Annotated in this window: 62 protein-coding genes, 2 tRNA genes and 1 pseudogene; 51 read left to right on the forward strand and 14 right to left on the reverse strand. The window is 58.6% G+C overall.

The features are described from left to right. Positions 1 to 38: 38 nt before the first annotated feature. On the reverse strand, positions 39 to 1,493 hold the full coding sequence (gene thiI, locus ACIPL2_RS12570; protein WP_401356605.1) for a tRNA uracil 4-sulfurtransferase ThiI: 1,455 nt from the start codon (positions 1,491 to 1,493) through the stop codon (positions 39 to 41). A gap of 330 nt (positions 1,494 to 1,823) precedes the next feature. Here thiI and glnA point away from each other — a divergent pair, with 330 nt between their 5' ends. The 5 genes from glnA (at position 1,824) to ntrC (ending at position 7,382) form a co-directional block, all read left to right on the forward strand. Then, on the forward strand, positions 1,824 to 3,230 hold the full coding sequence (gene glnA, locus ACIPL2_RS12575) for a glutamate--ammonia ligase (RefSeq protein WP_401356608.1): 1,407 nt from the start codon (positions 1,824 to 1,826) through the stop codon (positions 3,228 to 3,230). 275 nt (positions 3,231 to 3,505) lie between these two features. Further along, positions 3,506 to 4,015, forward strand: coding sequence for a DUF4124 domain-containing protein (locus ACIPL2_RS12580; protein WP_401356611.1), 510 nt, complete (start codon positions 3,506 to 3,508; stop codon positions 4,013 to 4,015). Continuing rightward, complete coding sequence (locus ACIPL2_RS12585; RefSeq protein WP_401356614.1) at positions 4,015 to 4,632, forward strand: DUF4124 domain-containing protein; 618 nt, start codon at positions 4,015 to 4,017, stop codon at positions 4,630 to 4,632. The genes ACIPL2_RS12580 and ACIPL2_RS12585 overlap by 1 nt, the downstream gene beginning before the upstream one ends. Before the next feature lie 231 nt (positions 4,633 to 4,863). Next, positions 4,864 to 5,949, forward strand: coding sequence for a nitrogen regulation protein NR(II) (gene glnL, locus ACIPL2_RS12590; RefSeq protein WP_401356617.1), 1,086 nt, complete (start codon positions 4,864 to 4,866; stop codon positions 5,947 to 5,949). Further along, positions 5,946 to 7,382, forward strand: a complete 1,437-nt coding sequence (gene ntrC, locus ACIPL2_RS12595; RefSeq protein WP_059406417.1) for a nitrogen regulation protein NR(I) — start codon at positions 5,946 to 5,948, stop codon at positions 7,380 to 7,382. The genes glnL and ntrC overlap by 4 nt, the downstream gene beginning before the upstream one ends. A 605-nt stretch (positions 7,383 to 7,987) precedes the next feature. Here ntrC and ACIPL2_RS12600 read toward each other — a convergent pair. Then, positions 7,988 to 8,428, reverse strand: coding sequence for a hypothetical protein (locus ACIPL2_RS12600; RefSeq protein ID WP_401356619.1), 441 nt, complete (start codon positions 8,426 to 8,428; stop codon positions 7,988 to 7,990). Between ACIPL2_RS12600 and trmL the strand changes: the two genes are divergently transcribed. Beyond that, complete coding sequence (gene trmL / locus ACIPL2_RS12605; RefSeq protein ID WP_401356622.1) at positions 8,427 to 8,882, forward strand: tRNA (uridine(34)/cytosine(34)/5-carboxymethylaminomethyluridine(34)-2'-O)-methyltransferase TrmL; 456 nt, start codon at positions 8,427 to 8,429, stop codon at positions 8,880 to 8,882. The genes ACIPL2_RS12600 and trmL overlap by 2 nt on opposite strands. Before the next feature lie 131 nt (positions 8,883 to 9,013). On the opposite strand, the gene secB is transcribed toward trmL, so the two are convergent. Genes secB through ACIPL2_RS12620 form a run of 3 tightly spaced genes read right to left on the reverse strand, consistent with a single transcriptional unit; the run spans position 9,014 to position 10,213 of the window. Further along, positions 9,014 to 9,505 (reverse strand): protein-export chaperone SecB, encoded by a 492-nt coding sequence (secB, locus tag ACIPL2_RS12610; protein WP_059406415.1) that lies wholly within the window; start codon positions 9,503 to 9,505, stop codon positions 9,014 to 9,016. Between the two features lie 38 nt (positions 9,506 to 9,543). Then, positions 9,544 to 9,798 carry a glutaredoxin 3 gene (gene grxC / locus ACIPL2_RS12615; protein WP_401356626.1) on the reverse strand — a complete coding sequence of 85 codons (255 nt, stop codon included), beginning with the start codon at positions 9,796 to 9,798 and terminating at the stop codon, positions 9,544 to 9,546. Between the two features lies 1 nt (position 9,799). Further along, positions 9,800 to 10,213, reverse strand: coding sequence for a rhodanese-like domain-containing protein (locus ACIPL2_RS12620; RefSeq protein WP_401356629.1), 414 nt, complete (start codon positions 10,211 to 10,213; stop codon positions 9,800 to 9,802). Between the two features lie 153 nt (positions 10,214 to 10,366). Here ACIPL2_RS12620 and gpmI point away from each other — a divergent pair, with 153 nt between their 5' ends. The 4 genes and pseudogenes from gpmI (at position 10,367) to ACIPL2_RS12640 (ending at position 15,560) form a co-directional block, all read left to right on the forward strand. Continuing rightward, positions 10,367 to 11,896, forward strand: coding sequence for a 2,3-bisphosphoglycerate-independent phosphoglycerate mutase (gene gpmI / locus ACIPL2_RS12625; RefSeq protein ID WP_401356632.1), 1,530 nt, complete (start codon positions 10,367 to 10,369; stop codon positions 11,894 to 11,896). Between the two features lie 240 nt (positions 11,897 to 12,136). Further along, entirely contained in the window at positions 12,137 to 13,435 is a 1,299-nt protein-coding gene (locus tag ACIPL2_RS12630; protein WP_059406412.1) for a murein hydrolase activator EnvC, read from the forward strand. A gap of 31 nt (positions 13,436 to 13,466) precedes the next feature. After that, positions 13,467 to 14,783 (forward strand): S41 family peptidase, encoded by a 1,317-nt coding sequence (locus ACIPL2_RS12635; RefSeq protein WP_401356636.1) that lies wholly within the window; start codon positions 13,467 to 13,469, stop codon positions 14,781 to 14,783. Between the two features lies 1 nt (position 14,784). Further along, a pseudogene (locus tag ACIPL2_RS12640) lies at positions 14,785 to 15,560 on the forward strand (divergent polysaccharide deacetylase family protein). Positions 15,561 to 15,657: 97 nt separating this feature from the next. Here ACIPL2_RS12640 and ACIPL2_RS12645 read toward each other — a convergent pair. The 7 genes from ACIPL2_RS12645 to ACIPL2_RS12675 all read right to left on the reverse strand — a co-directional run bounded on the left by ACIPL2_RS12645 (position 15,658) and on the right by ACIPL2_RS12675 (position 21,450). After that, positions 15,658 to 16,413: a substrate-binding periplasmic protein gene (locus ACIPL2_RS12645; protein WP_401356639.1), complete on the reverse strand. Its 756-nt coding sequence runs from the start codon at positions 16,411 to 16,413 to the stop codon at positions 15,658 to 15,660. 77 nt (positions 16,414 to 16,490) lie between these two features. Beyond that, positions 16,491 to 17,261, reverse strand: coding sequence for an imidazole glycerol phosphate synthase subunit HisF (gene hisF, locus ACIPL2_RS12650; protein ID WP_007897430.1), 771 nt, complete (start codon positions 17,259 to 17,261; stop codon positions 16,491 to 16,493). A gap of 9 nt (positions 17,262 to 17,270) precedes the next feature. Continuing rightward, positions 17,271 to 18,008: a 1-(5-phosphoribosyl)-5-[(5-phosphoribosylamino)methylideneamino]imidazole-4-carboxamide isomerase gene (hisA, locus tag ACIPL2_RS12655; RefSeq protein WP_010464588.1), complete on the reverse strand. Its 738-nt coding sequence runs from the start codon at positions 18,006 to 18,008 to the stop codon at positions 17,271 to 17,273. A 42-nt stretch (positions 18,009 to 18,050) separates the two neighbouring features. Beyond that, positions 18,051 to 18,308, reverse strand: coding sequence for a DUF2164 domain-containing protein (locus ACIPL2_RS12660; protein WP_046045558.1), 258 nt, complete (start codon positions 18,306 to 18,308; stop codon positions 18,051 to 18,053). Beyond that, positions 18,309 to 18,947 carry an imidazole glycerol phosphate synthase subunit HisH gene (gene hisH, locus ACIPL2_RS12665; protein WP_310266503.1) on the reverse strand — a complete coding sequence of 213 codons (639 nt, stop codon included), beginning with the start codon at positions 18,945 to 18,947 and terminating at the stop codon, positions 18,309 to 18,311. It abuts the gene before it with no gap. Then, positions 18,947 to 19,540, reverse strand: a complete 594-nt coding sequence (gene hisB / locus ACIPL2_RS12670) for an imidazoleglycerol-phosphate dehydratase HisB (RefSeq protein ID WP_003186751.1) — start codon at positions 19,538 to 19,540, stop codon at positions 18,947 to 18,949. Before hisB ends, hisH begins: the two co-directional genes overlap by 1 nt. Positions 19,541 to 19,785: 245 nt before the next feature. Further along, entirely contained in the window at positions 19,786 to 21,450 is a 1,665-nt protein-coding gene (locus ACIPL2_RS12675; RefSeq protein WP_401356643.1) for an OFA family MFS transporter, read from the reverse strand. A 438-nt stretch (positions 21,451 to 21,888) separates the two neighbouring features. Here ACIPL2_RS12675 and ACIPL2_RS12680 point away from each other — a divergent pair, with 438 nt between their 5' ends. From ACIPL2_RS12680 to ACIPL2_RS12805, 26 genes are all read left to right on the forward strand, one after another. Then, positions 21,889 to 24,114, forward strand: coding sequence for an AsmA family protein (locus ACIPL2_RS12680; protein WP_401356645.1), 2,226 nt, complete (start codon positions 21,889 to 21,891; stop codon positions 24,112 to 24,114). After that, positions 24,111 to 25,178: an A/G-specific adenine glycosylase gene (gene mutY / locus ACIPL2_RS12685; RefSeq protein WP_401356648.1), complete on the forward strand. Its 1,068-nt coding sequence runs from the start codon at positions 24,111 to 24,113 to the stop codon at positions 25,176 to 25,178. Before ACIPL2_RS12680 ends, mutY begins: the two co-directional genes overlap by 4 nt. Beyond that, a complete protein-coding gene (locus tag ACIPL2_RS12690) occupies positions 25,175 to 25,447 on the forward strand; it encodes an oxidative damage protection protein (protein WP_008149405.1) in 273 nt (90 codons plus the stop codon). The genes mutY and ACIPL2_RS12690 overlap by 4 nt, the downstream gene beginning before the upstream one ends. Before the next feature lie 103 nt (positions 25,448 to 25,550). After that, positions 25,551 to 25,626: transfer RNA gene (locus ACIPL2_RS12695), tRNA-Phe, on the forward strand. A gap of 209 nt (positions 25,627 to 25,835) precedes the next feature. Next, the gene (locus ACIPL2_RS12700; RefSeq protein WP_401356650.1) at positions 25,836 to 27,041 is read left to right on the forward strand and encodes a tyrosine-type recombinase/integrase; all 1,206 of its coding nucleotides are present in this window, start codon (positions 25,836 to 25,838) and stop codon (positions 27,039 to 27,041) included. 250 nt (positions 27,042 to 27,291) lie between these two features. Beyond that, positions 27,292 to 28,155 carry a hypothetical protein gene (locus ACIPL2_RS12705; protein ID WP_401356652.1) on the forward strand — a complete coding sequence of 288 codons (864 nt, stop codon included), beginning with the start codon at positions 27,292 to 27,294 and terminating at the stop codon, positions 28,153 to 28,155. Between the two features lie 239 nt (positions 28,156 to 28,394). Further along, entirely contained in the window at positions 28,395 to 28,589 is a 195-nt protein-coding gene (locus ACIPL2_RS12710) for a helix-turn-helix transcriptional regulator (RefSeq protein WP_401357039.1), read from the forward strand. Next, entirely contained in the window at positions 28,590 to 28,961 is a 372-nt protein-coding gene (locus ACIPL2_RS12715; protein WP_401356654.1) for a hypothetical protein, read from the forward strand. After that, on the forward strand, positions 28,958 to 29,431 hold the full coding sequence (locus ACIPL2_RS12720; RefSeq protein ID WP_401356657.1) for a Rha family transcriptional regulator: 474 nt from the start codon (positions 28,958 to 28,960) through the stop codon (positions 29,429 to 29,431). The genes ACIPL2_RS12715 and ACIPL2_RS12720 overlap by 4 nt, the downstream gene beginning before the upstream one ends. 475 nt (positions 29,432 to 29,906) lie before the next feature. Next, the gene (locus tag ACIPL2_RS12725) at positions 29,907 to 30,134 is read left to right on the forward strand and encodes a hypothetical protein (protein WP_401356660.1); all 228 of its coding nucleotides are present in this window, start codon (positions 29,907 to 29,909) and stop codon (positions 30,132 to 30,134) included. After that, complete coding sequence (locus ACIPL2_RS12730; RefSeq protein WP_401356662.1) at positions 30,131 to 30,655, forward strand: hypothetical protein; 525 nt, start codon at positions 30,131 to 30,133, stop codon at positions 30,653 to 30,655. Before ACIPL2_RS12725 ends, ACIPL2_RS12730 begins: the two co-directional genes overlap by 4 nt. Positions 30,656 to 30,675: 20 nt before the next feature. Next, complete coding sequence (locus tag ACIPL2_RS12735; RefSeq protein ID WP_401356665.1) at positions 30,676 to 30,963, forward strand: hypothetical protein; 288 nt, start codon at positions 30,676 to 30,678, stop codon at positions 30,961 to 30,963. Further along, complete coding sequence (locus ACIPL2_RS12740; RefSeq protein WP_401356668.1) at positions 30,956 to 31,177, forward strand: hypothetical protein; 222 nt, start codon at positions 30,956 to 30,958, stop codon at positions 31,175 to 31,177. The genes ACIPL2_RS12735 and ACIPL2_RS12740 overlap by 8 nt, the downstream gene beginning before the upstream one ends. After that, positions 31,174 to 32,052, forward strand: a complete 879-nt coding sequence (locus ACIPL2_RS12745; RefSeq protein ID WP_401356670.1) for a toprim domain-containing protein — start codon at positions 31,174 to 31,176, stop codon at positions 32,050 to 32,052. The genes ACIPL2_RS12740 and ACIPL2_RS12745 overlap by 4 nt, the downstream gene beginning before the upstream one ends. Beyond that, complete coding sequence (locus ACIPL2_RS12750; RefSeq protein ID WP_401356673.1) at positions 32,039 to 33,829, forward strand: DUF927 domain-containing protein; 1,791 nt, start codon at positions 32,039 to 32,041, stop codon at positions 33,827 to 33,829. The genes ACIPL2_RS12745 and ACIPL2_RS12750 overlap by 14 nt, the downstream gene beginning before the upstream one ends. After that, entirely contained in the window at positions 33,826 to 34,188 is a 363-nt protein-coding gene (locus ACIPL2_RS12755; protein ID WP_401356676.1) for a hypothetical protein, read from the forward strand. Before ACIPL2_RS12750 ends, ACIPL2_RS12755 begins: the two co-directional genes overlap by 4 nt. Beyond that, complete coding sequence (locus tag ACIPL2_RS12760) at positions 34,185 to 34,487, forward strand: hypothetical protein (RefSeq protein ID WP_401356679.1); 303 nt, start codon at positions 34,185 to 34,187, stop codon at positions 34,485 to 34,487. Before ACIPL2_RS12755 ends, ACIPL2_RS12760 begins: the two co-directional genes overlap by 4 nt. After that, positions 34,484 to 35,089, forward strand: a complete 606-nt coding sequence (locus ACIPL2_RS12765) for a hypothetical protein (protein ID WP_401356682.1) — start codon at positions 34,484 to 34,486, stop codon at positions 35,087 to 35,089. The genes ACIPL2_RS12760 and ACIPL2_RS12765 overlap by 4 nt, the downstream gene beginning before the upstream one ends. Positions 35,090 to 35,188: 99 nt before the next feature. Next, positions 35,189 to 35,584 (forward strand): hypothetical protein, encoded by a 396-nt coding sequence (locus ACIPL2_RS12770; RefSeq protein ID WP_401356684.1) that lies wholly within the window; start codon positions 35,189 to 35,191, stop codon positions 35,582 to 35,584. A gap of 74 nt (positions 35,585 to 35,658) precedes the next feature. Further along, positions 35,659 to 36,264, forward strand: coding sequence for a tail assembly protein (locus tag ACIPL2_RS12775; protein ID WP_401356687.1), 606 nt, complete (start codon positions 35,659 to 35,661; stop codon positions 36,262 to 36,264). Between the two features lie 96 nt (positions 36,265 to 36,360). Continuing rightward, positions 36,361 to 36,780, forward strand: coding sequence for a hypothetical protein (locus ACIPL2_RS12780; RefSeq protein ID WP_401356689.1), 420 nt, complete (start codon positions 36,361 to 36,363; stop codon positions 36,778 to 36,780). Positions 36,781 to 38,376: 1,596 nt separating this feature from the next. Continuing rightward, positions 38,377 to 38,577, forward strand: a complete 201-nt coding sequence (locus ACIPL2_RS12785) for a hypothetical protein (RefSeq protein WP_401356691.1) — start codon at positions 38,377 to 38,379, stop codon at positions 38,575 to 38,577. A gap of 215 nt (positions 38,578 to 38,792) precedes the next feature. Next, positions 38,793 to 39,281: a hypothetical protein gene (locus ACIPL2_RS12790; RefSeq protein WP_401356694.1), complete on the forward strand. Its 489-nt coding sequence runs from the start codon at positions 38,793 to 38,795 to the stop codon at positions 39,279 to 39,281. Between the two features lie 64 nt (positions 39,282 to 39,345). Further along, positions 39,346 to 39,564 (forward strand): hypothetical protein, encoded by a 219-nt coding sequence (locus ACIPL2_RS12795; RefSeq protein WP_401356696.1) that lies wholly within the window; start codon positions 39,346 to 39,348, stop codon positions 39,562 to 39,564. 276 nt (positions 39,565 to 39,840) lie between these two features. Beyond that, entirely contained in the window at positions 39,841 to 40,032 is a 192-nt protein-coding gene (locus ACIPL2_RS12800; RefSeq protein ID WP_401356698.1) for a helix-turn-helix transcriptional regulator, read from the forward strand. Positions 40,033 to 40,090: 58 nt separating this feature from the next. Next, the gene (locus tag ACIPL2_RS12805; protein ID WP_401356700.1) at positions 40,091 to 40,351 is read left to right on the forward strand and encodes a helix-turn-helix transcriptional regulator; all 261 of its coding nucleotides are present in this window, start codon (positions 40,091 to 40,093) and stop codon (positions 40,349 to 40,351) included. Between the two features lie 897 nt (positions 40,352 to 41,248). Here ACIPL2_RS12805 and ACIPL2_RS12810 read toward each other — a convergent pair. After that, positions 41,249 to 41,698 carry a carboxypeptidase regulatory-like domain-containing protein gene (locus tag ACIPL2_RS12810; protein ID WP_401356702.1) on the reverse strand — a complete coding sequence of 150 codons (450 nt, stop codon included), beginning with the start codon at positions 41,696 to 41,698 and terminating at the stop codon, positions 41,249 to 41,251. 260 nt (positions 41,699 to 41,958) lie between these two features. Here ACIPL2_RS12810 and ACIPL2_RS12815 point away from each other — a divergent pair, with 260 nt between their 5' ends. From ACIPL2_RS12815 to vapC, 6 genes are all read left to right on the forward strand, one after another. Then, positions 41,959 to 43,017, forward strand: a complete 1,059-nt coding sequence (locus tag ACIPL2_RS12815; protein ID WP_401356704.1) for a YhcG family protein — start codon at positions 41,959 to 41,961, stop codon at positions 43,015 to 43,017. 68 nt (positions 43,018 to 43,085) lie between these two features. Beyond that, entirely contained in the window at positions 43,086 to 44,060 is a 975-nt protein-coding gene (locus ACIPL2_RS12820; protein ID WP_401356707.1) for an alpha/beta fold hydrolase, read from the forward strand. A 37-nt stretch (positions 44,061 to 44,097) separates the two neighbouring features. Then, positions 44,098 to 44,514: a hypothetical protein gene (locus ACIPL2_RS12825; protein ID WP_401356709.1), complete on the forward strand. Its 417-nt coding sequence runs from the start codon at positions 44,098 to 44,100 to the stop codon at positions 44,512 to 44,514. A 6-nt stretch (positions 44,515 to 44,520) separates the two neighbouring features. Further along, positions 44,521 to 44,973 carry a hypothetical protein gene (locus ACIPL2_RS12830; protein ID WP_401356711.1) on the forward strand — a complete coding sequence of 151 codons (453 nt, stop codon included), beginning with the start codon at positions 44,521 to 44,523 and terminating at the stop codon, positions 44,971 to 44,973. Positions 44,974 to 45,145: 172 nt separating this feature from the next. Beyond that, positions 45,146 to 45,379, forward strand: a complete 234-nt coding sequence (gene vapB / locus ACIPL2_RS12835) for a type II toxin-antitoxin system VapB family antitoxin (RefSeq protein WP_401356713.1) — start codon at positions 45,146 to 45,148, stop codon at positions 45,377 to 45,379. After that, positions 45,376 to 45,783 (forward strand): tRNA(fMet)-specific endonuclease VapC, encoded by a 408-nt coding sequence (gene vapC / locus ACIPL2_RS12840; protein WP_401356716.1) that lies wholly within the window; start codon positions 45,376 to 45,378, stop codon positions 45,781 to 45,783. The genes vapB and vapC overlap by 4 nt, the downstream gene beginning before the upstream one ends. Positions 45,784 to 45,855: 72 nt before the next feature. Here vapC and gabP read toward each other — a convergent pair whose 3' ends face one another. Continuing rightward, the gene (gene gabP / locus ACIPL2_RS12845; protein WP_401356718.1) at positions 45,856 to 47,247 is read right to left on the reverse strand and encodes a GABA permease; all 1,392 of its coding nucleotides are present in this window, start codon (positions 47,245 to 47,247) and stop codon (positions 45,856 to 45,858) included. 562 nt (positions 47,248 to 47,809) lie between these two features. Here gabP and ACIPL2_RS12850 point away from each other — a divergent pair. The 9 genes from ACIPL2_RS12850 (at position 47,810) to ACIPL2_RS12890 (ending at position 55,038) form a co-directional block, all read left to right on the forward strand. Then, entirely contained in the window at positions 47,810 to 48,583 is a 774-nt protein-coding gene (locus tag ACIPL2_RS12850) for an ABC transporter ATP-binding protein (RefSeq protein ID WP_150735486.1), read from the forward strand. A 13-nt stretch (positions 48,584 to 48,596) separates the two neighbouring features. Next, complete coding sequence (locus ACIPL2_RS12855; RefSeq protein ID WP_401356720.1) at positions 48,597 to 49,343, forward strand: ABC transporter substrate-binding protein; 747 nt, start codon at positions 48,597 to 48,599, stop codon at positions 49,341 to 49,343. A gap of 78 nt (positions 49,344 to 49,421) precedes the next feature. Next, positions 49,422 to 50,117, forward strand: coding sequence for an ABC transporter permease (locus tag ACIPL2_RS12860; protein WP_401356723.1), 696 nt, complete (start codon positions 49,422 to 49,424; stop codon positions 50,115 to 50,117). Then, positions 50,114 to 50,803 (forward strand): ABC transporter permease, encoded by a 690-nt coding sequence (locus ACIPL2_RS12865; RefSeq protein WP_401356725.1) that lies wholly within the window; start codon positions 50,114 to 50,116, stop codon positions 50,801 to 50,803. The genes ACIPL2_RS12860 and ACIPL2_RS12865 overlap by 4 nt, the downstream gene beginning before the upstream one ends. Then, positions 50,784 to 52,013: a methyltransferase gene (locus ACIPL2_RS12870; RefSeq protein ID WP_401356727.1), complete on the forward strand. Its 1,230-nt coding sequence runs from the start codon at positions 50,784 to 50,786 to the stop codon at positions 52,011 to 52,013. Before ACIPL2_RS12865 ends, ACIPL2_RS12870 begins: the two co-directional genes overlap by 20 nt. A gap of 334 nt (positions 52,014 to 52,347) precedes the next feature. Next, complete coding sequence (locus tag ACIPL2_RS12875; RefSeq protein ID WP_401356729.1) at positions 52,348 to 52,875, forward strand: serine acetyltransferase; 528 nt, start codon at positions 52,348 to 52,350, stop codon at positions 52,873 to 52,875. A 102-nt stretch (positions 52,876 to 52,977) separates the two neighbouring features. Continuing rightward, positions 52,978 to 53,053 (forward strand) — tRNA-Thr (locus ACIPL2_RS12880). Between the two features lie 507 nt (positions 53,054 to 53,560). Continuing rightward, positions 53,561 to 54,049, forward strand: a complete 489-nt coding sequence (locus ACIPL2_RS12885; protein WP_401356731.1) for an Hcp family type VI secretion system effector — start codon at positions 53,561 to 53,563, stop codon at positions 54,047 to 54,049. 11 nt (positions 54,050 to 54,060) lie between these two features. Beyond that, complete coding sequence (locus tag ACIPL2_RS12890; protein ID WP_401356733.1) at positions 54,061 to 55,038, forward strand: hypothetical protein; 978 nt, start codon at positions 54,061 to 54,063, stop codon at positions 55,036 to 55,038. Positions 55,039 to 55,042: the final 4 nt, after the last annotated feature.

The raw sequence follows: 55,042 nt of genomic DNA on the forward strand, positions 1-55,042 counted from the left end.
GCCGGTGTCGCAGGCCACAGGCATACAGCCCCGGGCTCTTAGCTCGGTCGATAAACGCGCACATTGGCATGCCCCTCACTGAGCAAATGGTGGGCATGCAGGCGACTCATCACGCCTTTGTCGCAATACAGCAGGTACTGGCGAGTAGGGTCCAGTTCCTTGAAACGAGCGTTCAATGCATAAAACGGCATCGTCTGTACCTCAATGCCAGCAAGTTCCAGCGGCTCGTCTTCAGCGGCATCCGGGTGACGGATGTCGATGATGATCTGACCGGCCAGTGCTTCGCTGACTTCTTCGATCTGCACATCCTGGCCCAATTCGTCGATCACGCGATCGATCGGTACCAGTTTGGCGTTCTCAAGCGCACGCTCAAGGACTGCCATGTCGAACTGTTGTTCTTCGTACTCCACGCGTGGACGCTTGGCGTGGGTCTTGGGGTTCACCGAGATGACCCCGCAATATTCCGGCATGTGCTTGGCGAAATCGGCGGTACCGATTTCGTTGGCCAGGTCGATGATGTCCTGCTTGTGACTGGCGATCAGCGGACGCAAGACCAGCTTGTCGGTCACGCAGTCGATCACGGACAGGTTCGGCAGCGTCTGGCTCGACACCTGGGAAATCGCTTCGCCGGTCACCAGCGCATCGATCTCCAGCCGATCGGCAATACGAGAAGCAGCGCGCAACATCATACGCTTCAAAACTACGCCCATATGACTGTTATCGACTTTCCCGAGAATTTCTCCCAGTACTTCTTCGAAAGGCACACTGACAAATAACACGCGTTGGGAGCTGCCGTACTTCTTCCAGATGAAATGCGCGACTTCCATAACGCCCAGTTCATGGGCCCTTCCGCCCAGATTGAAGAAGCAGAAATGGCTCATAAGCCCGCGCCGCATGATCTGGTACGCGGCGACGGTGGAATCGAAGCCGCCGGACATCAGCACAAGCGTCTGTTCCAGGGCACCCAGCGGATAACCGCCGATGCTGTTGTGCTGGTTGTGGATCACGAACAACCGTTTGTCGCGAATCTCGATGCGAACTTCGATTTCCGGCTCTTTCAGCGAAATTCCGGCGGCGCCGCACTGACGACGCAGTTGGCTGCCGACGTATTTCTCGACGTCCATCGAGCTGAATTCGTGCTTGCCTGCACGCTTGCAGCGCACCGAAAAAATCTTCCCGGCCAACGCATCACCGAAGTGCTGCTTGCACTTGGCGACGATGTCATCGAAGTCGCCCAGCGGGTATTCGTCGACCTGCAGGAAATGCGCGATGCCCGGCATGCAGCTCAGGCGCTCGGTCATCTCCTTCAGGGCTTTGGGCTCGCTGACGCGGGTTTCCAGCTCGAGATTGTCCCACACGCCGTTCACCACCACAGCCGGGTCCAGGTCGCGGAGCACGGTGCGGATGTTCTTGGCCAACTGACGGATGAAACGCATCCGTACCGGGCGGCTCTTGATGGTGATCTCGGGGAAGACTTTTACGATTAGTTTCATGAAAACAGCGCGCGCTGGGCCAGCCGAAAAAGGGGGGCGCGGATTATAGCGGAAATTGCTCAAGGTTTAACCAGTTAATGTGCAGAAGGTTTTGCGCGCACCAAAACAGGTCATTTGTCGATTTTAGCGCCACATTGTAGGGCAAGATTTTCTGCTTTAAGACACTTTGCGCCTTTATAAGCGTGAATTTGGGGCAAAAAACCCATGGTGGGGCACTGGCATGCAATTTGCTCCCTTGTGAGGCAGGTTGCCTTGGCAGAGTATTCGCGCCGGCATCACCCACATTCTAAGGGCATCCACTACTAAGCCCGAAGCCACCCGGAGGACACTATGTCGAAGTCGGTTCAACTCATCAAAGATCATGACGTCAAGTGGATTGATCTGCGCTTCACGGACACCAAAGGCACTCAGCACCACGTGACCATGCCGGCTCGCGACGCGCTGGATGAAGCTTTCTTTGAAGAAGGCAAAATGTTCGACGGTTCCTCCATTGCTGGCTGGAAAGGCATCGAAGCCTCCGACATGATCCTGATGCCGGACGACAGCACCGCTGTTCTCGACCCGTTCACCGAAGAGCCGACCCTGATCCTGGTCTGCGACGTGATCGAGCCTTCGACCATGCAAGGCTACGACCGTGACCCACGTGCGATCGCCAAGCGCGCCGAGGAATACCTGAAGTCGACCGGTATCGGCGACACCGTATTTGTTGGTCCAGAGCCTGAGTTCTTCATCTTCGACGAAGTGAAGTTCAAGTCCGACATCTCAGGTTCCATGTTCAAGATCTACTCCGAACAAGGTTCGTGGATGTCCGACCAGGACGTGGAAGGCGGCAACAAAGGCCACCGTCCAGGCGTCAAAGGCGGCTACTTCCCGGTTCCGCCGTTCGACCACGACCACGAAATCCGTACCTCCATGTGCAACGCCATGGAAGAAATGGGCCTGGTCATCGAAGTTCACCACCACGAAGTGGCAACCGCTGGCCAGAACGAAATCGGCGTGAAGTTCAACACCCTGGTAGCCAAGGCTGACGAAGTTCAAACCCTGAAGTACTGCGTACACAACGTTGCCGACGCCTACGGCCGCACCGCGACCTTCATGCCTAAGCCGCTGTACGGCGACAATGGTTCGGGTATGCACGTTCACCTGTCCATCGCCAAAGATGGCAAGAACACCTTCGCTGGCGAAGGTTATGCCGGCCTGTCCGACACCGCCCTGTACTTCATCGGCGGCATCATCAAGCACGGTAAGGCCCTGAACGCCTACACCAACCCGACCACCAACTCCGACAAGCGTCTGGTCCCAGGTTTCGAAGCTCCGGTCATGCTGGCCTACTCGGCACGTAACCGTTCCGCTTCGATCCGTATTCCTTACGTGTCCAGCCCTCGCGCTCGCCGTATCGAAGCCCGCTTCCCGGATCCAGCAGCCAACCCGTACCTGGGCTTCGCTGCCCTGTTGATGGCTGGCCTGGACGGCATCCAGAACAAGATCCACCCTGGCGATGCCGCTGACAAAAACCTGTACGACCTGCCGCCTGAAGAGGCGAAAGAGATCCCACAAGTTTGCGGCAGCCTGAAAGAAGCCCTGGAAGAACTGGACAAAGGTCGCGCGTTCCTGACCAAGGGCGGCGTGTTCTCCGATGACTTCATCGACGCTTACATCGCTCTGAAAAGCGAAGAAGAAATCAAGGTCCGCACCTTCGTACACCCACTGGAATACGAGCTGTACTACAGCTGCTGATCCGGTAGCGCCGGCTGCACGCGGCGTGACAAAAAAGAGGCTTCCTTCGGGAAGCCTTTTTTGTGCGCGCCATTCAACGGCAAATGATATCCCTGTAGGAGCACGGCTTGCCGGCGAAGGCGATCTCACGGCCGCCTTCGCCGGCAAGCCGTGCTCCTACAGGGAATTCGGCGCCAGGGAGCTTTCAGCAAATCATGCCCAAATGTTAATGACTTGGGCCAACCCTCGTCCCTGACCTATGCTGCAAGCCAATGCTTTGGTTTCCGGTCGATTTTATGGGTCGTGGTTTTCTATTGATGTTGCTGCTGATCGCCCTGCCCGGCGCAGCGCAGATCTACAAGTACACCGACGCCGACGGCAACACTGCCTACAGCAATCAGCCGCCCGATGGCGTCAAGGCGCAGCCGGTGGATTTGCCGCCGCTCAACAGTATCGAACCCCAGCCACCTTCCGCCCCACCGGCTGAAGCCAATAACAGCGAACAACCCGGCAGCGCCTACGAGGTGCTGGAACTGACCGGTTTGCCCACCACCGAAGCCCTGCGCGCCAACAACGGCACCTTCACCGTCAACGTGCTGATCAAACCGCGCCTGCAAGGCCCGCATCTGTTCCGTTTGTTGCTGGACGATCAACCGTACGGTCAGCCCAGCAACGTGCCGATCCTGCAACTGGTCAACATCGATCGAGGCTTGCACAGCCTCGCCGTGCAGGTGATCGATGGGGAAAACATCGTGCAGCAGAGTCCCTCCGTGACTTTCACCGTCCAGCGGGTGCATAAACCTTGATGCGCTGGCTGTTTGGCGCACTCCTGTCGTTGACGGCCCTTGCCGCATCGGCGGAGGTTTACACCTACGTCGATGCCCAGGGCAATCGGGTCTACACCGACCAGCCGGGCTCCGGCAACGCCAAACGGGTGCCGGTGGCGCCGAGCAATCGCATGGCCGCCCACCCCACGGGCGCGGCACCAACCGCGAAGAAAACCGAAGCCATACCGCTCTTCCACTACGACATGCTCCGCGTACTGGTGCCGGAGCCAGACGCGACTGTGCGCAGCAGTGCCGGCGAGCTGATTGTCAGCGTCACCAGCGAACCGGGCCTGCAACGGGGTCATCGTTACCGCTTGCTGCTCGACGGCGAGCCTACGGCAGAGCCCGGCCCCAGCCCGGTATTTGCCTTGAGCAACATCGATCGCGGCAGCCATCACCTGTCCGTGGAGATCCTCGACGAACACGGCCGCACCGTCGAACGCACCGCCAATCAACCCTTCCACATGCTGCGCATCTCCCTCGCGCAGAAACGCCAGGTCAAACCCTGCACGCTCGACGACTACGGCCAACGGCCGGAATGTCCGATCAAAGACAAACCTCCCGAAGAAAAAAACCCCTTCCTGCGTTTCTTCTAACCTCGTTCAGGTTTGCGCACTATATTGGTGCAATAGGTTGCACCGTACCCATTTCCCAACCCATTTTGGTTCGAAAATACCCGCGAACGCTGGCAGAGCGCCACTCAAACGAGCGTCAAACGCCCGTTTCAGGCCTTTGACGCTTCTTTTCGGAGCCTTGGTTTGGTTTTTGCATTTTCCTCGTATCGGCGCGTTATTCACGCGCATGCCCTGCTCCAAAAGAGGTCCTTAATGACCATCAGTGACGCACTGCATCGTCTGTTACTCGACAACCTGACCACCGCCACCATTCTGCTCAACGCCGACCTGCGCCTTGAGTACATGAACCCGGCGGCGGAGATGCTCCTGGCCATCAGCGGCCAGCGCAGCCACGGGCAGTTCATCAGCGAGTTGTTCACCGAATCCACCGAAGCGCTGAACTCCCTGCGCCAGGCGGTCGAGCAGGCACACCCGTTCACCAAGCGCGAAGCGATGCTCACCGCCCTCACCGGCCAGACCCTGACCGTCGACTATGCGGTGACGCCAATCCTCGCCAGCGGCGCCACCCTGCTGTTGCTGGAAGTCCACCCGCGTGACCGCTTGCTGCGGATCACCAAGGAAGAAGCGCAGCTGTCGAAGCAGGAAACCAGCAAGATGCTGGTGCGCGGTCTCGCTCATGAAATAAAGAATCCGCTCGGCGGCATTCGTGGCGCGGCGCAATTGCTCGCCCGCGAGCTGCCGGAAGAAAGCCTGCGCGATTACACCAACGTGATCATTGAAGAAGCCGACCGCCTGCGCAATCTGGTCGATCGCATGCTCGGCTCCAACAAGCTGCCGTCGCTGGCCATGTGCAACGTCCATGAAGTGCTGGAACGCGTCTGTCATCTGGTCGAGGCCGAGAGCCAAGGCTGCATCACGTTGGTGCGCGACTACGACCCAAGCATTCCCGACGTATTGATCGACCGTGAACAAATGATTCAGGCCGTGCTGAACATCGTGCGCAACGCGATGCAGGCCATCAGCAGCCAGAACGAGCTGCGCCTGGGCCGCATCAGCCTGCGCACCCGCGCCATGCGCCAGTTCACCATCGGCCACGTACGCCATCGCCTGGTGACCAAGATCGAAATCATCGACAACGGTCCCGGCATTCCTGCGGATTTGCAGGAAACCATCTTCTTTCCGATGGTCAGCGGCCGCCCGGACGGTACCGGGCTGGGCCTGGCCATTACCCAGAACATCATCAGCCAGCACCAGGGCTTGATTGAGTGTGACAGCCACCCAGGCCACACCACTTTCTCGATCTTTCTGCCACTGGAACAAGGAGCCACATCGACATGAGCCGTAGTGAAACCGTGTGGATCGTCGATGACGACCGTTCTATCCGTTGGGTCCTGGAAAAAGCCTTGCAGCAAGAAGGCATGACCACGCAAAGCTTCGACAGCGCCGATGGCGTGATGAGCCGCCTGGCGCGCCAGCAGCCGGACGTGATCATCTCCGACATCCGCATGCCCGGCGCCAGCGGCCTGGACCTTCTGGCGCGGATTCGCGAGCAACACCCACGGCTGCCAGTGATCATCATGACCGCGCACTCCGATCTGGACAGCGCTGTCGCGTCCTATCAGGGCGGCGCCTTCGAATACCTGCCCAAGCCATTCGACGTCGACGAAGCGGTGTCGCTGGTCAAGCGCGCCAACCAGCACGCCCAGGAACAGCAAGGCCTGGAAGTGCCGGTTGCCCTGACCCGCACCCCGGAAATCATCGGCGAAGCGCCGGCGATGCAGGAAGTGTTTCGCGCCATCGGGCGCTTGAGCCACTCCAACATCACCGTGCTGATCAACGGCGAATCCGGAACCGGCAAAGAGCTGGTGGCCCACGCCCTGCACCGCCACAGCCCACGGGCGGCCTCGCCGTTCATCGCGCTGAACATGGCGGCGATCCCCAAAGACCTGATGGAATCCGAACTGTTCGGCCATGAGAAAGGCGCGTTCACCGGCGCGGCCAACCTGCGTCGCGGGCGTTTCGAGCAGGCTGACGGCGGTACGCTGTTCCTCGATGAAATCGGCGACATGCCGGCGGATACCCAGACCCGTTTGTTGCGCGTGCTGGCCGATGGCGAGTTCTACCGAGTCGGCGGTCATACGCCGGTGAAGGTCGATGTGCGCATCATCGCCGCGACGCACCAGAATCTGGAAACCCTGGTGCACGCCGGGAAATTCCGTGAAGACTTGTTCCATCGCCTCAACGTGATCCGCATTCACATCCCACGCCTGTCGGACCGTCGCGAAGACATCCCGACCCTGGCCAAGCACTTCCTCAGCCGCGCCGCGCAAGAACTGGCGGTGGAGCCGAAGCTGCTGAAAAGCGAGACCGAGGAATACCTGAAGAACCTGCCGTGGGGCGGCAACGTGCGTCAGCTGGAGAACACTTGCCGCTGGATCACGGTGATGGCTTCCGGTCGCGAAGTGCACATCAGTGACCTGCCGCCGGAGCTGCTGAACCTGCCGCAGGATTCGGCACCGGTGACCAACTGGGAGCAAGCGCTGCGCCAGTGGGCTGATCAGGCGCTGGCTCGCGGCCAGTCGAGCCTGCTCGACAGCGCCGTGCCGGCCTTCGAGCGGATCATGATCGAAACCGCCCTCAAACACACCGCCGGCCGCCGCCGCGATGCCGCCGTGCTGCTGGGCTGGGGACGTAACACCCTGACGCGCAAGATCAAGGAATTGGGGATGAAGGTTGATGGCGGGGATGATGATGAGGGGGATGAGGGCTAAACAGCCTTTCGTTATTCGCTGATCTCTAGATCCATTCGCGGGCAAGCCTCGCTCCTACAGGTCTTGCGCCAATGTTGAAATGGCGCAAATCCTGTAGGAGCGAGGCTTGCCCGCGAAGGGGCCGGCACATCCAACATAGATATCGACTGACCCACCGCCTTCGCGAGCAAGCCCGCTCCCACATTTCGTCCTGCGTGCACCGCCGCAATGCACCGTGAACCGCAATCGCGCACGGCAATTGTTCTGAAACCCCACCTGCTTTCGCAATCGAACCCTGATCGAAAAAACACGAAAGCCCCGAATGACGGGGCTTTCAGCACTGTTCAGCGAATTTCTATTACGACTTGTTAAAACCTGGCACGCGCCCTGCAATAGTCCATTCAGTGATTCAGTTCACTACCCAGTTTCGGGGACCTTGGTACAGGCAGGCCGGGGATTCCCCTCTTTACACCGGGCTCACACCGCACTTGCGACGAGCCCACCCCGTTTTGGGGTCCCTGGTACAGGCAGGCCGGGGATTCCTTCTTTACACCAGGCTCTCGACGCCATGCGCGAGCCCTCCCGTTTTGGGAACCTTGGTACAGGCAGGCCGGGGATTCCCTCTTTTATTGCTCTCGGAGATGGATCTCCAGCCGCCAGCGGTCATCGACCTCGCTACCGGCCCACTCGCCCTGCAGTGGCCGGGCCGCCACCACCGTCAGCAACAATCCCCCATCACTCAAACGCACGCGCCAGTTCACGTTCTTGTCGTTGAGCTTGAGCTGACCGTTCTGTGCCTTCCCTTCTGCCTCGAACAACAGCGCGAGGCTGCCGTCGACGAACTCGCCGTGGGTCTTGGGTTCGTTGTTGAACCACACCACCAGGCCATCGTTCGTCACCTCGACCTGCTGCAATTCGCTGGGGTCGGGCGTGGTCAGGCGACCGATCATCAGCCCCACCATCACCCCGACAATCGCCAGCGAAGCCATCACTCGCGGGAATAGTTTCGAACGGTTGTCCACGGGCGGCGTAGAATGCCGCTCATCTTTACCTTCGGAGCCGTGCATGTTTCACGTCATCCTTTTCCAACCAGAAATTCCGCCGAATACCGGCAACGTTATCAGGCTGTGCGCCAACAGTGGCTGCCACCTGCATTTGATCGAACCGCTGGGCTTCGAGATGGACGACAAGCGCCTGCGCCGGGCCGGCCTCGACTACCACGAGTATGCCACCCTGCAGCGTCACGCGGACCTCGCCAGTTGCCTGGAGAGCCTCGGTCATCCACGGCTATTCGCCTTCACCACCAAGGGCTCGCGGCCGTTTCACGACGCCAGTTTCGCCGAGGGCGATGCGTTCCTGTTCGGCCCGGAAAGCCGTGGCTTGCCAGCAGAAATACTCGACGCCCTGCCCGCTGAACAGCGCCTGCGCTTGCCGATGCGTGAAGGTTGCCGCAGCCTGAACCTGTCGAACACCGTGGCCGTTGCCGTCTACGAAGGCTGGCGCCAGCTCGATTTTAAATAACACCACATAACAAATGTGGGAGCGGGCTTGCTCGCGAAGGGGCCATAACATTCAACATCATCGTTGACTGTTACACCGCTTTCGCGAGCAAGCCCGCTCCCACATTGGACTTGCTTCGACGCTCAGACCGCTTACTGAACGGTCGGAGTCTCGCCAGCCGCCTGCATGCGTTGCAGTTCTTGTGCGTACAGCGCGTCGAAGTTCACCGGTGCCAGCATCAGGGCCGGGAACGAACCGCGGGTCACCAGGCTGTCCAGGGTTTCGCGAGCGTACGGGAACAGGATGTTCGGGCAGAACGCGCCGAGGGTGTGGCTCATCGAAGCGTCGTCGAGGTTCTTGATCAGGAAGATCCCGGCCTGTTGCACTTCAGCGATGAAGGCCACTTCGCCGTTTTCACCGTTTTTCACGGTCACGGACAATGTCAGTACGACTTCATGGAAGTCATTTTCCAGAGCCTTTTGACGGGTATTCAGATCCAGACCGACGCTCGGCTCCCACTGCTGGCGGAAGATCGCCGGGCTTTTCGGGGCTTCGAAGGACAAGTCACGTACGTAGATGCGCTGCAAGGAGAATTGCGGTGCGGTTTCTTCTTCGCTAGCGGCAGTGTTCTGTTGGTCAGTCATCTCAGATCCTTTCTGATCTTGGGGTCTTATAGGGAAATTCAGGCCTTGAGCATCGCGTCGAGCTTACCGGCGCGCTCAAGGGCAAACAAATCATCACAACCGCCCACGTGGGTGCTGCCGATCCAGATCTGTGGCACGGACGTGCGTCCGGCCTTCTGAGCCATGGCGGCACGCACCTGCGGCTTGCCATCGACCTTGATCTCTTCGAAGGCCACGCCTTTGTTCTCGAGCAGGAACTTGGCTCGCGAGCAGTAAGGGCAGTAATCGCTGGAATAGACGACGACGTTGCTCATATCACTTCACCAGCGGCAGATTGTCGCCCTTCCAGCTGGAGATCCCGCCGGAAAGCTTGGCGGCGATGAAGCCGGACTTCATCAGTTCGCGGGCGTGAGTGCCGGCGGTCTGACCCATGGCGTCGACCAGGATGATGGTCTTGGCCTTGTGTTTTTCCAGTTCGCCAACGCGAGCGGCGAGCTTGTCGTGAGGAATGTTCAACGCGCCAACGATGTGGCCGGCGGCGAAATCCTTGGTCGAACGAATGTCGATCACCACACCTGCGTCCTTGTTGACCAGGCCGGTCAGTTCACCGGTGCTCAGGCTGCGGCCGCCGCCTTGCATCTGATAAGCGATCAGCAACGCCAGCAGTACGACGAAGATACCGACGAGCAGATAGTGGTTAGTGGCAAATTCAATCAGGTGAGCAACCATCGAAGGAGGTTCCAGGGCGTTAAAATGTCGGCCAGTATACACAGCCACTATGGTGGGCCAAACCCCGTCCGGCGGTGACGCGGTCGGAACTTCGCTTTAAACTGCCACTCCCTTTTCCATCGCCCTCTTTTAATTCAGCCACGAGCGGAATCCATGACTACCACGCCTAAACCTTTGGTCCTGATTATTCTCGACGGCTTCGGTCACAGTGAGAGCCCTGAGTCCAACGCCGTGTTTGCGGCCAAGAAGCCCGTACTGGACCGCTTGTGGGCCACCGTGCCGAACGGCCTGATCTCGGGCAGCGGCATGGACGTCGGCCTGCCGGATGGCCAGATGGGCAACTCCGAAGTCGGCCACATGAACCTCGGCGCCGGCCGCGTGGTGTATCAAGACTTCACCCGCGTGACCAAATCGATCCGTGACGGTGAGTTTTTCGAGAACCCGACCATCTGCGCAGCGGTGGATAAAGCCGTGGCCGCCGGTAAAGCCGTGCACTTCATGGGCCTGCTGTCCGATGGCGGCGTTCACAGCCACCAGGACCACTTGGTCGCCATGGCTGAACTGGCCTACAAGCGCGGCGCCGAAAAAATCTACCTGCACGCCTTCCTCGACGGCCGCGACACACCGCCAAAGAGCGCCCAGTCGTCCATCGAACTGCTCGACGCGGCCTTCCAGGCCCTGGGCAAAGGCCGGATCGCCAGCATTATCGGTCGTTACTTCGCCATGGACCGTGACAACCGTTGGGATCGCGTGGCCCAGGCTTACAACCTGATTGTCGATGGCAACGGCGAATTCAACGCCGCCACCGCCCAGGAAGGCCTGCAAGCGGCGTACGAACGTGGCGAGAGCGACGAATTCGTCAAAGCCACCTCCATCGGTGAGCCGGTGAAGGTCGAAGACGGCGACGCCGTGGTGTTCATGAACTTCCGTGCTGACCGCGCCCGTGAACTGACCCGCGTGTTCGTCGAAGACGGCTTCAAGGAATTCGAGCGTGCGCGCCAGCCAAAACTGGCGGGCTTCGTCATGCTGACCCAATACGCCGCCAGCATTCCCGCGCCATCGGCCTTCGCCGCCGGCAGCCTGGACAACGTGCTGGGCGACTACCTGGCGAAAAACGGCAAGACCCAGCTGCGCATTGCCGAAACCGAGAAATATGCGCACGTGACCTTCTTCTTCTCCGGCGGCCGCGAAGAGCCGTTCCCGGGCGAAGAACGCATCCTGATCCCGTCGCCAAAAGTCGCCACCTATGACTTGCAGCCGGAAATGAGCGCACCGGAAGTCACCGACCGCATCGTCGACGCTATCGATAACCAGCGTTACGACGTGATCGTGGTCAACTACGCCAACGGCGACATGGTCGGTCACAGCGGCGTGTTCGACGCGGCCGTCAAAGCTGTTGAATGCCTGGACCTGTGCGTCGGCCGCATCGTCGACGCCCTGGAAAAAGTCGGCGGCGAAGCCCTGATCACGGCCGACCACGGCAACGTCGAGCAGATGTCCGACGAATCCACCGGCCAGGCACACACCGCGCACACCACCGAGCCGGTGCCATTCATCTACGTCGGCAAGCGCGACTTCAAGGTTCGCGACGGCGGCGTGCTGGCGGATGTGGCGCCGACGATGCTGATGTTGATGGGCCTTGAAAAACCGGCCGAGATGACCGGGACGTCGATACTGGTGTAATCAAAACTTCAATCGCCGCAAAACCCTGTGGGAGCGGGCTTGCTCGCGAAAGCGGTGTCTCAGACGACTGTGATGTCGACTGACCCACCGCTTTCGCGAGCAAGCCCGCTCCCACATTGGTTTTGCGGTGTTTGCACCGCCGAACCCGGGCCAGTCATCACACAGCCCCAATTGGGCGTTTTTTTTGCAGCGCATGGCGGGCATACTAGGGCGTCCCTTTCCCTGGTGTCGCCCGCCTCTATGCTTCGCGTCCTGATAGCCCTTGCTCTGACTTGCCTGCTCCAACCGGCCTTTGCCGACGAGCGTGCGCAAACCCAACAACAGTTGGACGCCACGCGTCAGGACATTGCCGAGCTGAAAAAACTGCTGGGCAAGCTCCAGGAAGAAAAATCCGGCGTGCAGAAGGACCTCAAAGGCACTGAAACCGAGATGGGCAAGCTCGAGAAGCAGGTCGAAGCCCTGCAAAAAGAGCTGAAAAAAAGCGAATCCGAGCTGCAGCGACTCGATGGTGAGAAAAAAAAACTCCAGAGCGCGCGCATTGAACAGCAACGACTGATCGCCATCCAGGCCCGCGCGGCCTATCAGAATGGCCGTCAGGAGTACTTGAAGCTGCTGCTCAACCAGCAGAACCCGGAAAAATTCGCCCGCACCCTCACCTATTACGACTACCTGAGCCAGGCGCGCCTGGAACAGCTGAAGAATTTCAACGAAACCCTGCGCCAACTGGCCAATGTCGAAAAAGACATCGCCATGCAGCAAGCGCAGTTGCTGGTGCAGAAGAGCAGCCTCGACAGCCAGCGCGACGAACTCGACAAAGTCCGCCAGGAACGCCAGCAAGTCCTGGCCAAGCTCAACGACGACGTAAAGGCTCGCGACCAGAAGCTGGCCAGCCGCGAGCAGGATCAGGCAGACCTGTCTAAAGTCCTTAAAACCATTGAAGAAACCCTGGCCCGCCAGGCTCGTGAGGCAGAAGAAGCGCGACAAAAAGCGCTGATTGCCCAGCAGGAAGCCGAAAAAAAGCGTTTACGTGAGGCCCAGGCTGCAGCAGATGCTGAGACCACTGACGCCCCACGCAAACCCGTTAAATCGACACCCGGCGCCTTGGTATCAAGTTCAGGTGAGACCTTCGGCGGCCCCTTTGCTTCAAGCCGGGGAAAACTTCCATGGCCAGTTGATGGTCGACTGCTGGCACGCTTTGGCGAATCCCGTGGCGACGACGCCCGCACCAAGTGGGACGGCGTAATGATCAGCGCCTCCGCCGGCAGCCAGGTGCATGCCGTGCATGGTGGTCGCGTGGTGTTCGCCGACTGGTTGCGCGGTGCCGGACTGCTGGTGATTCTCGACCACGGCAACGGTTTTTTGAGTCTTTATGGTCACAACCAGACGCTGCTCAAGTCTGCGGGTGACGTGGTAAAAGCCGGTGAGTCCATCTCCACTGTCGGTAGCAGTGGCGGGCAGGACACACCAGCGCTGTATTTCGCTATTCGTCAGCAGGGTCACCCGAGTGATCCGGCGCAATGGTGTCGTGCGCAAGGATAAGTACGCCATCTACTTCAGGAGTCCGTTCGACATGCTGCACTTGTCCCGCCTTACCTCGCTGGCCTTGACGATCGCCCTGGTGATCGGCGCGCCTCTGGCGTTCGCCGCTCAACCTGCGCCGGCAATCGCGCCTGCGGGCACTGCTGCAACCACCAAGGCGCCATTGCCGCTGGAAGAGTTGCGCACCTTTGCCGAGGTCATGGATCGGATCAAAGCCGCTTATGTCGACCCGATAGACGACAAGACGCTGCTGGAAAACGCGATCAAGGGCATGCTCAGCAACCTTGACCCGCACTCCGCTTACCTGGGCCCGGAAGATTTCGCTGAGTTGCAGGAAAGCACCAGCGGCGAATTCGGCGGCCTGGGCATCGAAGTCGGCGCCGAAGACGGTTTCATCAAGGTGGTTTCGCCGATCGATGACACCCCGGCCTCCAAGGCGGGCATTCAGGCGGGCGATTTCATCGTCAAGATCAACGGCCAGCCGACCCGTGGCCAGAGCATGACCGAAGCCGTGGACAAGATGCGCGGCAAGATCGGCCAGAAAATCACCCTGACCCTGGTGCGCGACGGCGGAACGCCGTTCGACGTGACCCTGGCCCGCGCCATCATTCAAGTGAAGAGCGTGAAGAGCCAGCTGCTGGAGTCCGGCTACGGCTACATCCGTATCACGCAGTTCCAGGTCAAGACCGGCGAAGAGGTCTCCAAGGCCCTGGCCAAGCTGCGCAAGGACAACGGCAAGAAACTCAACGGCATCATCCTCGACCTGCGCAACAACCCGGGCGGCGTGCTGCAAGCCGCGGTGGAAGTGGTCGACCACTTCATCACCAAAGGCCTGATCGTCTACACCAAGGGCCGCATCGCCAACTCCGAACTGCGTTTCTCGGCCACCGGCAAAGACGAAAGCGAAGCCGTGCCGATGGTTGCGTTGATCAACGGCGGCAGCGCCTCGGCCTCGGAAATTGTCGCCGGCGCCTTGCAGGATCAGAAACGCGCGGTGGTCATGGGCACCACCAGCTTCGGCAAAGGCTCGGTACAAACCGTGCTGCCGCTGAACAACGACCGCGCACTGAAGATCACCACGGCGTTGTACTACACGCCGAACGGCCGCTCGATCCAGGCACAGGGTATTGTCCCGGACATCGAAGTGCGCAAAGCGAAGATCACCAGCGAGCAGGACGGCGAGTACTTCAAGGAAGCCGATCTGCAAGGTCACCTCGGCAATGGCAACGGCGGCGCCGACAAACCGACCTCCAGCAGCAAAGCCAAGGCAATGCCGCAGGATGATGATTACCAGTTGGCCCAGGCCCTGAGCCTGCTCAAAGGGCTGAGCATCACCTCCGGCCGCTGAGGTGCGCCTGCGGCTCATCTTCGGCCTGTTGTGCTGTCTGGCGGGTGTTGCTCACGCAGCGCCCGTCGCACCGGCGCCGCAAAAGGTCTATCTCAGCCTGATCATCGACGACCTGGGGCAGAACCTGCCCCGGGATCGCCGCGTGCTGGCCCTGCCCGGCCCGGTGACCACGGCGATCATGCCCGACACACCCCACGCCACCGAATTTGCCCGCGAAGCCCATCGCGCCGGCAAGATCGTCATCCTGCACATGCCCATGGACCGGCCACCGGCCCGTTTGCCTGGCACCCCGACTTGCCCATCGCCGAACTTGAGCAACGCCTCAACGCAGCGTTCAAGGTTGTGCCGTACACCGCGGGCATCAACAACCACATGGGCAGCCGCATGACCGCTCAATCGGCCGCCATGGCCTGGTTGATGGCGGACTTGCAGCGCCGGCACAAATTCTTCGTCGACAGCCGCACCAGCGCGCAAACCGTTGGCGCTGCCGAGGCGCAGAAGATTGGGTTGGCGAGTGTTTCGCGGGATGTGTTTCTAGACGATGAACCCACAGAAGCGGCGATTTTTACGCAACTACAGACGGCGATCAGCCTGGCGCGCAAGCAGGGTTCCGCGGTGATGATCGGGCATCCGTATCCGCAGACATTGGCGGTGCTGGAGCGTGAGTTGCCGAAGCTGAAAGCTCAGGGCATCGACTGGATTGATATCAAGCAGATGATCAGCGTGCGCGGCAATCGGGCGACGGCGGCACATGGGAAGGGTGGTGTTTACCGCTAAAGATCGCAGCCTCGTTGCACTCGACAGCTCCTACACTGGATCGCATCCACCTGTAGGAGCTGTCGAGTGAAACGAGGCTGCGATCTTTTGATCCACCCTACAAATAACGCGCCATGATCTCGTCGACCATGCCTTCCTTGCGCAGCTGATCCAGCGCTGCCTGGAGCTTGGCGACCACCTCGTCCGGTACATCCTTGTTCAACGCCAGGTACAGCTCGGCGCTGTTGAAGCGCAGTACCGTTTTCAGGCCGTTAACGCCCTCTTGCCGCGCCAGGTAGCGCCCCGCCGGATCGCCCGTGGCCCACAAATCAATCTGCCCGCTGACCAGCTTTTTCGCGTTGTCCTGATCGCGCAGCACCACAATCGGCTTCAAGCCTTGCTTGGCCAGTGTCTCGGCAATCGCATCACCCTTGTAGGCGCCGATTTTGTATTTGCGCGCCTGCTCCAGCGACTCCAGGCTGATCTTGCTGTCAGCCTTGGCCAGCATGATCCAGTCGTCCGGACCAATAGGGCCGACCCACTTGAAGAGCTTTTCGCGATCCGGCAGCCGCGCCATCACGAACACGCCGTAGCCGGGTTTTTCCAGGGCGATCTTGTAGATGCGTTCCCAGGGGAAACGCAGGGTCAGGCTGTAGGTGACGTTGGCGCGCTTGAACATCTCGCGGACGATGTCCACGGCGATGCCATTGATGTTCTCGTCCTGAGCGAAGTTCTTGCCATTCTTCGCCATGTTGTACGGGGGGAAATTTTCAGTCAGCAACACCAGGTCGGTGTCGGGACTTTCTTCGGCGCGGGCCCCACTGATGAGCAATAGAGAAGCGCTGGCGAGGACAAGAAGAAGGCGTTTAAGCATGTCTGGCTACCGAAATCCATGGCGTACCCAAGAGTGCCTTGAGCCCGCCATGATGTCCACTGGCCTGTACCGTTTGTTTAGCGCATCACGATGCCGCGATGGGCCATGTAGGCCTTGGCTTCCTGCACGGTGTATTCGCCGAAGTGGAAAATACTCGCCGCCAGTACCGCACTGGCGTGACCTTCGAGAATGCCGTCTGCCAAGTGCTGCAAGTTGCCGACGCCGCCAGAGGCGATCACCGGAATGCCCAGCGCGTCACTGATGGCGCGGGTGACGCCCAGGTCGAAGCCATTTTTCATGCCGTCCTGGTCCATGCTGGTCAAGAGGATTTCACCGGCGCCCAGGCCTTCCATCTTCTTCGCCCATTCAACAGCGTCGAGACCGGTCGGTTTGCGCCCACCGTGGGTGAAGATTTCCCAGCGCGGAGTTTCGCCCGGACCGGACACCTTCTTCGCATCGATGGCAACGACGATGCATTGCGAGCCGAAATGCTGCGCCGCTTCGCCAACGAATTCCGGATTGAATACCGCAGCGGTATTGATCGAGACTTTGTCCGCGCCGGCATTCAGCAAGTTGCGAATGTCCTGCACGGTGCGCACGCCACCGCCCACGGTCAGCGGGATGAACACCTGGCTGGCCATGCGCTCGACCGTGTGCAGCGTGGTGTCGCGACCATCGACGCTGGCGGTGATGTCGAGAAAGGTAATCTCGTCGGCACCCTGCTCGTCGTAACGACGGGCGATTTCCACCGGGTCGCCGGCATCGCGGATGTTTTCGAACTTGACGCCCTTGACCACCCGGCCGTTATCCACGTCCAGGCAAGGGATGATGCGTTTGGCCAGCGCCATGGTCAGTCCTCAGCCTTTGTACGAATCGCAGAAAGCTTGCGCTTCAGCGACATCGAGGGTGCCTTCGTAGATCGCCCGGCCGGTGATTGCGCCGATGATGCCTGGCGCCTTGGCGTCGAGCAGCGACTTGATGTCACCGAGGTTGTGAATGCCACCGGAAGCGATCACCGGAATGCGCGTGGCAGCGGCCAGCGCAGCCGTGAACGGAACGTTGCAGCCCTGCATCATGCCGTCTTTGGCGATGTCGGTATAAACGATCGCGGACACGCCGTCAGCTTCGAATTGCTTGGCCAGGTCGATCACCTGAATGGTGCTGATTTCAGCCCAGCCATCGGTGGCGACGAAACCGTCCTTGGCGTCGAGACCGACGATTACCTTGCCCGGAAACGCGCGGCAAGCTTCAGCAACGAACGCCGGATCCTTCACGGCTTTGGTGCCGATGATCACGTAGCTCACGCCCGCTTTGACGTAGTGCTCGATGGTTTCCAGGGAGCGGATGCCGCCACCGATCTGGATCGGCAGGTTCGGGTAGCGCTTGGCAATCGCGGTGACCACTTCGCCGTTGACCGGCTGGCCTTCGAACGCGCCGTTCAGGTCGACCAGATGCAGGCGACGGCAACCGCCCTCCACCCACTTGGCAGCCATGCTCACCGGGTCATCGGAGAACACCGTGGAATCTTCCATGCGGCCCTGGCGCAGACGAACACAGGCACCGTCTTTGAGATCGATAGCGGGAATAATCAGCATCTGGCAAACCTTCAAATTCGATTGTTCAGCTTCGCTCGAAAATCAGTTTTTCTCGAGCGCCCACAGGTCGCTTTCGATACTTTCGAACCTTTCTTTAAGGTGCGTCTGCACATCGAAAATCGCCCTGTTGTAATAGTGCGGCGCAATTTCACGGGTAAACAGCTCAAGGATTTCAGCCGCTTCGAACGAACCCAGGTCCAGTTCGAAGCGATCCTCCATGAAGCGTTTGATCTTGTGATTGGCCTCGTTCTCCTGTTCGGGAGTGAGGGTCAGGATCGGTGGCTTCTTCTTGGCGGCCATTTACCAGCGACCATCCCACGCGGCGAAGTTCTGCAGCAATTGCAGGCCATGGGTATGGCTCTTCTCCGGATGGAACTGCACGGCGAAACGCGAGCCATCGGCCAGCGCGGCGGCGAAATCGACACCGTAGTGACCGCCACCCACTACCTGCCGCGCGTTGCCGGCAGCGATGTAGTAGCTGTGCACGAAGTAGAAACGCGCCAGGTCCGGAATGTTGTGCCACAGCGGGTGCGTGACCGTCTGCTTCACCTCGTTCCAGCCCATGTGCGGGACTTTCAGGTGCTCGCCGTCTTCATGCAGGTCTTTGCCGAAGAACTTCACCGCGCCCGGGAACAGGCCGATGCAGTCGACGCCGTCGTTCTCTTCACTGCTGTCGAGCAAGGCTTGCATGCCGACGCAGATACCAAGGAACGGCCGGTCCTGGCTGACTTCACGTACCAGCGAATCGAAACCGAGGCGACGGATCTCCGCCATGCAATCGCGAATCGCGCCGACGCCGGGGAAAACCACCCGGTCGGCTTCGCGAATCACGTCGGCATCGCTGGTGATCAGGACCTTGCCGGCACCGACGTGCTCGAGGGCCTTGGCCACCGAGTGCAGGTTGCCCATGCCGTAATCGATAACCGCGACCGTCTGCATTACAGAACGCCTTTGGTCGACGGCATCTGACCGGCCATGCGGTCATCCAGCTCTACCGCCATGCGCAATGCACGGCCGAATGCCTTGAACACGGTCTCGATCTGGTGGTGGGTGTTGTGCCCACGCAGATTGTCGATGTGCAGGGTGACGTTGGCGTGGTTGACGAAGCCCTGGAAGAATTCCTGGAACAGGTCAACGTCGAAACCGCCGACGGTGGCGCGGGTGTAGGGAACGTGCATCTGCAGGCCAGGACGGCCGGAGAAGTCGATCACCACGCGCGACAGCGCTTCATCGAGCGGCACGTAGGCGTGGCCGTAGCGACGGATGCCTTTCTTGTCGCCGATGGCTTTGGTGAATGCCTGACCCAGGGTGATACCGACGTCTTCCACCGTGTGGTGGTCGTCGATATGTAGGTCGCCTTTACTGACGATATCCAGGTCGATCAGCCCGTGACGGGCGATCTGGTCGAGCATGTGCTCAAGAAAAGGAACACCGATATCAAATCGGGCCTTTCCGGTGCCATCCAGGTTGATCGAGGCTTTGATCTGGGTTTCCAGAGTGTCGCGCTCGACAGACGCCTTACGTTCGGCCATCACCAGCTCCGCAAAATCATTGGGCGAAAAAGGCAACCATTATAGGGGCGCGGGCCGGAAACAGAAACACGAGAGGTGATATGACTGACGGACTGAATTCGACGACGTCGGGGTTGTACCTGTAATGACATGTAGGAGCGAGGCTTGCCCGCGAAGGCGGTGTACCTGAAACACCGGGTCATCGTTCTTCGCGAGCAAGCTTCGCTCCTACGGAGAGTGCGCCCGACGGATCGGGCGCGAGTTCATCAGTGGAAAAGAACCGCAGTCTTCTGCAGGGTCACCCAAACGCCCCACGCCAACGGAATCCCCACCACCAGCCACGCAGCAATCGCCAACGGACGCGTGCCCGGCGCCGCTTTCCACTCCAGCGAAGTGCTGGCATCAGCACCCTTGTCATGGCCCAGCGCCTGTTCGGCGGCCAGTTCGGCGTCGGTCATGAAGTACTTGTCCGCCACCGGACGCACCAGCAGGTTGCAGATGAAACCCAGCACCAGCAGGCCCGACAGGATGTACAGCGTGATGTCATACGCCGCGGCGCGTTCAACGCCGATGCTCAGCTGATACTCACGCAGGTAGTTCACCAACACTGGCCCCAACACGCCCGCCGCCGCCCACGCCGTCAGCAGACGACCATGGATCGCACCGACCATTTGCGTCCCGAACAGGTCCGCCAGGTAAGCCGGAACCGTCGCAAAACCACCGCCGTACATCGACAGGATGATGCAGAACGCTGCCACGAACAGCGCAACGTTGCCCAGATGACCGAGGTTCGGGATCAGCGCGTACAGGGCAAAACCCAACGCGAAGAACACGAAATAGGTATTTTTGCGACCCAGGTAATCCGAGAACGAAGCCCAGAAGAAGCGACCACCGATGTTGAACAGGCTCAACAAACCGGTGAAACCGGCAGCAATTGCTGCGATCGACGCGAGTTGCCCTGCATCCAGCTGGCCGAACGCCTGGTCGGTGCCCAGCAATTTACCGCCGAAGACTTCCTGCAACAGCGGCGAAGCCATGCCGAGAATACCGATACCGGCCGAAACGTTCAGGCACAGCACCAGCCACACCAGACGAAATTGCGGGGTTTTCCACGCCACGTTCACGTGAACGTGGCGGTGGGTGATCATCGCGTTCGAGGCTTTTTTCGCCGGGGCGGTCCAGCCTTCAGGCTTCCAGCCGGTTGGCGGAACGCGGTAGGACAACGCGCCGCCGATCATGAACACGAAATAGATCGCGGCCATCACCAGGAAGCTCTGCCATACGCCGACGCTGTCTGGCGAAGCGAAGTGGCCCATCAGGGCAGCGGCCAGTGGAGCACCGACCATCGCGCCACCGCCGAAGCCCATGATCGCCATGCCCGTGGCCATGCCGCGCTTGTCCGGGAACCACTTGATCAGGGTCGACACCGGCGAGATGTAACCCAGCCCTAGGCCGATACCGCCAATGACCCCGGAGCCGATCCACATCAGCCAGATCTGGTGGGTATAGACCCCCAGCGCCGAAATCAGCAGGCCGCCGCACCAGCACAAGGCCGAAACAACGCCAGCCTTGCGTGGCCCGGCGTGTTCCAGCCAGCCACCCCAGATCGCGGCCGAGCAGCCGAGGAAGATGAAGAACAGGGTGTAGATCCAGCCGAGCATCGAGATCGGCCAGTCGCATTGCGACGAGAAAACCTGTGAAATGAAGCTCATGTCCGGCGCGCAGGTCACGGCCTTGGTCACGCCCAAGGCTTTGGACAGCGGCAACCAGAATACCGAAAAGCCGTAGGCCATGCCGATGCAGAGGTGGATGGCCAGCGCGGCCGGTGGCACCAGCCAACGGTTGAAGCCGGGCTTGGCGATGATGCGCTCCTTGGACAGGAACGCGGGCTGATCGGCTTTGAGGCCGTCCGCCGTGATGCTTGTGGTCATTGTGAATCCCCCAATTATTAGTATGGTTCGCCAGCCACTCCTCACCCTCAGCCTTTATGCGCACGCATGACCGTTTTTTTCAGGCTGAAGCTCCGCTTGGTGCGACACCACGTCGCAGAAGGACGGACGAACTGGCAGAGGTTACCATCTGTACGTGACAGAAAAACCAAAGTGACATCACCTTTTGTACGTTATCCGATCTCTCCACCGGCTGGAGCTGCCAAGGGCTGCGATCTTTTGCTCTGTTGTAACCAGAAACAAAGATCAAAAGATCGCAGCCTTCGACATCTCCTACACAGGAGCCAACCGCGCTAACCTCACAAGACATTGAATGTGCCGCTGGATTGACTGACGACGTGATCGCTGACCGGTCGTCCGCTTCGGAGCGCTATACTCCCCGGCTAAATTTCGAATTCGACTAACTACAAGGACTCGCCCATGAAAGCGTTCGGCAAAATCCTGGGTCTGGTACTTCTCGGGCTGTTGCTGATCATTGTGGCGCTGGGCTTTGCCCTGACGCACCTCTTCGATCCCAACGACTACAAAGACGAGATTCGCCAGATTGCCCGCGACAAGGCCCACATCGAGCTGACGCTCAATGGCGATATCGGCTGGAGCCTGTTCCCGTGGCTTGGCCTTGAATTGCACGAAGCCAGTGTCGCGACCCTGGCCAAGCCCACCGAACCGTTTGCCGACTTGCAGATGCTCGGTCTGTCGGTACGCGTGATTCCGCTGCTGCGCCGTGAAGTGCAGATGAGCGATGTGCGCGTCGAAGGCCTGAACCTGCGCCTGACCCGCGACAAGGACGGCCATGGCAACTGGCAAGACATCGGCAAGGTTCCGGCGCCTGCCAATCCGTCCACGCCGCCCGCCACCCCTGGCGAACCGGCACCGGAAACGACTGCCCAAGTGGAAAAACCGGCCCAGCCGATCCGCCTGGACATCGACAGCCTGACCGTCAACAACGCCCGCGTTGAATACAGCGACGAGAAAACCGGTAAGCAATTCAGCGCCGAAAGCATCCAGCTCAGCACCGGCCCGGTACATGACTCGACCAATATTCCGGTGAAACTCACTGCGTTCCTCGGTACCAACCAGCCCGTCTTGCGGGTGCGTACCGAACTCAGCGGCGAACTGCGTTTCGAGCGCGCATTGCAGCGCTACAAACTCGAAGACATGAAGCTGTCGGGCGAAGTCGCCGGCGATCCGCTGCAAGGCAAGACCATGACCTTCGCTGCCCAAGGGCAGTTGCTGCTGGATAAAGCGGCGAACGTCGCCGAATGGACCGGTATCAAGATCTCCGCCAACCAGCTGCGGGCATTGGGTGAACTGAAGGTCAACGACCTCGACAAGACGCCACAAGTCAGCGGCGGTGTGTCGATTGCCCAGTTCGACCTGGCGAAATTCGTCGACAGCATCGGCCAGAAACTCCCGGCCATGGCCGAAGGCAGCCTGAGCAAAGTGGAACTGGTCAGCCGCCTCGCGGGGACGCCGACCAGCCTGGCGCTCGACAACATCAACCTGAAAGTCGATGACAGCACCTTCAGCGGTCGCATCGCCGTCGAAGATTTCGCCAAGCAATCGCTGCGAGCAAACCTCAAGGCCGACACCTTCAACGTCGACCGTTACCTGCCGCCTAAATCCGCCGAAGCCAGCAGCGCGACACAAGTGCGCCAGGCCGAAGTCGCCAGCACCGAGGCCGATGCCATGGCCGGCGCGGGCAGCACACCGCTGCCGAACGCACCGACCAAAACCGCCTGGAGCAACGAACGCCTGTTGCCGGTGGAAAGACTGAGCAAACTCGATGTGGACGCGGACCTGACCTTCGGCCTGCTGACCCTCGACAAGTTGCCGATCCAGAACGCGGCGCTCAAGGCCAACGGTCAAGGCGGCTTGCTGACGCTGGAAAACCTGCGCGGTGATTTGTACGACGGCACCTTCGAAGCCAAGGGCACCCTCGACGTGCGCCAGCCAGTGCCGGCGCTGAACATGCAGACGAACATCAGCAAAGTGCCGGTGGAAAAAATCCTCGAAAGCCAGGGTAAAAATCCGCCGGTCAATGGTCTGGTCACGCTCAACAGCGCCCTCACCGGCAGCGGCAATAGCCAGCAAGCGCTGATCGACAGCCTCAACGGCACTGCCAGCTTCGTCATCAACAACGGTGTGCTGCTCAACGCCAACCTCGAACAACAGCTGTGCAAAGGCATCGCCACCCTGAACCGCAAAACCCTCAGCGGCGAGCCACGGGGCAAGGACACACCGTTCCAGGAGCTCAAGGGCAACCTGACCTTCCGCAACGGCGTGGCCAGCAACCCTGACCTGAAGGTGCGCATCCCCGGCATGACCGTCAAGGGCGACGGCGATGTCGATCTGCGCGTCTTGGGTATGGATTACCGCGTGGGCGTTATCGTCGAAGGCGACAAGAGCGACATGCCGGACCCGGCCTGCCAGGTCGGCGAGAAGTTTGTCGGCATCGAGTGGCCGCTGCGCTGCCGTGGCCCGCTGGAACTGGGCGCCAAGGCTTGCCGACTCGATAACGAGCGCATGGGCCAGGTCGCGAGCAAACTGGCTGGCGAGCGCATCAGTGAAAAAATCGACGAGAAGCTTGGCGACAAAGTCAGCCCGGAACTGAAAAACGCGCTCAAGGGGCTGTTCAAGCGATGAGAGCCGAGCAGTTTTCAACGGCGGTGCTGGACTGGTACGACCGCCACGGCCGCCACGATTTGCCCTGGCAACAAGGCATCACCCCGTATCGGGTGTGGGTCTCGGAAATCATGTTGCAGCAGACCCAGGTCAGCACCGTGCTGAATTACTTCGACCGCTTCATGGCCTCGTTGCCGACGGTCGAAGCCTTGGCCGCCGCGCCGGAAGATGAAGTGCTGCACCTGTGGACCGGCCTCGGTTACTACACCCGCGCACGCAATCTGCAGAAGACCGCGAAGATCGTCGTCGCCGAGTACGGCGGTGAGTTTCCGCGCGATGTGGAAAAACTCGTTGAGCTGCCGGGCATCGGTTTGTCCACGGCCGGCGCCATCGCCAGCCTGAGCATGGGCCTGCGGGCGCCGATCCTCGATGGCAACGTTAAACGCGTGCTGGCGCGCTTTACCGCGCAAGAGGGTTACCCGGGGGAGCCAAAGGTCGCCAAACAGCTGTGGGCGAACGCTGAGCGCTTTACGCCACATGATCGGGTCAACGCCTACACCCAGGCGATGATGGATCTGGGCGCCACGCTCTGCACCCGCAGCAAACCGAGTTGCCTGCTCTGCCCGCTGGAAAAAGGCTGCGAAGCGCACCTGCTCGGCCTGGAAACCCGCTACCCGATCCCCAAACCGCGCAAAGCCGTGCCACAGAAGCGCACGCTGATGCCGATGCTCGCCAATCGCGAAGGCGCGATTCTGCTTTACCGTCGGCCTTCCACGGGCTTGTGGGGCGGTCTCTGGAGCCTGCCGGAACTCGACGACCTCGACGACCTGCAGCATCTGGCGTCGCAGCATTCGCTGGAACTCGGCACGCAACAAGCGCTGCCGAGCCTGGTGCACACCTTCAGCCACTTTCAATTGTCCATCGAACCCTGGCTGGTTCAGGTCCAGGAGGCCGGCCATCACGTGGCCGAGGCCGACTGGCTCTGGTATAACCTCGCCACCCCGCCGCGCCTGGGCCTTGCCGCCCCGGTCAAAACCTTGCTCGAACGCGCGGCCGCCGTATTGAACGCAGGAGAGTCGTCATGACCCGCACCATCATGTGCCGCAAGTACAAAGAAGAACTGCCCGCCCTCGAACGCGCTCCATTCCCGGGCGCAAAAGGCCAGGACATTTTTGACCACGTCTCGGCCAAGGCCTGGGCCGACTGGCAGAAACACCAGACCCTGCTGATCAACGAAAAACGCCTGAACATGATGAACGCCGAAGACCGCAAATATCTTCAGGGCGAGATGGACAAGTTCTTTTCCGGCGAGGAATACGCCAAGGCTGACGGCTACGTTCCGCCCGCTGAATAATCCCGCTTTTTCCAGGGGCGGAACGTAAGCGACGGTAATAATTAAAATTTTTTTGAAAACTTTCTTGACGCCCCCCTGAAAAACCAGTTTAATGCGCCCCGTTGCCCAGATAGCTCAGTCGGTAGAGCAGGGGATTGAAAATCCCCGTGTCGGCGGTTCGATTCCGTCTCTGGGCACCACCTTTCGCTTTCAGGTGGTACCAACAACACCTGAAAGCCCTCAGAGAACCCGCCTAGTGCGGGTTTTTTGTTATCTACGGTTCCCCACCAGTCCCTTGTAAGCCCAAACATATGTGAGTAGATTCGTGAGTAGATCCAGTTCGGTCTAGAAATCTACTCACACCACGGCGGCGAAATGCCCGTCTGGTGCGGCCTACAAGGAGGCTGCTTTGCCACTCTCAGATACCACCATCCGCACCGCCAAGCCTAAGGACAAGCTATACCGGCTGACGGACGCCAATGGGTTATGTTTGGAAGTGGCACCGACAGGCACCAAGCTATGGCGGTACCGCTACCGCTTTAACGGCAACGCAAAAATGTTGGCGCTGGGCAAATACCCTACTGTCACTTTGCTGAAGGCGCGCCAGCTACGCGATGAGGCCCGCCAACTGCTTACGGAAGGCACCGACCCCGGCGAACACAAAAAAGCCGCCAAACAGGCTCAGAAGGTCGACGGGCTGACTTTTGAGACGCTGGCGCGGGAGTGGTACGACTACAGCTCGCCACGGTGGGCGGAGGCGACTGCCTACAAAACCAAGCTGTACCTGGATAACGACATCATCCCCGGCATAGGCGCCCGCCCGATAAAAGCCATTACTCGTCCCGAGCTGGTAGAGCTGGTGCGCACAGTCGAGGCAAGGGGCACGCTTAATGCCGCTGGCAAGATTCGCCAATGGCTACACCAGATATTCCGCTTCGGCCTGGCAAGGGGCGTCGTCGAGGTCAATCCGGCCACTGATTTAAACGTGGTCGCTGCGCCAACCAAAGCCGCTCGCCATCACCCACACGTCACCTTTGCCGAATTGCCCGAGCTGCTGGGCAAGGTCGAGGCTGCGAACATCCATTCACTGACCCGACACGCCATACGCCTGCTGACGCTGACAGCGGTTCGCCCCGGTGAGTTACGCCAAGCGCCATGGTCGGAGTTCGATCTAGACGCCGCCACCTGGACGATTCCCGCCACCCGCATGAAAGCCCGCCGCCCGCATATCGTCCCCCTGCCCCGCCAAGCCGTCACCATCCTGCGCCAGCTCTACGAAATCACCGGGCGTTACTCACTGGTCTTTGCTGGCGCCAACCCTGAACGCCCTATGAGCGAGAACACCATCAACAAGGCTTTGCGACTGGCTGGGTACGAAGGCCGACAGACCGGCCACGGCTTCCGCCACCTACTCAGCACCGAGCTGAACGGGCGCGGATACAACAAGGATTGGATCGAGCGCCAGCTTGCCCACGGCGACAGCGACGAAATACGCGGCACCTACAATCATGCTGCCTATGTCGATCAGCGCCGGGAAATGATGCAAGCGTGGGCCGACTCAATCGACGCCCTGTGCGCTGGCGCCAACGTGCTGAGCATCAAGCGTAAGGCATAGTTGCCTAGGTATGCGCGGGTTCGGTTGGGAGTGGTTGGGCTTTGCTGATAACATAATGGCTATCGCTGTACATTCGTACAGCTGGCGCATATGAGCTTGGCAGATGTCGGGATCTGGTGGAGACGAGCAGTTAGAACCTTTCGGGCGCATAAGGCTCGATAGGATCTATTCCGACTGGGCGTCAGGTCATCATATAAACCCTCGCCTTCTCGCATCTGAAGTCGCCGCTACGCTAGCAACGTCCTCTCGTTTGGATCAGCCAATTAAGACCATGCATGCGTGCGTCTTTTTTGAAGGTCGATCTGACAGAACCATCCCGGTTACATACGGCGCACTCGTCGACTACTTCGACGCCGCCAGCGCAGGCCAACACGCCCAGACAATTCCAACTACCTCAGGCCCAATCCCGGCAACTAACGTTCTGATATGGCGGAAGTGGATTGAGCGCTTTGTAGACGAGGCCACCGAGCGAACCGAGAATGCTGCAGGGTTTGCTCAGCCGGCAAATGACAGCGCCAGCATAGCGATGGTCGCCAACAGAAATCCAGCAAATAGCAAGGCAGCCAAACTACCCCACCTATCGGGAAGCGCCCCGTTCCTACTACAAGTCCAACAGGCCCGACTACGCCAGCAGGGCGAGGACAGTGCAAGCGAACAGCTCGAATCGAAACAACAACTCCTTGACCAAGCAATACTTGAATTAGCTAAGTGGAAAGCCATGTACGAAACGGCTGAGATGAGGCTACAGGTGCGAGACGAGGAGCTAGAGAAAGTAACCCGCGAACTGAGCGCCAAGCATAGAGCGCTAGTAGAAGCGGAGGATGAAAATATCCGCATGGAAGAACAGCTTGAGGATGCAATGGTATTTGCGGAATGCCTACGAGCTGAAAACCCCGTGTCGCCTCCAGAGATCCGCCTTGCCTTCCTGTGCTGGCGGCATCTCACGGTCGATGGCACGGAAAACCCATCTGGTTCGGGAGGGCGCGGGGTTCACGGGTTAGTGAGAGGCTGGCTAAAAGACAACAACTACCAGCTCAATGAAGATCAGATAGTTCGGCTCTGCGCGATGGTTAGCTGGCGCAAGCGAGGAGCAGGGGCCATCCCCTCCAAATAAATACCCGGCCTATTTCAAGCCCCGCCAGGCTTGCTCGAAAGCCTAATTCTCATACCCAACAAAACAGAATACCCGACCTATTTCTTAGATTACCCGGCCTATCCTGTGGATAAGTCAACGGCCAGCATAAGCACATGTTCTCAACGCCGCCCAAGGAGGCGCACAACATGGCAGGCCCTACCCTCTCCCAGCTTCACCAAAACTCGAAAGCCGAACTTGAACGACGCACGGAAGCCGCCATGGCCCGCCGCTTCATCAAGTTGGCCGAAGTCCGCAGTCTGACAACCCTTTCCACGTCCGAGATTTACCGCCGCATTGCAGCTGGGCGATTTCCCAAGCAAGTAATGCTGGGGCCAAAGTCTGCCGTCTGGATCGAGGCTGAGGTTATTGCCTGGTGCGACTCGCTGGTCGCTCTGCGAGTGGAGGCGGCATAAATGACCGACCAAAAAAAAGACCAACCTAAAAAGGCCGGTCCGGAAAAATCTCAAGCCGATAGTACCACCACCAGCATCGGGAAAGCGCCGACGAAGATCAGTCGCGTCCTGGAATTCATGCTTCAGGATCGCAGCCTCAACCGCTTCGAGGCTGAGCGCTTGGGCGACCACTGTTTGCACTCGACCATCAGCAGCCTGGCGAACGGCTACGGGCTGAAATTCGAGCGCCAGCTTGAGCATGTACCGAACCACTGGGGCGAACCTTGCACCGTGACGCGCTACACCCTGCCAGCGAGCGAACGCCGCCGCGCCCGTAATGTGCTGCTGATGCTTAACAAGCCCCTGAAGCAACGCCAGAAGGTGGCGGCATGAACGCTATCGTCCTGATCCAATCCAAAGGCGAGGCTCGCGCCGATAGCCGCGTACTGGCCGAACAGCTGGGCGTTAAACCCAAGAACACGCTTGGCCTGATCGAGCGATACCTCAGCAAGTTTGAGCGGTTTGGGGTTGTTCCGTTTGAAACGGAGAAACCGGGTGCCGGTAGTGCTGGCGGCAGGCCGGAACGGTTTGCGCTGCTCAACGAGGATCAGTGCTATTTCCTGCTGTCCCTGTCTCGCAACAATGATCGCGTCGTAGAGCTGAAGGCCGATCTAATCATGGCCTTCCGCGAAGCCCGGTATGGGCACGCCTGCCAGACGCTGGAAGCTCGCAAAAAGGAGGCTAGCAGCAGTGGTCGCCGCCTTGCTCACTGGCGTTATGACAAGCCTGGCGTTTACCAGCACGTCGCCCACCTGAGGGAGCAACTCAAGCTTCCGCTCGATCTGGAGGACGTGCGCCCATGATGAATGCCTTGCTCATGCCCCGCGATCAATGGTCTATAACTTCTCTTGCCAGCAAGCACGCCCGCCGGTATCGTTTCCTTTGTCACATTGCTGACAACGACCTTGGCGGGTCGAATAGAAAAAGGCGCAACAGCGCCCCCATTACGATTGCAGGCGCTTTTTTTGTGTCCGCAGTCTCGTGTTATGGCGGGTTGCGCAGGAGCACCCTCGGGTGCGTCGGGTTCCTTTTTCCCCGATCCGCCAATCCTGTGCAATTCGCCACCCTTCTCTGCTTGGCGGCAGGCCGCGGTGGTTCCTCTGAAAAAGGAGCTACACCCATGAAACACGCCCTCTTTCCGTCCGTAATTCGCGCCTTTGCTCATCGCCGCATGGCCCTGAGCGCTCTCCGCGCAAATTCGTCCCTGTCCGTCCGTCTCGCCCGCTACAACGCCCACATGGCCATTGTCCGGACCTTGGAAACTGTAAGGGGTGCCGTATGACTTACCCCATCCAATCCTCCGCATCGTCCGCCGACAGTCCACTTAACGAGTTGCGTGACGTGCAAGACATCCTTGTACTGCTGAGTCTGGCGCTTGCCATCATCGCCTCACCCTCCACGCCAATCCTTGTCGCCCGTGTCGCCGCCGTGATGGCCCAGCACACCGCCATGGCCTGGGCGGAACTCCTCGACGACGCGATCGCCGCGCAAGGGGGTGAAAAATGAACCGCCAGCTTTTGTCTTCGCTCTTCGCCGAGCGCGAGCACGCATCTTCGTGGTGGAGTGTCCTCAATCAATTGCGCATCTCCAACCAGCTGCCAGAGTGGGTTCGCACCAAAGTAGTTGGTAGTGATACCGACTATGAAGAGTCGATGATCGAAAGAGGCACCGTCAATCATGCGCTGTTTGGCATCGACGAGATTCAACCGAGAGACGACCTCCAGCCATGCGGCTATGAGTATCAGAGTCTCGTTGACCTGATGGAGTTGGAGCGCACCCGTTATCTGACGTGGTGGACGATGCTCAACGAAATGCGGGCGCGTAAACAGCTGCCGGAATGGGTTGTGACTAACCGCATAGGTCACGGCCCGGACCATGAGCGGTGGTCTGACAAAGCGGCCAAGGTCAACCAGATGCTGTTTGGCCAGCCGTATGTTCGCCACTTATCGACGCAGCTCCGGGTGCTTGGGGGGCCGCGAACCGATTCCCGCCAGCGCACAGCGTCGTTGACTCCCGTGAATTGCTGATTCGATAAAGGCTTAAACACATGAAAATTCAAAATGGCGCGCCTGCGCCCAGGGGATCGGCTTGCCCGGAAAAAGCCGCAGAGCTCTGGTTCGTGATCCATCCAAAGGTGCCCAAGGCGCTGCTGGGGCCCTTCCTGACTGAGGCTGATGCCGAAGCTGGCCGAATCGTTATGCGCAGTGCTGATGCCGTGGTGACGGCCTCCTTGGTCGATTCAATCGACGACATCACGCACTGGCACGCCGTGAACAATGGCCGGGTTTGCCGAGCCTTCGCTGGCGCTGATCGCCTGGGGGTGAACCATGGGTGACGTTATCCAGTTCGACCCATTCACCAGCATCGTGCGCGACGACGTGCCGCCACACATGGACGACTTCGGGCGCGGGCTGCTGATCGGCGCATTCAGTGATCTGGTGAAACTGCGTGACAGCGCGGCGAGCGAGCTCAGCCGCAAGCAAGCCGATGCAATCGTGAAGCAGATCGGCAGCGTGCTTGCGCGTTACGAGCCGGAGGGTGCCGCATGACAGATGCAACGATCCTGTTTCGTGATGCGCTCCAATCGGTTTATGGGACGCTCGACTGGCTCCCCGTGCCTGACGGTGCGATTCATCGTTTCCGTGTGCCGGACGACAAACCTGGCACCCTCAACGGCTGGTATTGCCTGTTTGCCGATGGCGTCGCCTCGGGCGCGTTCGGTAGTTGGAAGACTGGTGGCGCCAGCACCTGGTGTAGTCGTGAACCGGTGGACGCCCGCGAAGCCGAACAGGTGCGCCAGCGCGTCGAGCAGGCCAAGCGTCAGCGTGAAGCCGAGCAGCAACGGCGCCAGCTCAAGGCCGCAAACCTTGCTCAGCGTTGGTGGCGTGTTGCGCGTCGCGCCGATCCTGATCACCCGTACCTGATTGCCAAGGGCGTTCGCTCCTACAGTCTGCGCCAGCGTCGTGACGAATTACTGGTGCCGCTGTATTCCGGTGGCGTGCTGGTCAACCTGCAACGGATCGCCCCGGACGGCAGCAAGCGTTTCCTGTTTGGGGGTCGGATCAAGGGCGCTTATTCGCCGCTGGGGCGTATTACCCCGGGCAAACCGCTGTGCATCTGTGAAGGCTTCGCGACGGGCGCAACGCTTCACGAAAGCGGCTACACCGTCGCCTGTGCCATGAATGCCGGGAACATAAAACCGGTGGCGCTGGCGCTTCGGGCTGAATACCACACCACCGAAATCATTATCGCGGGCGATGACGACCGCCTTACCGATGGCAACCCCGGACGCGCCGCCGCCAATGCCGCCGCAGCAGCCGTAGGTGGGCTGGTGACGTTTCCCGAGTGGCCCGCCAACGCGCCGGACACGCTCAGCGACTACAACGATCTAGCAGCCTGGAGCCGCCACCATGCGCACGCCTGAAAACAACGTAATCAACCTGCGCCCCGAAGCGCCCATGGTTGAGCCTGAGCGCCCTTGCTGGGGGGTTTACGATCACTGGGTGACGAATGAGAAAGGTCGCAGGCTGCGCCCCGGCGTGTACTGGCACGGCTTCAAACGCACCGCCGCCGATGATGATTCCGACAACGACAAAACAGATCGCCCCATCACTGATGAATGGATCGCCACGCCCGTAACCGTCGCCGCTCGCACCACCAACAGCGACGACGGCAGCGAGGGCCGCTTCCTGCGCCTGGTGACAGAGAGCGGCATCAAGGAATGGATCATTCCCATGGAGGTGTTCGGCGGTAGCGGCGAGGACGCCAGGCGCCAGCTCTTCGGTATGGGCGTAATCATTGCGCTCAAGAAACGTGGCGCGTTCATGGAGTACTTGCTTGAGCAGCGCCCTGCCGAGGTGTTCGCCACCACATGCCGACCGGGGTGGCACGAGTCGGGCGCCTTTGTCCTGCCAGGTCGCACCATCGGCAGCGACAAGGTGCGTTATCAGGCCAGCGGAAAAGGTCAGAACCTATTCAGCCTGCGCGGCGACCTGGAGGACTGGAAAACCGAAGTCGCCGCCAAGTGCGAAGGCAACCCGGTACTCACATTGGCAATCGGCTGCGCCCTGGCTGGCCCGTTGCTGAGCCTGGTCGGCGTGCTGGGTGGTGGCGTTCACCTGGTGGGCGATAGCTCGAGCGGCAAGTCGCTGGCGCAATTGATTGGCTCGTCGGTATGGGGTGATCCCGGCATCTTTGCCGCGTCGTGGGACATGACCAAGGGCGGCTTGGAGATCGAGGCATCGAGCCGCAATGACACCATGTTGCCCCTGGACGAAATCAAACGGGCCGACCCCAAGCGCGTACAGGAAATGGCGTACTCCCTCGCCAACGGCCAGGGCAAAGGCACCATGACCCGCGACCGGGAGGCGCGCGGCAAACTCAATTGGCGCCTGCTGGCGCTTTCGAGTGGCGAGCGCTCCCTGTCGGAACACGCGGCCATCGGCGGCAATGCGGCCCACGCTGGCGCTGAGCTGCGCATGGTGGACGTGAACGCAGGTACTCGCACCCACCGCGCATTCGATGAATTGCACGGCCTTGCGGGAGCGGATTTCCACCGCCTGCTGACCGTTGCTGTTGGCGCGCACCATGGGCACATTGGGCCAGCATTCGTGGAAAAGCTGCTCGCCAGTGACGACCGCACCGGGCTGCTGGAAGACTTCGCCGGTATCCGCGCCACATTCAACGAGGACAACGCCCAAGCCGGACGGGTGGCGGATCGTTTCGCCGTAATTGCGTTGGCGGGGGAAATGGCTATCGCCTATGACCTACTGCCTTGGACGCCAGGTAGCGCCTTGGCCGATTGCCAGTTGCTCTATGGCGAGTGGCTGAGCCGTGTCGGCAGCGGCAATGCCGAAGACCGCCAGATCCTCGCTGGCATTCTCGACTTTATCGACAAGCACGGCAGCAGCCGCTTTTCAGACGTGGATGCGCCAGAGGTAGACGCCAAGGTGTTCAACCGCGCTGGCTACTGGGCGCTGCCGGCGGGCAAACGGCTGTACTTGTTCAACAAGTCGGCACTGATCGAGGCGGCCCACGGGTATGGCCTGACTCGCATCATCAAAGCGCTGGAGGGCGCGAACGCTCTCGCAGACCGCAACAACGAACGCAAAACCAAAAACTACCGGCTCCCCGGTGGCGGGCAGGCTCGACTTTATGTGGTCGATCCAGAGGCCTTGGACACCGAGGTGGCCAACGCATGATCACCATCAAAGCGCTGCTTATCCGGTTTGCCCGAGTTCACAGGAACCTAGAATCACTGGCAACGGTGGCAACACCGGCAACGGCCTTGTGGGACGTGGCTTGCAGCCGTTGCCACCCTATAAAAAAAGTGGCAACAACTGGCAACACACACATACGTTTCAATATAAGAGGCTGGCTCCACCCTTCCACTTGGTTATCACCGTTGCCAGTAAAAAAGCGGTGGCAACAATTTGGAAGCATAGGCAACGCCTGGAAGCCACGGTTTACGGGGCCGTTGCCACTGTTGCCGCTGTTGCCGCTGTTTTTGAAATCACAGGAACAATGGATTAGGAGCAATCCGGGCGAGGTGGCGCAATGAGCCTCCTTTCCGGCCTGCTCGATCACATGCCGCCGACCATCGCTGGCGCTGACAAACCGACCATGCCGAATCGCACCACGGATCGTCCACGGTTGGTGCTGGTCGAGCGCACCGATCAGTTTGCCAGCAGCCCGCACGCGAGTGCCGTCACCGCAACACCTGAGTGGCGACAGGCCCGCGACCAATACCTCAGCCACATCATGGTCTGTCGGTCCTGCTACGCGCCCAACGGCCGCCATTGCAGTGTTGGCACCGACCTGCGCGCCAGCTACGACCGCATACTGGAGACACATCCATGAACACCAACGTCGTCATCGCCCTACTGAAGATCGCCCAGAAGCCAGGCGCCAGCATGAGTACGAGCCTGATCACCACGCGCCGAATCTGCCGAATCTTCGGGCAGAGGGCGGATTCCATCCGTAGCGAGCGCCAAGCCATGCGCCGCGACGCCAGCAAACTGCGTCACTACCTCCCCTTCACCGCCGGCAAGATATACGAGATCCAGCAGCAGACCACTGAGCACCGGAGCGCCGAATGGAACGACTTGCGCAAGGTGCTGGGCGCTTTCGGCCGCTCGCTAATGCTGGACACCGAGAGGCTGGCAGATGGCCTGGGGTTCGACCGGTTATGCGATCTGCTGGCAGTCAACGCCGTGGAGCGGGAGGAAGCGCGAAAGAATGGAGCGACCGGTCTGGCTGAGCTGGTATTCGCCTATGCGCTGGAGGACAGCGCCGCACGCCGACGGCAGGAGTGGAATGACGCACCGTTGTTCAACGCCTGCCAACTCGCTACCGCGACTTTCATCAGCGAATGCCCGGAGCAACTGCTGCCCGACCCATTCGCCCCTGGTGCGCCGTTCGGCCCGAAGCTGCCGCCTACCCTGAGCATCGTCGGCAAGTAAGCGACCTGTCACGCGACACGCTTTCGCAATTCGCGAAACGTGTCGCGGCATCGAGCAACAACACCGGGCGTCAGCCCATGACCAGCGCCAGAGGTACACATGACAGAACAGGACAGCAACACGGCGAGCACACCGCCAAACCATGAGGAACGCTTCGCCGAGGCGTGCAAGACAAACCGCTTTGAGTCGTACCCACTGAAACAGGGGCCTGACTCTGGATACCTGGTATGGGACGTCCAGCACGTCCGTGATGGGCAGAAGGTGACCATCGACGGCCCTTTCTTCACCGAGGAAGAAGCTCGGGTTTCGGCCGATCTGCTCCGCGGTACTTTCCGTGGTGCTCGGGCCTACAAGGCGATCTATGACCGGATTTGGAATTACGACCCGCAGCGTGAACAGGTGACATTCGACCAGGCGCGTATGTCGCGATCCCTTCTCGCCATCCGCCTGGGCGTGAAAGCCCCTACCAACAGCGCCACGGGCGCACTGGAGTAAATCATGGCAACGACTACCAACTACGATGGGAAAACCCGCGTCCTACCCGACGTGAAGATTCTTGAGGTGCTGCAATGAGCGATATCGTCCGCCCGGCCAAAACCACCATCCGACTCTCCGGTTCACTCGCCATGAAGTTCTTCCGCAAAAGGGACTATCTGCTCGAAAGTGGCACCACCAATGAGATGTTCAGCGCACTACGAAATACCGTTGATGGTTTTGCTGATGAGATCATGCGGATGTCGAGAGCAGGCATCCGCTTCGCCATCTTCCGTAACCGTGTGAACGTCGGCGAAACCGAACTAACCCTGAAGGGAACGACTGAAATTCGCATCGTCCCCATCATTTCGGGTAGCAAAAATGGTGGCCTACTTCAGACAATCGTGGGGGCAGCAATGATCGTGGCCGGCGCATTCCTCTGGGCCACTCCATTTGGAGCTCCGTTAGTCAGTATGGGTATCGCCATGGTCGCAGGCGGCGTCATGCAAATGCTGTCTCCGGTACCCAAGTCGCCCAGCCAGCAAGAGCAAGCCACTACCGAAAACAAACCGAGCTACCTCTTCAACGGCGCTTTCAACTCGACGCAGCAAGGCCTTCCTGTGCCCGTTGTTTACGGCCAGATGCTCGTTGGCTCTAGCGTTATCGCGGTCGGCACCTGGGCAGAGGCGATCCCCGCATGAGTGAAGTCATTGCTGGCCGGTAGGACGTCCTAGGCCGACTACACTTTCAAATCTCACACAGGAGCGTGGTAGTTTCCATGCTCCTGTCTATCGTGAATGGATGACGAGACTATGCGTTTAATAGGACTGCTGGCGATCTCTTCGATACTTCTGGTGGGCTGCTCAACCTCCCCCATTTCCGCTGGTGATGCCGATCCGGTACCTCCATCAAGGCTTTATGCTTTTCCCTCCAATGGCGGCACCCAACTTGTTGTTACACGTGACAGCGGTATGTTCGGGGCCGGCTGCAACCACCGGCTCTACATCGACGGAACGCTGGCTGCCGAGCTTTCTTCTGGTGAGGTAGCTCGGTTCGGGCTCGCTCCAGGCAAGCATGTGGTGGGTGTCAAGCCGAGCTCCGCGTGCGGTGGCGGCGGCCTTGTGGAGACCGAGGTTGATTTGAAGTCCGGCGAATCAGTTCGTCGACGCATTTCGCTAACCCTTGGCGGGCTTGCCATTACGCCAACCGCGTTCTGAGTGGAGACAGACGATTTGATCCCACTGAGACCATATCGTCTGTCTCGCTGACCGGTGCCGCAAAGTGTAACCATATTGGTAACCACCAAAAGTAACCAGTTCGCGCCTGCCCGACCTTAACAATTGTTAACAGGCTGACGGGCTGGCAAGGGCTCGCCGGCGCACCTCAAACTGCTATTTCCATAGCGTTTTCCAATGTTAGGTTTTGTTAGGTTCAGGTGCGCGCTCGATGTCAGGTTTTGACAGGTTTTTGCGGCGATCAGATGTCAAGTTTTGACAAGTTCCAGGGCGACAAAATGTTAAGTTTTATTAAGTCGCTGGCGCTGGCAAGGTCGCCCGGTATCCACTCTGGTATCCACCAAACCGGGCTTTCGATCCGGATACCAGCGCCAGTGACCAAGCGGGGTGACCACCGTCAGTGACCACTTTTCGCTGATCACAAACCATCAAACCCCTTTGGGGAAACACGACCCCATGAATGAGCCGCGTCAAGTGCCTATCGGGGTGTGTTCGCGCAGTGTTTCACGCAGACATTTCACGCAGGTGGAGTGCGCGAAATGCTTACCCGGAGTACGCACGGCATTGGTACGCAGTCTGGTACGCGCCATCGGTACGCACGCCTGTTATCAATTGTTATGGTTCGCCCCCTAGTTCGCGGGATAAGTTCGCACTTCTGGTTCGCACACTCCTACGCGATGCTGGCGCGAACCTGGCTGGCGGTTACCAGCGCGGTAACCAGCATTGGTTACCAGATCGATCGGTTGCCAGACGCTAGGTTTCCACTGTGGTTTCCACGGCATTGCAGTGATTTTCACTGGTCGAACGCCAGTTTGCGAAACAACCCCATGGATGACCCGCGCCAGCCGTTCCGATGTCAGGTTTTATCAGGTTCCGGCGTGTTGAAAACGACACACTGAGTAGGAATCAACACGGTGTCGAGTGACCGCTACTTTGACCACCCTTTGACGGAATGTGAGACAGGCATGAGACAAAACCCGCGCCGTGTAGGCGTCTGAGGCTTATTCCATGCGGGGAGCCGTCAAACAAGCCGCCATATAGGCGTCTCATACCCCCGACATACCCCAGACGGATTCTAGACAGGCCCTAGACGGATTGTGACCCTGCCGAACAGCCCGATCACCCGGAAAGCAGCGCACCACCTGATGCGCGGAGGATCACCCGCATCCGAACGCCGCACCCCGTCAAGGATGGCTAGAACCTTGACCAGCCTTGACGAAATATTTGACAGGGTTAGACGGATTGGCGGACCACGATGCGCCTGCGCCTGGCTGGACGCCTTGATCTGTAAGGGCTGGCGAGGACTTATCGGGTTGACAGTGACCGCGGTCCGTCAAATATTCTCTGGATGCCCGTCAAGGGATATTTATAAGTGGTAGCCGGCGCCAGTATGGGAAAACCCGCAGGCTTGCCAGGGAATCCCTGAGCACCGAAATTACCAGTTCCGGTAGTCTCGAATGATATTGGTAGTCTCGCCCCGCCGTGCGCGCCAGCAAACTACCGGGATCACGGCAGTTATCAGATAATGGAACCTGTTCAACGGCTGTTCAACATGACAATACCTGCGAGGGCTTCCCCATGTCCGTTATCGACTGTGATTACCTCCCTACCGACAAAGTGAAGATTCCCGCCGAGCTGGCGCTGCTGATTATCAGGAAGGCTGCCGCTATGGCGGCGACGTTCGAGGAGCAAGTACTTGACCAACTCACTAAGGACGCCCGGCGCGGCCTCTTGCTGGGGTCGGAGCCGCGTCGAGTCATCCGGGAAATGCGTCTCTAGCAGCATCGAACGACGTTGAATGAATCGTTGCGAAAACCGAACCCCATGAATGAGGCAAAAACCCCCAAAAACAACGCCGAACGCCCTCTTGGGGAAACACCCCATGAATGACCTCGAACGAGCCCCGAACGGCCGCTGCGAAAGCGATCGCTGCGCCTTTGCGCCCCCCCAGCAATCCAAGTGCTAGAGTCTTGAGCTTACATTGGAGGGATACCATGAAGCTGAAGGTCTTGGGATTGATTGTTTTGGGCATCGCGATGGTGGGATGCGCAACCTCGCGCCCTATAGATCGTGTGGAGTTTAATGAGTCGGAGTATTCGCGAGTTCCTGAGATCGGGACCGGGATCATCACTGGTCAAGTGTTTATGAAGACGGTCGGGGGTGACGTTAAATACGGCGCAGGGAGCCCGGTAACGCTATTTCCCGTAACAAGCTACAGCGAGCAGTGGTATGACGTGATGTTCGTTCAGCACAAGACTCTAGCAACGCCTAACCCGAAGGCGGATAAATACATTAGGACTGTTCAGGCGGACGGAAATGGTAATTTCCAGTTTACGGACGTGCCTCCTGGCAACTACTTCATAAACTCAATCGTGCAATGGCAGTCGCCGACCCAGTTCGGGCTATCTACACAAGGCGGCATGATCGCTAATCGCATCACCGTGGAAAACGGGAAGACCACGCGAACCATGATCACTCGCTGACCTTTCACAGGAAACTGACCTGACTCGCTGCTAGGCTTTCGTTTTCTCGAATGGAGTCGAAGCAATGCCCTCCCCTGAATACTCTCTCCCAGATGTCGTTGAGCGCATGTATCACAACCAACTTGCCTTGGAGGCAGCTCTGATGGAGCTGACCCTGTTAGTCGAAAGCCAGGGGTATGACGAAGCCGGCGACAATATTCGGACTGCCTTGAACGTGATCGGCGAAAACGCCGGACATATCAATCAGGGGTTGGCCAGACTCAAGGCTCAGGGCGCGACATAAGCCACCAGCAGAACAAGGATTGCGTATGGACGATGAATGCGAAGTGGTGTTCGTTGTCGGCCTGGCAACGATGCTTGGCCGAACTGAAGCGTCGATCAGAGAGGGAATTCGCCGGGGCGTGGACTGGCTGCCCAAGAGTTTCAGGATGGGCACCAGACATTGCTGGCTCAAGGAGGACGTGCGGGAGTTCCTACGCGCATGCCGGGACGGCGAGAACAAGGCGCCGAAGGTCGGTAGACCGCGGCAGACACCGCCAACACTGAGAAATATCAGGAGATGAAAGAAGGCATCGATCGTTTCCTGCGCCTCGACGAGGTGCTTCATATCACCGGCCTTGGCCGAAACACGGTTTATCGCCGGATCAGGGAAGGCACCTTCCCAAAACAGGTCAGGATAGGCCCCAACTCAGTAGCCTGGCGTCAGTCAGCAATCGCTAAATGGATGTCCGATCCGAACCAGGGCAACTGAAGGCTTTGACGACGGGAGATGATCTTTTGTGGAGCGCCAGTGGTACGAGGAGAAGCCGATGAGTAACACCCAAGATAAACAACCGATCGAGTTCATTCGTCTACCTGAAGTAAAAAAGCTCACAAGCCTCAGCACCGCCACGATCTACAGGATGGCGGTCAGCGGTAAGTTCCCGAGGCAAGTAAAGCTGGGCGACCAGGCCGTAGCCTGGATCAAGTCTGAGGTGCTGGCCTGGAATCAACAGAAAGTCGACGATGCGCGCGCTGCAGAATCCCCCGCGGCTCCGTCAGAACGACAACTGACAAAACCAACCCCATGAATGAGCGGGGTCAATACCCGGCAATCACCACATCATGGTGGTCGTCACGTCACACCGTCACGCAACACGCTTTGTAAATTAAAGACATGGCGCGGCATCTGCCCTACCGAAATGGAAGTTCAGGGCCGGTGGCGCGAGCTACTTTCGCCGGCTATACACACCCCCTGGGCATCGCTTAAACAATGGCTATACACACCCCCCAGGCATCGATGATTTTCCCGGGCTCGGAATGGCCACCGAGCAGTGAGCAGTGAGCGAAAAAATGCGCTATCTGACCATCAGAAAGTTTTCCAGCGAGTCTGGATACACAGAGGCGGCCATCCGGGCAAAAATACAAGACGGAACCTGGATGAAGGATTACGTTTGGCGAAAGGCGCCCGATGGACGAATACTGATCGATGTAGCGGGCTACGAAGCTTGGGTAGAGATGGGTAAACCATCAACGGCTAATCGAGGAGATAAGTCTCGGTCAGGACAGAGCCCCGCGCCACCGATTAGCAAAGGGTCAAAACTCGGAAGTCCGAAGCCACTGGTTTGATACCGTCTGTCCGACTGACAGGGCTACGAAAACACTACTGGCGGTGACGCGTAGATGATGGAAAAACGGTGCAAGATTGTAAAAAGTGAGTAGATTTGTGAGTAGATTGCATTTACCGCATACATATTATTCATCTAATACAATAGGTTAGATCACAAGTTCGATTCCGTCTCTGGCACCAAATACCGAAAACCCTGAATCGCAAGATTCAGGGTTTTTTTATGCCTGGGATTTGGTGAGGCACGATTGCAGTCACTACCGAAGTGCTGGACGAAGCTTCAATTCCCCAGCTCCTGTCACCACGCCAGCAAGCGCCCGTAACGTTTTTGAGCTGAACTCGCGACACGACGTGTGGGCAGCTATTCATCACCATTCCAGTGAAAAACCAGATTACGAGCAGTACCGCCTCCGACGTCCGTTGTGTCATGCCGCGCCTCTCCATTGCGGGTCGCGACAACGGTGTACTTGCCGGGAGGCAGTTGAACGTAAACCAGCGGGCCCGCCTGGCTCAACGTCAGCACGGGCTGCCCTTGGGCTTTCTGAATGACCACATCGACATCTGGAATGTATTTGTTTTCCACTCCGACGGAGAAGGTCATGTGCAGGTTGTACCCCGTGGTCTGCTGGATGGCCTTCGCCTCATCCTCGCCAATACCACCGGACAGGTAAGTAATCCCGTTTTGCTCTTGTCGCTGGACTTGCACGCCTGAGTTATCGACCGGATCAAGGCTGGCCGCCTGCAACATGACGGGGAACATCAGCAGACCGACAGCAGCCAAAGGCAGCAAGAATGCGTGGACATGTTTCATGATGGGCACTCCCGGGTTCCGCAGAACCCAATCGTTACTCTTTTTAGATTTCTCGCTGAGCGCCCGCGTTTTAGATTGATTAGTACTTGAGTCCACTGCGAATTGGACTACGCACTGTATTCCTCAAATCTGCGCAGCCGTCGGCTTGCTCCTGCAAACCTGTCCGGTATTTCCTGCCGATTTACCAGAGGCGCCCTGCATCATCAGCCAGCGCTCTTTTGCCATCCTCTTTCGCTGTGCCTCCAACTGCGGAAGACTTCATGAGCATCGTCAAACCCGATAACACCCAAGATCCACAACTGGCCTCACTGCTTGGCAATCTGGGCGAGCTGATCCGTCAGGCACGCCTGAAAGTGCTGCGAGCGGTCGATACCGCTCAGGTGCAAACCTGCTGGCAGATCGGGCGGCATATTGTCGAGTTTGAGCAGGAAGGTGCCCGAAGGGCGGTTTACGGCAAACAGTTGCTGGCGACGCTGGCGAAGGTGCTGACAGCGCAATTCGGAAAAGGCTTTGACGCCTCCAACCTTCGCTACATGCGCCTGTTCTATCAAGCATTCCCAATTTGTGACGCACTGCGTCACGAATTGAGCTGGACCCACTACCGCAGGCTGCTGCGGGTCGACAGTGACAAGGCACGCAACTGGTACATGGACGAAGCAGCCAACCAAAACTGGTCAAGCCGCGCCCTGGAGCGCCAGATCAACACCCTCTACTACGAGCGCCTGCTGCTGAGTCGGGACAAGTCTTCCGTCATGCAGGAAGCGACTACGAACATCCAGGCAATCAACGACAGTCCCAGGGAGTTCATCCGAGATCCCGTGATGCTGGAATTTCTCGGCCTGCCCAGCGCAGGAATCGTTCTGGAAACCGAACTGGAACAAGCCCTCATCGAGCAGCTTCAGGGCTTCCTGCTTGAACTGGGCAAGGGTTTCGCGTTCATCGCCCGCCAGCAACGCATCAGTACCGAAGGCAGGGACTTCTACATTGATCTGGTGTTCTACAACTACCTGCTCAAATGCTTTGTCATCTTCGATCTCAAACGCGGCGAACTGACCCATCAGGATGTCGGGCAGATGGACATGTATGTACGCATGTACGACGACCTCAAGCGCAGCGAAGAAGACGGGCCGACTGTCGGCATCATTCTTTGCGCGCAAAAAAACGAGTCGGTAGTGAGGTACTCGGTGTTACAGGGCAACGAACAACTGTTCGCCAGCAAGTACAAGCGGGTGCTACCGAGCGAAGAGGAACTGCGCGCGGAGCTGGATCGCGAACGAGCGGCACTTGAAGAGCGGCTGCTCGATCAGATTCCCCTGTAAATACGGATGGATTGTCCGCAAGCAGCGCGAAGACTATTGTTGGCAGCTACCCGCAAAGGTCAAAACCGATGAATTTGCAGGACATGCCTTCACTGGCGCCCACTCAAATCGAGTTACCGCTGCCAACCTCCACTGTCGGCGAACCGTTCAAGGAACCCGCCGCAGACGGCTACCTCCTGGGTGGCTTCAGCTGGCGGCATGAACATCAGGACAGCCGCCGCCCGGTAGTGATCATCAACGCCGCCACCTCGGTCCGTTGTCGCCACTACTCGCGTTTCGCTGATTACCTGTTTGCCCATGGCTTCGACGTCATCACCTATGACTACCGCGGCATCGGCGAGTCGCGACACGGTTCACTGAAAGGGCTTCACGCTTCATGGACCGACTGGGGCGCGCTGGACTTTGAGGCGATGCTCAAGCGCGCTCAACGTGAATTCCCCGGCCAGCCCATCGATGTCGTCGGCCACAGCTTTGGAGGCTGTGCAGCGGGCCTGGAAGCGTCCGGGCATGTAATTCGGCACTTGGTGACGGTCGGCGCGCAATTCGCTTACTGGCGCGACTATGCGCCCGCCCACCGCTGGCGGATGTTTGGCAAGTGGCACATGGTGATGCCCTTGATGACAATGCTTTGCGGGTACTTCCCCGGAAAACGCCTGGGCTGGCTGGAAGACACACCCGCCGGCGTCGTACGCGACTGGAGTACACCGACGTCTCGCTACGAGAAGCGTCCCAGCGGTCACGCTATTAACACCAAAACCGGCAGCCTGCCCTTCGCCAACGTCACCGCGAAAACCCTGGCCATCAGCATCAGCGACGATCCATACGGCACGATCCCGGCCATCGAACGCCTGCTCGGCTACTTCACCCGCAGTCAAAACAGCCACCTGCGAATCGCCCCCGAGGACATTGGTGAAAAAGAAGTCGGACATTTCGCCTTTTTTCGTAGCCCATACCAAGCCACACTATGGCCCATTGCATTGTCCTGGCTGCAAAACGGCGAACTGGCCCTTGATACCCCCGGGCGGCTAGTGCCACGCAGTTGATCGACCTGCCCCTCTCAACGAAATACGGAACGAGCCCATGCCATCCGCGAACAAGCAGCAAAAACGCGCCACCCGCGCCAAAGCGAAGGCCAAGCAGAACCGCACCCAACGCGCCGCCGCGCCGGTCGAGCTGGACCCGAACGACGATCGCATCGACTTTGAATCGGTGGACCTGACTGAACTGTTCAAAGAAATGATCGACGCGCAAAAGACCAGCCAACAAGCCATGTGCATGGCCTTCCTCGAACACCCGCTGCTCGCGCTGGTGCTGGAGCAGGAGGGCGAAGAAACCGCGACAGACTTCATCCTCGCGGCGCTGATCGAATACCGTCAATGGTCCGCCGAGGTCGACGAAGCCGCCGCCCTGGCGTGGATCGAATCGCCAGCCTTCCAGGCTGATTATGTGGCGGCGTCCGACGCCATCGCAGCCCAAACCCAACAGAAACCGAACTGAGTTCCCATGGCCTCCCTGAACAAGCAACAGAAACGCGCCAAACGCGCCAAGATCAAAGCCAAGCAAATCAATATCCACGGCAGAAAACCCGCCGAGCTGGACGATGACCTGGGCGACATCGGCGAGCCGATCCCGGAATACACCTTGGCGATGTTCAGCAAAATGCGCGACGCCGAAGCCATCGGCCGCAACGACATGCTGCTGACCCTGCTGTCGAACCTCGCCGAGATCATCAGCGACCATCCAGAACTGCTGGACATGGAAAACGCCGACAACGAAGCCATGGCCGCCACCCACCTGGCCGCCGACATGCTGATCGATTACCGCATGTGGGCCGACGGCATGGACCGCGACACCGCACAGGCATGGTTGACCGATCCGCAGTTCATCACCGACTTCGGCAGTGCGCTGGACAGCTATCGCCAGTCGCTGGATGCGCAGGAAGAAAAGGCTGAGTAAACACTCGCCTCAGAAGCTAAAACGGCCGCTTGTCATCACTGACAGCGGCCATTTTTATGGAAGCTACAAACTCTCTTACACTTCGTCAGCCACTACGTATATCCCATTGACATATCCCACATAAAAACTATCCTTTGGACTCACCACACCAGCAAAAGAGGATGAGGTCAAAATGGAACAAACCACCCTTTTCATGAGCAATCGAAGCCAAGCTGTTCGCTTGCCCAAGGCCGTAGCCATGCCAGGTGATGTGAAAAGAGTTGATGTGATCGCCATCGGCAGAGCTCGAATCATTACCCCTGCCGGAGAAGCCTGGGACAGTTGGTTCGATGGCGAAGGTGTGAGTACCGACTTCATGACCGACCGCGAACAGCCTGCTGATCAGGAGCGTGAGTCGTTCCAATGATAAAATTCATGCTCGATACCAACATCTGCATTTTCACCATCAAAAACAAGCCACAGGTTGTGCGCGAGGCGTTCAATCGTCATCACGGCCAGTTATGCATCAGCGCCGTCACACTAATGGAGCTGATTTACGGCGCCGAAAAATCTGCATCGCCGGAAAAGAACCTCGCTGTCATCGAGGGTTTTGCTGCCCGCCTTGAGATCTTGCCTTTCGATAATGATGCCGCCGCTCACACCGGAATGATCCGTTCAGAACTGGCAAAAGTGGGGACACCGATTGGCCCTTACGATCAGATGATTGCCGGCCATGCTCGATCACGTGGATTCACCGTAATAACAAACAACATTCGAGAGTTTGACCGGGTACCTGGCTTACGGGTTGAGGACTGGGTCCACCCCGCTTGAACCATTACCTGAAAAACAAAAACGGCCGCTTGTCATCACTGACAGCGGCCGTTTTGCGTCACGCAGTACGAATCAGTTCAGCACGACCGCGCCAACCTTCTGCAGCTTGCGACGGCGGGCCACGAACAAACCGGCAGCCACCACGCACAAGCTCAGCAGGCCGGTCGCGAGGATTTCCACGCGGTGGGCGTCCTGGAACAGCATGATGGTCAGGGCCGAGACGATAAAGATGATGACCGCGTAGGTCAGGCCCGGGAACAGCCACATGCTGAAGACGATTTTCTCGCCGCGCGCCATGCGTTGCTTACGCATGCGCAATTGCGAAATCGCGATTACCAGGTACACCAGCAATGCGATAGCGCCGGAGCTCGCCAGCAGGAATTCGAACACCGCGGCTGGGGCCACGTAGTTGGCGAAGGTTGCCAGGAAGGCTGCGCCAGTGGACAACATCACCGCCCAGTAAGGCGTGCCACTTTTGTTGGTACGCGTGGACACGGCCGGCGCATCGCCGCGCTTGCCCAGGGAAAACATCATACGCGACGAGGTGTAGAGCGCCGAGTTCAGGCAGCTGGTCACAGCGACCAATACCACAATGTCGACGATCATCTTGGCGTTCGGGATACCCATGCGCTCAAGCACGGTCTGGTAGGAGCCAAGGCTGGCCAGAACCGGGTCGTTCCATGGCACCAAGGCCACAACGATGAAGATCGAGACGAGGTAGAACAAACCAATCCGCCAGATCACCGAGTTGGTGGCCTTGGAGATTTGTTTGCCAGGGTTTTTCGATTCCGCGGCCGCGATGGTCACGATCTCGGTACCCATGAAGGAGAACATGGTGGTCAGGATGGCGCCCAGTACAGCGCCCATGCCGTTTGGCAGGAAGCCCTGGGTATCGAACAGGTGCGAAACGCCGCTGACCTGGCTGTTCGGCAGGAAGCCAAAGATCGCTGCGACACCGAGAATGATGAAACCGATGATCGCCAGAACCTTGATCAGGGCGAACCAGAATTCGAACTCACCGTAGTTCTTCACGCTGAACAGGTTGGTCACTGTCAGCAGCATCGTGATGACCAGAGCGAAGGCCCAGATATCTACGCCAGGGAACCAGGCATGCAGGATCGTTGCGGCAGCGTTAGCCTCCAGCGGAATGACCAGCACCCAGAACCACCAGTACAACCAACCGATGGTGAAGCCGGCCCAGTGACCGATCGCGCGGTCGGCGTACGTCGAGAAGGAGCCAGTGTCTGGCGACGCGACGGCCATTTCGCCGAGCATGCGCATTACCAACACCACCAGCATGCCGGCGGCGGCATAGGCCAACAGTACAGCCGGGCCCGCTGCAGCGATGGCGTGACCCGAGCCGACGAACAGGCCGGCGCCGATAACCCCGGCAATCGACAGCATGGTCACATGACGCGGTTTGAGCCCCTGTTCGAGGCCATTGGAGCTTTGGGTACTGCTCATTGAAACTACCTTTGTAAGGAAAAGCGATGACGTCCACCCGGCCTGGCGTTCCTTCTCGTAAAAAGAAACCAACAGGGCGTTCCGGATTCTGCACGCAATAATTGCGCCAAAATATTACAAAACCCTCTGCCTCGGGGCTTTCCTCCTGACCGGACAGTCATCGCAAGTCATTGAGATTAATGGCAATTCGCCAGAGCGTTACCCAGCGACCCACTTTTAGAACGAAACCGCGCACCAGAAACACACTCAAAAAACGCTGGACGCACAATAAAAGTGCGGATCCGGAACGTTTGGCCGGATAGCGCTTCCAACACCCCGCCAAAGCTGGCAACATCGCGCCCTTTTTTGGAACAGCCCCGCGCTTTTTATCGACTGGCCGGGTTCAAACGGCTGTTCGGTTGATAGCAGCGCGACAGTCTGCTGTACCGATGCGACAACCTGCCATACGCCACCCGTTTACCGCCCGAGGCGCTGTTGGCTGCCATTCAGACGCTATGCTAGCTTGGCCGCCTCGCCAGGAAGGCCAACCAACAGCAGGAGCGAAACACTATGAGGAACGCACATGGCTGAGGCCACGCCCGCGCTTGAAATCCGCAACTTGCACAAACGCTACGGTTCGCTTGAGGTGCTCAAAGGCATCTCGCTGACCGCCCGCGACGGCGATGTGATCTCGATCCTGGGTTCCTCCGGTTCCGGCAAGTCCACGTTCCTGCGTTGCATCAACCTGCTGGAAAACCCTCACCAAGGGCAAATCCTGGTGGCCGGCGAAGAACTCAAACTCAAAGCCGCGAAGAACGGCGAACTGGTCGCTGCCGACAGCAAGCAGATCAATCGCCTGCGCAGCGAGATCGGTTTTGTGTTTCAAAACTTTAATCTGTGGCCGCACATGAGCGTGCTCGACAACATCATCGAAGCCCCGCGCCGTGTGCTCGGCCAAAGCAAAGCGGAAGCCATCGAAGTCGCCGAAGCCTTGCTGGCCAAGGTCGGCATCGCCGACAAGCGCCACGCCTACCCCGCGCAACTCTCCGGCGGTCAGCAACAACGCGCGGCCATCGCCCGCACACTGGCGATGCAGCCCAAGGTCATTCTGTTCGACGAACCCACCTCCGCCCTTGACCCGGAAATGGTCCAGGAAGTACTTAATGTCATCCGCGCATTGGCTGAAGAAGGCCGCACCATGCTGTTGGTCACCCATGAAATGGGTTTCGCCCGCCAGGTGTCCAGCGAAGTGGTGTTCCTCCACCAAGGCCTGGTAGAAGAGCAAGGATCGCCACAGCAGGTGTTCGAAAACCCGCTTTCGGCGCGCTGCAAACAATTCATGTCCAGCAACCGCTAACGGAGCTACCCGCATGCAGAACTACAAAAAAATCTTCCTGGCTGCCGCCGTCACCCTGGCGTTCAGCGCCGGTGCCGCCGCCGAGACCTTGAAGATGGGCATCGAAGCGGCCTACCCGCCGTTCAACAACAAAGATGCCAGTGGCAATGTCGTCGGCTTCGACAAGGAAATCGGCGACGCCCTGTGCGCCAAGATGAAAGTCGAATGCACCGTGGTCACGTCCGACTGGGACGGCATCATCCCAGCCCTGAACGCCAAGAAGTTCGATTTCCTGATCTCCTCGATGTCGATCACCGACGAGCGTAAGCAAGCGGTGGACTTCACCGACCCGTACTACTCCAACAAACTGCAATTCATCGCCAAGAAAGACGTCGACTTCAAAACCGACAAGGCTTCCCTGCAAGGCAAAGTGATCGGCGCACAACGTGCGACCCTCGCCGGCACCTGGCTGGAAGACAACATGGAAGGCGTTGAAGTCAAACTCTACGACACCCAGGAAAACGCCTACCTCGACCTGACCTCCGGTCGTCTCGACGGCATCCTCGCGGACAAATACGTCAACTACGAGTGGCTGAAAAGCGACGCCGGCCGTTCTTATGAGTTCAAAGGCGACCCGGTGGAAGAAAGCGACAAGATCGGTATCGCTGTACGTAAAGGCGATGAGATTCGTACGAAGCTGAACGCCGCACTGAAAGAAATCGTCGCTGACGGCACCTACAAGAAGATCAACGACAAGTACTTCCCGTTCAGCATCTACTGATCCTGACCTGCCGGACCGGCGCCACGTTCTGATGGCGCCAGTCCCTGGCATTGCCTGCCGCGATTTGAAAAGAAAGCCATGACTATCGATCTCTACGGATTCGGCCCGGCGCTCGCCGCTGGCGCGCTGATGACTGTAAAACTGGCACTCTCGGCCTTGTGCGTGGGGCTGGTGCTCGGTCTGCTCGGCGCCTTGGCCAAGACGTCCCCGTACAAGCCGCTGCAATGGCTTGGCGGCACTTACTCGACACTGGTTCGTGGCATCCCGGAATTGCTCTGGGTGCTATTGATCTACTTTGGCACGGTCAACCTGATGCGTGCCCTGGGCGAATTCTTCGGCAACCCCGACCTTGAATTGAACGCCTTTGCGGCTGGCGTGATTGCGCTGGGATTGTGCTTCGGTGCCTACGCCACGGAAGTTTTTCGTGGCGCGATCCTGGCGATTCCCAAAGGTCACCGTGAAGCTGGCGTGGCGTTGGGCCTGTCGAAATTTCGCATCTTCACCCGGCTGATCATGCCGCAGATGTGGCGCATCGCCCTGCCGGGGCTGGGCAACCTGTTCATGATCCTGATGAAAGACACCGCACTGGTGTCGGTCATTGGCCTGGAAGAAATCATGCGTCACGCGCAAATCGGCGTGACCGTGTCCAAGCAGCCGTTCACCTTCTATATGGTGGCCGCCTTCATGTACCTGGGCCTGACGATTCTCGCCATGACCGGCATGTACTTTATGGAAAAACGCGCCGCTCGCGGCTTCGCGAGGAGCACCCAATGAACTGGGAAGTCATCATCAAGTGGCTGCCGAAACTGGCCCAGGGCGCGACGCTGACTCTGGAACTGGTGGCCATTGCCGTAATCGCCGGGTTGTTGCTGGCGATCCCGCTGGGCATTGCTCGTTCGTCACGGCTCTGGTACGTGCGGGCCATTCCCTACGGCTACATCTTCTTTTTCCGTGGCACGCCGTTGCTGGTTCAGTTGTTCCTGGTCTACTACGGCCTGGCGCAGTTCGATGCGATCCGTAACAGCTCGATGTGGCCGTACCTGCGCAATCCGTTCTGGTGCGCGACTGCAACCATGACCTTGCACACGGCGGCGTACATCGCCGAGATCCTGCGCGGCGCGATCCAGGCGATTCCACCGGGCGAGATTGAAGCGGCGCGGGCGCTGGGCATGTCCCGAGCCAAGGCGCTGTTCTACATCATCCTGCCCCGTGCGGCGCGCATCGGCCTGCCGGCGTACAGCAACGAAGTGATCCTGATGCTCAAGGCGAGCGCCCTGGCCAGCACCGTGACCCTGCTGGAACTGACCGGCATGGCTCGGACCATCATTGCCCGGACCTACCTGCCGGTGGAGATCTTCTTCGCCGCGGGCATGTTCTATCTGTTGATGGCCTACGTGCTGGTTCGCGGCTTCAAGTTGCTGGAGCGCTGGCTGCGCGTCGATGCCTGCCAAGGGCGTTGATTCCCACGTGTTGACGGGCGAGGCCCTACTCGCCCGCTTCACGGCGCTGGATGCTTTTCTGACAACGCATCAGGCGTTGTGGAAACCTCGACCGTTTACTCATCTGCAGCTGCCTTGGGAAGCGTCCTACCCGGAATTGGCGTTATGGCTACGCGGGCGGTCATTGGAAGAGGCGGAGCATGCGCACAACCACCCTGCTCTTTTGGAAGCGCCGGAGCCGTTTGCTTCATTGGCGGCGTTATCGCTTGAGCTGAGTGCCGTGGGCGAATTGCCGGCCCACGCGCTAGAAGCGGCCGGGCATCGATTGAATGTCGATGTGCCGGGGCGCAAGTGGCAGCAGATAGAAGCCTTTGCCAGCCGGCTGGCATTTTCTGATGCGCCGACGCATTGGCTGGATTGGTGTTCGGGCAAAGGTCATCTGGGTAGACGCCTGCTGCAACCGGGGCAGCAACTGACTTGCCTGGAATACGACCCGGCGCTGGTCGCCAGTGGCGAGGCGCTCAGCCAACGCCATCAGCTGCGTGCACTGCACGTCGAGCAAGATGTACTCGCTCCCGATGCCGCGTCCTTATTGAACGCCAACCACACGCCGGTCGCACTGCACGCCTGCGGTGATCTGCATGTACGTCTGATCCAGCTCGCCAGTGCAGCGGGTTGCAAACAGCTGGCCATCGCGCCGTGCTGCTACAACCGGATCAGTCTGACCGAGTATCAACCGATTTCCTCTTCGGCCAAGCGTTCCAGCCTACAGCTGTCCCTCGACGATCTCGCGCTACCGATGAGCGAAACCGTCACCGCGGGTGCCCGCGTCCGACGTCAACGCGACACCTCCATGGCCCGCCGCCTGGCGTTCGACCTGCTGCAACGGCAACTTCGCGGCGTTGACGAATACCTGCCCACCCCGTCGCTGCCCAGCGCTTGGCTGGACACATCCTTCGCCGATTACTGCCACCATTTGGCCGCACTTAAAGAGTTATCCACAATTGGCACGCAAGACTGGCCAGCAGTCGAAGCCGCTGGTTGGCAGCGATTGGCTCAAGTGCGCAATCTGGAGCTGCTACGGGGACTTTTCCGACGCCCGCTGGAGCTTTGGCTGATCCTTGATCGGGCACTTTTCCTTTACGACCAAGGCTACGCCATTCGCCTCGGAACCTTCTGCGAAACCCCGCTCACACCGCGTAATTTCCTCCTGTTGGCAGAACGCGCTTAAATAGCCACAGCCTGTGGATAACTCTGTTGATGAAATTTTCATGGATCCAATATCCTTGCCTGTTTCGGGCCTGAAACACTACTGTTCAATTTTCGTACACATGCAGAAAAAACCCGAAAAACAGGCATTTGCGAGCAAACGAGAACGGATCCACATTTTCGGTTTTAAAGAGGTGCGTCGCACAGGCCGTTGTGCATAAGCATTCAGCTAAAAGGACATAACGGCCTAAACCGGGACGGTATAGGCGAAAAATACGCCTCGTATTCAGTGCAAAGGCCAGGCGATACAATCCACCGCTTCCAAGCGTCGTTTGATGCATCCGGAGGGCCACGTTTTGAATCTCGACACCTTGCTATTGCATTGGCAGTCAGAAGTTTCGAACAAGAAAAAACGTGGCAGCCGCATAGGACTCATCAGCAACATTCTCAAGCGAACCCGGAAAAACAACACACTCCGGTACTTGTTCATGTTCCGACTGGCTCAGTACCTGTATTCCGGAAACGCTTTTGCGCGTAGCTACGCCAAGCGTATGGAACGCAAGCTCAACCTCAAATACGGCGTCGACATCAGCATCGACGCCCAGATCGGACCCGGCTTCCGAATCGGCCACCTACCCGGCGTGGTCATCACCGGGAGCGTCAAAATCGGTCGGAATTTTTTCATCCGTCAAAACACGACGATCGGCATCAAGACCCTGGGGCTGGACAACTACAACCTGGTCATCGGTGACAACGTCAGCGTGGGCGCCAACAGCTGCATCATCGCCGACACCCTGTCCATCGGGGACAACGTCACGATCGGGGCCATGTCATTCGTCAACAAAGACCTCCCCGAAGGCACGACCTTTTACAATGCACGCTGACCGCAAGGCCTTTCAGAAAACCTCAGTTGAGGCCTGCGCAAAAATAGTCTGAATTCAGGGGTTTACAGAACCAATCCAATCGCTATAATCGTCGCCCAACACGCCGGTATAGCTCAGTTGGTAGAGCAACTGACTTGTAATCAGTAGGTCCCGGGTTCGACTCCTGGTGCCGGCACCATACGCAATATCGAAAAAGGCTCACCGAAAGGTGGGCCTTTTTTGTTTGTTCGTGTCGCAAAATGCTATGTCCTTGTAAGAGTGATCCCGTTCACGAGGCGAAGATCAGCTTTTGAAAATGATTCGGATGTAATCGCCGTCCCATACCGCCTTTTTCTGACGATCTCCCTAAGCTATCAGAAACGACCTTCATCCCCAGCACCCGACGTTGTAGTACTCCTCTGAAATTTAGGGATTTGCGCTGTACTGCCTTGTGCCTCCCGCAAACCACTGTCTAATGTCCCATGAGTCGTGGCACCCAGCGACAGATCAACCATGCAGTAGAGAACTTTCCTGAGGTCAGCTGATTGATGGCCAGGACAGTCGCGCCGATTTTTTTCTCAGAAGCCTTACCGGCGCGTATGGTGTTTGAAGTAAGAGAATGGATCGGCGAGCTGAAGGCACAGGGTCGCGCCACAAGATCGAATGCTTTGCTATTCAAAAAACCACCAAACAAGGAAGAATGGAAATGGCTCTTGACGCATATCTCAAAATCAATGGTATCCCTGGCGAAGCCCTTGATGAACAACACAAAGACTGGATAGAAATCACGGGGTATCGCTTCGGCACTCATCAAAGCACATCAGCTACAGCCAGCTCTTCAGGCGGTGCCTCATCGGGGCGAACAACCGTCAGCGACTTCACTTTCACCAAAGCTCTGGACAAATCTAGTTGCAAGCTCTTAGAGGCTAGCTGTGCAGGTGAACACCTAAAAGAAGTAGTTTTGATGCTGCATCGTGCTGGGGGAGAAAAACTCAAATACTTCGAGATCACGCTGGAGGAGGTCATAATTTCCGACTACTCACATAGCGCGAATGATGGCGTTCCTACTGAAAGCATTAGCCTAAACTACGGCCGTATAAAAACGACCTACACGCAGCAAAAGCGAGGTGATGGTAGCGGCGGAGGTAATGTCGCAGGTGGTTGGGACCGAATCAATAATAAAAAATACTCCTGAGACCATCACCCATGGCAGAAGTCTATAGCTTCGTAAATTCACACATTCAAAATTACTCATATCTAAAGTCAAATCTACAACTTGGAAAAAACTCCACCACCAAATTTGACATATTGAATTCACACATTCTCAACACCATAGTCTTGCCGGGCGAGATAGTGATAATAGGTGACACCTCAACTCCGGCATGTACATCCGAAGAAGCATTTTATATGAAAATGGCTTTTGAGACCCATTCAGCGTTAATGGCAGGCGGATCACAAGGTGACGGGTTTCTGGTTGAAAACCACGAATTACTAATAAAAATGTTGGGATATTCGTCGCTTGGGATTGGCAGCGTAGGCGGTGCTTGGAGCAAACACTTAGAAGGCATCAAGAAAACCCTTGAAGAAATCGAGGTAGCTCATGCTGACCACCTCAGAAGCAATACAACTAAGAGCCGAGACGCTTTTTACGCAATGCGAAAGGTGCTATTTGCAAAGCTAGATGATCAACTGAAATCCTTTGCAAGCTATGGTTCAGGCTTGCGCAATCAAGGATCAATCAAGGACATGCTAGGCATTTCAACTAAGAGTTTTCTACATACTGGAGTAATTTCAGGGTACGCCAAAACTATTGGCGCCGTTGCAAATGCCTCAAACCTCATAAAAAAAGGTACATACATAGGCATAGGATTAGATGTTGCTGCGGCTGGAGCATCCATCAATAATGCCTGTTCAAGTGGCCGTGAAGACCAATGTAAAAAAGCAAAATATGTTGAAACCAGCAAACTCAGTGGAAGCGTGTTGGCTGGATCAGCAGGCGGTACGATAGGTGCAGCAGCGGCAACCAGCCTCTGCATTGTTGCTTTAGGTATTGCGAGTGGAGGACCAGGTGCATTCGCCTGTGCATTCATTGGAGGTGCAATGGGCGGCGCGGCCGGAGGTTATGTAGGAAGCGAAGGCGGCGAGCTATTTGGCGACGCCATTTACGAGACTTTTGGACAATGAGCCG

This window comes from Pseudomonas sp. NPDC086251, from assembly GCF_044746405.1.
GTDB lineage: Bacteria > Pseudomonadota > Gammaproteobacteria > Pseudomonadales > Pseudomonadaceae > Aquipseudomonas.

Coding starts and splice junctions, on each gene's coding strand:
- ACIPL2_RS12765 (WP_401356682.1), top strand. CDS start 34,484: ATGAACACCAACGTCGTCATCGCCCTACTGAAGATCGCCCAGAAGCCA.
- ACIPL2_RS12600 (WP_401356619.1), bottom strand. CDS start 8,428: ATGCACGGCTCCGAAGGTAAAGATGAGCGGCATTCTACGCCGCCCGTG.
- vapC (WP_401356716.1), top strand. CDS start 45,376: ATGATAAAATTCATGCTCGATACCAACATCTGCATTTTCACCATCAAA.
- ACIPL2_RS12860 (WP_401356723.1), top strand. CDS start 49,422: ATGACTATCGATCTCTACGGATTCGGCCCGGCGCTCGCCGCTGGCGCG.
- hisB (WP_003186751.1), bottom strand. CDS start 19,540: ATGGCCGAACGTAAGGCGTCTGTCGAGCGCGACACTCTGGAAACCCAG.
- ACIPL2_RS12725 (WP_401356660.1), top strand. CDS start 29,907: ATGACTTACCCCATCCAATCCTCCGCATCGTCCGCCGACAGTCCACTT.
- ACIPL2_RS12850 (WP_150735486.1), top strand. CDS start 47,810: ATGGCTGAGGCCACGCCCGCGCTTGAAATCCGCAACTTGCACAAACGC.
- ACIPL2_RS12755 (WP_401356676.1), top strand. CDS start 33,826: ATGATCACCATCAAAGCGCTGCTTATCCGGTTTGCCCGAGTTCACAGG.
- hisF (WP_007897430.1), bottom strand. CDS start 17,261: ATGGCGCTGGCCAAACGCATCATCCCTTGCCTGGACGTGGATAACGGC.
- ACIPL2_RS12735 (WP_401356665.1), top strand. CDS start 30,676: ATGAAAATTCAAAATGGCGCGCCTGCGCCCAGGGGATCGGCTTGCCCG.
- ACIPL2_RS12680 (WP_401356645.1), top strand. CDS start 21,889: ATGAAAGCGTTCGGCAAAATCCTGGGTCTGGTACTTCTCGGGCTGTTG.
- glnL (WP_401356617.1), top strand. CDS start 4,864: ATGACCATCAGTGACGCACTGCATCGTCTGTTACTCGACAACCTGACC.
- ACIPL2_RS12800 (WP_401356698.1), top strand. CDS start 39,841: ATGAAAGAAGGCATCGATCGTTTCCTGCGCCTCGACGAGGTGCTTCAT.
- ACIPL2_RS12710 (WP_401357039.1), top strand. CDS start 28,395: ATGGCCCGCCGCTTCATCAAGTTGGCCGAAGTCCGCAGTCTGACAACC.
- ACIPL2_RS12580 (WP_401356611.1), top strand. CDS start 3,506: ATGGGTCGTGGTTTTCTATTGATGTTGCTGCTGATCGCCCTGCCCGGC.
- ACIPL2_RS12745 (WP_401356670.1), top strand. CDS start 31,174: ATGACAGATGCAACGATCCTGTTTCGTGATGCGCTCCAATCGGTTTAT.
- ACIPL2_RS12675 (WP_401356643.1), bottom strand. CDS start 21,450: ATGACCACAAGCATCACGGCGGACGGCCTCAAAGCCGATCAGCCCGCG.
- mutY (WP_401356648.1), top strand. CDS start 24,111: ATGAGAGCCGAGCAGTTTTCAACGGCGGTGCTGGACTGGTACGACCGC.
- ACIPL2_RS12760 (WP_401356679.1), top strand. CDS start 34,185: ATGAGCCTCCTTTCCGGCCTGCTCGATCACATGCCGCCGACCATCGCT.
- hisA (WP_010464588.1), bottom strand. CDS start 18,008: ATGCTGATTATTCCCGCTATCGATCTCAAAGACGGTGCCTGTGTTCGT.
- ACIPL2_RS12795 (WP_401356696.1), top strand. CDS start 39,346: ATGCCCTCCCCTGAATACTCTCTCCCAGATGTCGTTGAGCGCATGTAT.
- ACIPL2_RS12855 (WP_401356720.1), top strand. CDS start 48,597: ATGCAGAACTACAAAAAAATCTTCCTGGCTGCCGCCGTCACCCTGGCG.
- ACIPL2_RS12720 (WP_401356657.1), top strand. CDS start 28,958: ATGAACGCTATCGTCCTGATCCAATCCAAAGGCGAGGCTCGCGCCGAT.
- ACIPL2_RS12870 (WP_401356727.1), top strand. CDS start 50,784: ATGCCTGCCAAGGGCGTTGATTCCCACGTGTTGACGGGCGAGGCCCTA.
- ACIPL2_RS12630 (WP_059406412.1), top strand. CDS start 12,137: ATGCTTCGCGTCCTGATAGCCCTTGCTCTGACTTGCCTGCTCCAACCG.
- secB (WP_059406415.1), bottom strand. CDS start 9,505: ATGACTGACCAACAGAACACTGCCGCTAGCGAAGAAGAAACCGCACCG.
- ACIPL2_RS12820 (WP_401356707.1), top strand. CDS start 43,086: ATGAATTTGCAGGACATGCCTTCACTGGCGCCCACTCAAATCGAGTTA.
- grxC (WP_401356626.1), bottom strand. CDS start 9,798: ATGAGCAACGTCGTCGTCTATTCCAGCGATTACTGCCCTTACTGCTCG.
- trmL (WP_401356622.1), top strand. CDS start 8,427: ATGTTTCACGTCATCCTTTTCCAACCAGAAATTCCGCCGAATACCGGC.
- ACIPL2_RS12715 (WP_401356654.1), top strand. CDS start 28,590: ATGACCGACCAAAAAAAAGACCAACCTAAAAAGGCCGGTCCGGAAAAA.
- ACIPL2_RS12750 (WP_401356673.1), top strand. CDS start 32,039: ATGCGCACGCCTGAAAACAACGTAATCAACCTGCGCCCCGAAGCGCCC.
- gabP (WP_401356718.1), bottom strand. CDS start 47,247: ATGAGCAGTACCCAAAGCTCCAATGGCCTCGAACAGGGGCTCAAACCG.
- ACIPL2_RS12805 (WP_401356700.1), top strand. CDS start 40,091: ATGAGTAACACCCAAGATAAACAACCGATCGAGTTCATTCGTCTACCT.
- ACIPL2_RS12660 (WP_046045558.1), bottom strand. CDS start 18,308: ATGGCCGCCAAGAAGAAGCCACCGATCCTGACCCTCACTCCCGAACAG.
- ACIPL2_RS12775 (WP_401356687.1), top strand. CDS start 35,659: ATGAGCGATATCGTCCGCCCGGCCAAAACCACCATCCGACTCTCCGGT.
- ACIPL2_RS12885 (WP_401356731.1), top strand. CDS start 53,561: ATGGCTCTTGACGCATATCTCAAAATCAATGGTATCCCTGGCGAAGCC.
- ACIPL2_RS12730 (WP_401356662.1), top strand. CDS start 30,131: ATGAACCGCCAGCTTTTGTCTTCGCTCTTCGCCGAGCGCGAGCACGCA.
- ACIPL2_RS12780 (WP_401356689.1), top strand. CDS start 36,361: ATGGATGACGAGACTATGCGTTTAATAGGACTGCTGGCGATCTCTTCG.
- ACIPL2_RS12690 (WP_008149405.1), top strand. CDS start 25,175: ATGACCCGCACCATCATGTGCCGCAAGTACAAAGAAGAACTGCCCGCC.
- ACIPL2_RS12770 (WP_401356684.1), top strand. CDS start 35,189: ATGACAGAACAGGACAGCAACACGGCGAGCACACCGCCAAACCATGAG.
- ACIPL2_RS12620 (WP_401356629.1), bottom strand. CDS start 10,213: ATGGTTGCTCACCTGATTGAATTTGCCACTAACCACTATCTGCTCGTC.
- ACIPL2_RS12635 (WP_401356636.1), top strand. CDS start 13,467: ATGCTGCACTTGTCCCGCCTTACCTCGCTGGCCTTGACGATCGCCCTG.
- vapB (WP_401356713.1), top strand. CDS start 45,146: ATGGAACAAACCACCCTTTTCATGAGCAATCGAAGCCAAGCTGTTCGC.
- ntrC (WP_059406417.1), top strand. CDS start 5,946: ATGAGCCGTAGTGAAACCGTGTGGATCGTCGATGACGACCGTTCTATC.
- thiI (WP_401356605.1), bottom strand. CDS start 1,493: ATGAAACTAATCGTAAAAGTCTTCCCCGAGATCACCATCAAGAGCCGC.
- ACIPL2_RS12830 (WP_401356711.1), top strand. CDS start 44,521: ATGGCCTCCCTGAACAAGCAACAGAAACGCGCCAAACGCGCCAAGATC.
- ACIPL2_RS12865 (WP_401356725.1), top strand. CDS start 50,114: ATGAACTGGGAAGTCATCATCAAGTGGCTGCCGAAACTGGCCCAGGGC.
- ACIPL2_RS12890 (WP_401356733.1), top strand. CDS start 54,061: ATGGCAGAAGTCTATAGCTTCGTAAATTCACACATTCAAAATTACTCA.
- ACIPL2_RS12825 (WP_401356709.1), top strand. CDS start 44,098: ATGCCATCCGCGAACAAGCAGCAAAAACGCGCCACCCGCGCCAAAGCG.
- ACIPL2_RS12740 (WP_401356668.1), top strand. CDS start 30,956: ATGGGTGACGTTATCCAGTTCGACCCATTCACCAGCATCGTGCGCGAC.
- hisH (WP_310266503.1), bottom strand. CDS start 18,947: ATGCAGACGGTCGCGGTTATCGATTACGGCATGGGCAACCTGCACTCG.
- ACIPL2_RS12585 (WP_401356614.1), top strand. CDS start 4,015: ATGCGCTGGCTGTTTGGCGCACTCCTGTCGTTGACGGCCCTTGCCGCA.
- ACIPL2_RS12785 (WP_401356691.1), top strand. CDS start 38,377: ATGTCCGTTATCGACTGTGATTACCTCCCTACCGACAAAGTGAAGATT.
- glnA (WP_401356608.1), top strand. CDS start 1,824: ATGTCGAAGTCGGTTCAACTCATCAAAGATCATGACGTCAAGTGGATT.
- ACIPL2_RS12790 (WP_401356694.1), top strand. CDS start 38,793: ATGAAGCTGAAGGTCTTGGGATTGATTGTTTTGGGCATCGCGATGGTG.
- gpmI (WP_401356632.1), top strand. CDS start 10,367: ATGACTACCACGCCTAAACCTTTGGTCCTGATTATTCTCGACGGCTTC.
- ACIPL2_RS12810 (WP_401356702.1), bottom strand. CDS start 41,698: ATGAAACATGTCCACGCATTCTTGCTGCCTTTGGCTGCTGTCGGTCTG.
- ACIPL2_RS12645 (WP_401356639.1), bottom strand. CDS start 16,413: ATGCTTAAACGCCTTCTTCTTGTCCTCGCCAGCGCTTCTCTATTGCTC.
- ACIPL2_RS12815 (WP_401356704.1), top strand. CDS start 41,959: ATGAGCATCGTCAAACCCGATAACACCCAAGATCCACAACTGGCCTCA.